This is a genomic window from Bradyrhizobium ferriligni (genome assembly GCF_056837965.1).
This window is the reverse complement of record NZ_JBXEJO010000015.1, coordinates 57,672-114,981: the sequence shown is the minus strand read 5'-3', so window position 1 is coordinate 114,981 and position 57,310 is coordinate 57,672. Positions and strand designations below refer to the sequence as shown.

The following is a 57,310-nucleotide window of genomic DNA, read 5'->3' as shown; positions in this document are numbered from 1 at the left end:
CAGTGCCATGGGGTGAGAGTTTTTGGCCGCAATCGTGACGGACGCGGCGGCGTATTTCAGGAACTCGGAATAATAGAATTATCGGGCGGCTCACCTTCGAAGGAAGTTCCACGCGCAGTGGTGGCGGCAGGGGCGTTTCGAATGCGCAAGCATTGGAGCCGGGTGAAGGGCTCGATCCGCGAACTCGTCTGCGGAGAGGCCCCCTCATCCGGCGCTTCGCGCCACCTTCTCCCACAGGGGAGAAGGGTGGCCGTGTCGTCTCTAACCTTAAATCCTGTATCCGCACGTACGCACCAACGGCTCAAGCCGCTGGGGTTCTGACGACTGGCGAAGCGGCTAACTTCTTCATCAAGACGTGCCGCCCACCCTTCAGCGATCTCGCGCCACAGAACGTGGATACCGTTCCTCCTGGCTTGCCTTAGTTCGCGGGTTTTTTCCTATTTTCGATGTCGTCTATTGACCCTCGGCGCCGCCTCCTAAGCGGCGTGCGCTTGACGTACGGCCGCTATCCCCGTTCGGCGCATTCCCTTATGGTCGGCCACATGGATATAGCCGGCTTCGACCTCAACTTGATGAAGGCCTTCGATGCGCTGTACGCGGAGCGCCACGTGACGCGCGCTGGATCGCGGATCGGCCTCAGCCAGTCGGCGATGAGCGGAGCGCTCACGCGCTTGCGAGAGCTTCTTGGGGACGAGCTCTTCGTGCGAACGCCTTCAGGCATGCAGCCAACGCCCCGCGCCCATGACCTTGCTGGTCCCGTCTCGGATGCGCTCCGGCTTCTCCGGAGCGCGCTACAGGCCGATAGCTTCGATCCCGCGACGGCCGACAATACCGTCACGCTCGCGATGAGCGACTATGCGGCGTTCGTCCTGTTGCCGCCGCTCATGGCCCTCCTCAGCATCGACGCCCCGCACATCAACGTGCGGGTCTGCGGGATGTTCGGACGAGAAGAAGCTATCACGCTGCTCGACAGCGGCGAGGCGAACCTCGCGATCGGTTTCCCCGTCGAGACGTCGGCGCGCATCATCAGCAGCCCGCTCTTTTTTGAGAGTTTCGCCTGCGTCGTGCGGGAGGGACACCCGGCGTTCGCGGATGGTCCGAGCCTCAAGGCTTTCGCAGCGGCGCCGCATCTTCTGGTCTCTCCGGAAGGCGACCGCTCCGGGATCGTCGATCTGAGGCTTGCCGATCTCGGCCTCGAACGGCGCGTCGTACTGAGCCTGCCACAATTCCTGGCCGCCCCTTTCGTGATCGCCGGGACCGACCTCGTCGCGACGCTGGCCTCCCGGGTCGCACGAAGGTTCGCTGGTACCGGAGCAGGCATAGCGATTTATGATCCGCCGCTCGAACTGCCTACCTGGCCACTCCACCTGATGTGGCACCGGCGGGCGGATACGCATGGGGCTATTGCCTGGCTGCGCGGCATTATCACCAAAATCGCCGCCTCGGCTTGACGCCATCGGCGCGATCGATAGCGCCACATCAGAACTCGCGATTTCCATCCGTATTGCCGTTCCGCTTTGTTGGATTCACCGAAATTGAAGGGTGATCGACATGCGAGTTTTGGTAACAGGCGCGACTGGCTTGATCGGCGGTGCGGTAGCGCACCGATTGAAAGAGGGAGGCCATGAAGTCGTGGGACTCGCCCGGTCGGAAGCGAGCGCGACCAAGCTGCTCGACCGAGGTTTCGTGGCGAAGATAGGTGAGCTTGCCGACCCGGTGAGCTTGGCCTCGGCGGTGCGGCGCGTGGACGCCGTCGTCCATGCCGCTTCGCCCAACGATCAGAACGCTGCGTCTCTCGATGAGATTGCGACGCGCGCGATCCTCGAATCCCAGCGCGGAACGGGTAAGCGCTTCATCTATACCAGTGGCAGCTTGGTCTACGGCTCCACGGGTAACACGTCAGTCACCGAGCGCACTCCACTGAACCCGGTCGAGATGGTCCGCTGGCGCCAGGCCCTGGAACGCGAGATCCTCGCGGCCGAAGCCGGGGGCGTCCATCCGGTCGTTATCCGGCCTGCCTGGGTATATGGCAACTGGGGCGGCGCCGCGATGATGATGGTCGCAGCGGCCAAGGAACATGGTGCGGCGCTTCATGTCGGTGACGGTCAAAATCGCTGGTCGACCGTGCATGCCGACGATCTGGCCGATCTCTATGCGCTCGCGCTCGAGCGGGCACCGGCGGGATCCGTCTTCAATGGCGCGCACGGTTCGGCGCCGCGGCTCATCGAGATCGCACGTGCAGCGAGCGAGTTGGGCGGTGCCGGGGGCCGAGTAGCGGCATGGCCGCTCGAAGAGGCGCGCAAGGTCCTCTGGGGTTTCGCCGATGCGATCGCCTCCGATCAGATCATCTCGGGCGAGAAGGCGAAGCGCGAACTCGGCTGGAATCCTTCGCGGGGATCGATCATCGACGAGTTACGCGCTTATGCGTTGGCGGTCGCTTAAGTCATGCACCTAATATTCATTATGCTGCTTGCCGTTGCCTTCGCCAGTGCAGGTCTGTTCAATGCGATCGCGACGTCGACGACGCGGAGCAACTTTGTTCGATGGGGGTATCCCGCGTGGTGGTGCCGGGTCACCGGCGGATTGGAGATATCGGCCGCGATCCTGGTCGCCATACCGGCAACCCGTGCAGCAGGCTTGATCCTCTGCGCCGTCATTCTCGCGGCGGCAGCTTTGACCATTCTGCGACATCGGGAGTTTTCCCACCTCGTACCGATCGGTTGCTTCGCTGCCTTGCTCCTGATGGCGAGTCGGATTTCCTGAAAGATCGGCGGCTCCGGGCACTTGAGGAGGCTGCCGATCGGCTTGAAATGCCCAAGGGGCACTGGGAGCGTTGCGCAATTTCGGAATAATAGAAGATATCGCTGAGTTGCCCGACGTGTCAAGTCGCTTGTCCGAGGGCCAGCGGCTGCCCTGCTACTTTGCATGGGGTTGTTTTCGATGTTTTGGCGGCGGTCATCCGGCGCGGACTTGTGTCCGCGCGACCTTCTCCGACGAGGAAAGGGAGAGGAGCCCGCGGCTCCGCTACCGCAGCGCTGCGAGCAGCTCGTCGGGCTGCTCGACCATCATCATGTGGCCGGCGCCGGGCAGCACCACGGTGCGGGCATTCGGTGTCGCGGCGGCGAGCGCCTTGCCGGCCTTGGCGGGGGTCATCATGTCGCGCTCGCCGAGGATGAAGGTCGCGGGCACCTTGACCGCGGCGGCTGCGGTCAGGGCGTTCTGATAGGCGTTGCAGGCGTTGAGGTCGTTGTACAGCACGCCCGGCTTCGCCTCCTGCAGCACCCGCTGCGCGCCCTGGTGCATCCACAGGCCCGGCGCGAGGCTGCCGCCGAGCTCTGCCTTGAAGCCGAGGCCCCAGATCGAGACCATGTCGATCGCCGCGACATCATTGGCTTCGGCGGCCTTCAAGAGATCGGGGCCGACCGTCATAGTCGCGGCGGTGCCGATCAGCGCGAGGCCGGAGACCTTGTCGGGATGCCGCGCCGAGGTTTCGATCGCGATCAGCGAGCCCATCGAATGGCCGATCAGCCGCGCCTTCGATGCGCCGGCTGCCGTGATCAGCGCCGCGATCCAGTCGGCCATCTCGGCGATGGTCTTCAGCGGCTTGCCGGCGGAGCGGCCATGGCCCGGCAGGTCCGGCGCCAGCACGGAGAATCCGTGATGGGCGAACCAGCGGCTGTGCAGCGACCAGGTCGAAGAGTCGAAGCCGGCGCCGTGGATCATCACCACCGCCGGCAGCGACGGGTCGAACGGCCTGCCGCCGGTCGCGATGAAGGTGTCTGATCCGTTCACGGAAAGCTGCATGGTCAGGTCCTTTGCGAGGCGCGCAGCGCCTGGCCGAGATCGTCGATGATATCCTGCGCGGTTTCGATGCCGACCGAGAGCCGCACCAGTTCCTCGCCGATGCCGGCGGCCTTGAGCTGCCCGGCATCCATCTGCTGGTGCGTGGTGCTGGCGGGATGGATCACCAGCGTCTTGGCATCGCCGACATTGGCGAGATGGCTGATCAGCTTCAACGACTCGATGAACTTCTTGCCGGCGGCGCGGCCGCCCTTGATGCCGAAGCTGACGATCGAGCCGGCGCCGCGCGGCAGCAGCTTCTTGGCCAGCGCGTAATCCGGATGCGTCTCCAGCGAGGGATGCAGCACCCAGTCGACCGCCTTGTTCGCGGCGAGGGCGTCCAGCACCGCGTGGGTGTTGCTGACGTGGCGGTCCATGCGGACGCCGAGCGTCTCGATGCCCTGCAGCAGCTGGAAGGCGTTGGTCGGCGACAGGCAGGCGCCGAAATCGCGCAGGCCCTCGGTGCGGGCGCGCATGATGAAGGCGGCCTTGCCGAACTGCTCGTCGAAGACGATGCCGTGATAGCCGGCATAGGGCTCGGTGAGCTGCGGGAATTTGCCGGAGGCGCGCCAGTCGAACCGGCCGCCGTCGACGATCACGCCACCGATCGCGATGCCATGGCCGCCCATCCACTTGGTCGCCGAGTTCATCGTGATGTCGGCGCCGAGCTCGATCGGTTGGCTGAGATAGGGCGTCGCAAAGGTGTTGTCGATCAACAGCGGGATCTTCGCATTATGCGCGATCTCCGCGACCGCAGGGATATCGAGCACCTCGAGCCCGGGATTGCCGATGGTCTCGCCGATCACGAGGCGGGTGTTCGGCTTGATCGCGGCACGGAATTCGTCGAGCGCACGCGGCTTCACGAACGTCGTGGTGATGCCGAACCGCGGCAGCGTGTGCGCCAGCAAATTGATGGTGCCGCCATAGAGCGAGGCGGAGGCGACGATATGGTCGCCGGCATTGAGCAGCGTTGCGATCGCCAGATGCATCGCGGCCATGCCGCTGGCGGTGCAGATCGCGCCGACGCCGCATTCAAGCGCGGCGATGCGCTCTTCCAACACAGCGGTCGTCGGGTTGGAGATGCGGGTGTAGATGTGGCCGGCACGTTCGAGGTTGAACAGCGCCGCGGCGTGGTCAGCGTCCTGGAACACGTAGGACGTGGTCTGATAGATCGGAACCGCGCGCGCGCCGGTCGCGGGATCGGGGCGCTGGCCGGCGTGCAGGCTCAGGGTTTCGAAGGCAGGCGGCTTGGGTGCGGGCATGCGAAACTCGTCAGGTCAGTCGATGGGGGTGATATCTGTGCCGGTTTACACGTGAACTGCGGTGCGAACGCGGCCGACATTGCCGAACACGCGCAAATAGCGCTCGACCTCGGAGGGGATGCCGGTCGCCTTCTCCGGATTGTCGGAGAGCTTGACGGCCGGGCGTCCGTCGACCGACGTCACCTTGCAGACGATCGAGATCGGGTCGAGCTCGGCGGTGCCATCCGGCGCGCAGCCGACGAAATCGTTGGTGAGGTTGGTGCCCCAGCCGAAGCTGACGCGCACGCGCCCCTTGAAATGGTGAAACGTCTCCTCGATCGAGCCGACATCCATCGCGTCGGAGAACACCAGCAGCTTCTCCTTGGGGTCGCGGCCCTTCTGCTTCCACCATTTGATGATCTCTTCGCCGGCCGTGATCGGCGGCGCGCTGTCGGGTCGAAAGCCGGTCCAGTCGGCGACCCAATCCGGCGCGTCGCGCAGGAACGGCTTGGTGCCGAAGGCGTCGGGCAGTGCGATCAGCAGGTTGCCGCCATAGGTGTGGCGCCATTGATCGAGGATGCGATAGGGCGCCCAGCGCAGCGCCTCGTCGTCATTGGCGAGCGCGGCGGCGACCATCGGCAGCTCATGCGCGTTGGTGCCGATCGCCTCGAGGTCGTTGTCCATCGCGAGCAGCACGTTCGACGTGCCGGTGAAGGAGGGGCCGAGGCCTTCCTTCACCGCCTCGACGCACCAGCGCTGCCAGAGGAAGCCGTGGCGGCGGCGTGTGCCGAAATCGGACAGCCGCAAGCCGTCCAGCTTGCGCAGCCGTTCGACCTTGGCCCACAGCTTCGCCTTGGCGCGCGCATAGAGCACGTCGAGCGCGAAGCGGCCGTAGGTCTTGGTCGCCGCGCGCGAGCGCAGCTCGTTGAGGATCGCGAGCGCCGGGATCTCCCACATCGTGGTGTGGGTCCACGGCCCGTGGAAATGCAGCTCATACTGGCCGTCGACCTTGTGCAGCTCGTAGTCGGGCAGCCGGAAGGTCGAGAGCCAGTTGATGAAATCGGGCGAGAACATCTGGGTCTTGCCGTAGAACGTGTTGCCGGCGAGCCAGATCAGCTCCTTCTTGGTGAAGCGGATGGTGCGGGCGTGGTCGAGCTGGGCGCGCAGCTCGGCCTCGTCGATGACCTCGGCGAGCCGGATATGGGTCGAGCGGTTGATCACCGAAAAGGTCGTGCGGGTGTCCGGATAGCATTCCCGGATCATCTGCTGCATCAACAGCTTGTAGAAATCGGTGTCCAGCAGGCTGCGCACGATCGGGTCGAGCCGCCAGCCGTGGTTGTAGGTCCGGGTCGCGATATCTGTCACGGTCATGCGGGAACCTTAGCCTGCCGGGCGCCGCCCGCCCAGTGGGTATCGGGCGGAACATGGCAGGTCAGCGCGCTATGGTCTGCCGTATACGGCCGACCGTGGCGGTGACATCGGTCCAGACCGGCTTGTCAGGGGCAAATTGCCGCCGGAGGAAGGTGACGAGCTCGGCGACCTGGCCGTCGCTCATGCTGTCCTTGAACGCCGGCATGTAGCCCAGATCGGTCACGGCCGGCTTGGCGATGCCGTGCAGGATCACCTGGATCAGATTGTCGGGCGCGTCGCTGTGCAAATTGCTGTTGAGTGCCAGCGACGGCCGGCTGCCGAACAGCGGCGGGCCGCCGACCTCATGGCAGACCGCGCAGGCGCCTTGATAGATCCGCGCGCCGGTCGAGGCTGCCGTGGTCACAACGGTGCCGGCTTCGAGCTTGGCTGCCATGGCGTCGTGGGCCGGCCGATCAGCGGTCTCGTTGAACGAGGCGAGGTAGACCGCCATCGCGCGGATGTCCTGATCGGGCAGCGCGGCGAGCTCCTGCACGACCGGCGCCATCGGCCCTGCGGCGACGCCGTGCAGGCGGGACTCGCCGGTGCGCAAATAGGCGTAGAGCTCGTCCTCGCTCCAGGGGATCGGCGCCTTCGACAGCGACGTCAGCGCCGGCGCCTCCCAGCCCTCGGCGAAGCCGCCGGCGAGATAGGCCGCTTGCCGCTCGGCACCGAGCGCATTGCGCGGCGAGTGGCAGGCGCTGCAATGGCCGAGACCTTCGATCAGATAGGCGCCGCGATTCCAATTCGCTGACTTCGATGGATCGGGCTGGAATGCCTGCGCCTGATGGAACAGCGCATTCCATCCGGCGAGCAGCGGCCGCAGGTTGAACGGAAAGGCGAGCGCGTTGGCCGGCGTTTCGGCGCGCGCCGGCGCCTGCGCCATCAGATAGGCATAGAGCGCCTGCAGGTCGGCATCGCTGGTCCTGGCGAAGTGCGTGTACGGGAACGCCGGATAGAGATGGCGCCCATCGCGATGGATGCCCTCGCGCATCGCACGCTCGAAGGCGGGATAGGACCAGGCGCCGATGCCGGTGTCGACATCGGGCGTGATGTTAGTCGTGAAGATGGTGCCGAACGGCGTCTCGAGCGGCCGACCGCCGGCGTTCAGGATGCCATGTTCCGAGGTGTGGCAGACGGCGCAGGCGCCGAGGGCCGCGAGCTCCTTGCCGCGCGCGACCGTCGCGGCGGAATACACCGAAGCGTCGGGCCGGGCGATCGGCGCGATCGCGCGCCACGGCAGCACGGCTGCGCCGATGCCGACCGCCGCTGCGCAGATCGCTGCAATGCCGGCAAGGATCCCCCCGCGCTTTGCAAAGGGGTTCTGCCATCTGTTGCGGTCGGCCGTCTGCGCAGGCGGCGGGAGCGGGGCGGGCGCGACCGGTTGCTCGCCGCGCAATCCCTTCAAAATGCGCTCCGGCGTGAACGGCAACTCGCGGAAGCGGACGCCGGTTGCGTCATAGATCGCGTTGGCGATCGCGGCGGCGCTCGGCACCGAAGCGGACTCGCCGACGCCGAGCGGCGGCTGGTCCTGTCGCGGCAGCATCAGCACGTCGATCTTGGGCAGCTCCGGGAATTTGATGATGGGGTAAGCACCCCATTCCCGCGCCGTCACTGCGCCGCGCTCGAAGGAGACCTCCTCCATCAGCGCGCGACTGGTCGACTGGATCACATTGCCTTCGATCTGGTGCCGCACGCCCTCCGGATTGATCATCAATCCTGAATCCTGGCCGGCGACGACGCGCGTCACGCTGACATCGCCGGTCGCCTTGTTGACGGCGACATCGGCGATCCACGCCGACCATGCCGCACCGTAACCGGGAAACTTGCTGTGCACGTACAGCGCATAGGCAAAGCCGCGGCCGCGCACGATATCGCCGTCCGCCTCAGGTTCTTTCCACACCGGGCGCGGCGTCCAGCCGGCGCGCTCGGCAACGGCGTTGACGAGATCGATCGCGCGCTCGTCCTTCAGATAGCGCAGCCGGTATTCGATCGGATCGACCTCGGCCTCGGCCGCAAGCTCGTCGATATAGGATTCATGCGCAAAGGTGTTCGGCAGCGCCGACACGCCGCGAAACCAGGACGCGCGCACGATCGGCGGCATGTCGTTGGCGACGACACGCATGTTCTCGTAGTCGTAGGGCGGGATCGCGGTACGGTCGCCCATCTCGAACACGGCCGCTTCAGGCGCGATCCGCCCGGTGAGCAGCAGTGCCAGCGTCGGTGCGCCGTTCGAGGGATAGCGCGTGGCAAAATCGTAGCCGGCGACACTGCCGTCGGCGTTGAGCCCGCCATTGACGTCCATCAGCTGCGCGGTGCCCTTCGGCTCCCAGGCATGTTCCTGCTCGCGGGTGAGCTGCACGCGCACCGGGCGGCCGACCGCACGCGACAGCAGCAGCGCGTCGGCGGAGACATCGTCGGCGCAGTTACGGCCGTAGCAGCCGGCCGCCTCCATCCGGATCACGTCGATCTCGGACTCGGGCCGCTGGATCAGCAGCGCGAGGTCGCCGCGCAGGATGTGCGGGTTCTGCGTGCCGGACCACACCCGGATCGCGTCCTCGCTGTAATCGGCAACGGCGCATGACGGGCCGATCGAGCCGTGCATCTGGTAGGGCCAGAGATAGGTCCGCTGCATCGGCTTGGCGGCCGCCTTGATCGCGGCGTCGACGTTGCCCTTGTCGATCAGCTGGCGCGGCGTCGAGGGATTGGCGCGCAGCGCCTTCTCGACGTCGGCAAGATCGGTCAGCGCCGGCCCCGGCTTCCAGCTCACCGTGAGCTGTGCCGCGGCCTTGATCGCATTCTCCTCGCGCTCGGCAACGACGCCGACGAAATCGCCGATCCGCACCACCGCGACGAGGCCTGGAATATCGCGCACCGACGCCTCGTCGACGGCGATCAGGCTGGTGCCGACGAACGGGCCGGCATCGACGCCGGCGTAAGGCGGGCGGACCACCCGGCCGTGCAGCATGCCGGGCACGCGCACATCGTGGACGTAGACAAGCTCGCCCGTAGCCTTCGCGGGCAGATCGACCCGCGGCACGGACTTGCCGACGACCGAATAGGCGCTCACGGCCTTGACCGGAACGTCATCGGCAAGATCGAGCCGGATGGTCTCGTCCGCGATCAGCTCACCATAGGTGATGCTGCGGTTGTCGTGGCCGCGGATCAGGCCGTCCTCGATCGTGAGCTCGTCGACAGCTAGCTCCAATCGCTCGGCGGCCCGCGCGAGCAAAAAATGCCGCGCTTGCGCGGCGGCCTTGCGCAGGGGAACGGCGGTGATCTGGATAGTCTCGCTCGCGATGGTCGGGCCCTGGTTCGGCACCACGGCGGTGTCGCCGAGGATCACGACGACGCGGGCAAGGGAGACGTCGAGCTCGTCGGCAACGATCTGTCCGAGCGCGGTGCGGATGCCGGTGCCGAGATCGACATGGCCGTTATAGGCATTGACCGCGCCGTCGGCGGTGATGGTGATGAAGGTCTCCAACGCGCCTTCCGCGCCCAGCACCGCAGGGCGGACGACCGACAGCGAGCCGCGCTGGCGTTGCCCGGGAGGCCGTGCGTCGACCATCAATCGCGCGCCTCGAGCGCGTGGCCGGCCGCGCGCATCGCCGCGCGGATGATCTCGATATGCGCGCCACAACGGCAGAGATTGTAGCGCAGCGCCTCCAGCACCTCATGCTCGGATGGATTGGGATTGCGCGTCAGCAAGGCCTTGGTGGTGATGATCATGCCGTTGAGGCAATAGCCGCACTGCGCGGCCTGTTCGTGAATGAAGGCATCCTGCACCGGATCGGGGTGCTCGCGGCTGCCGAGGCCTTCGAGCGTGACGATGTTGCGGCCGACGCAGCCGTCGATCGGAATCAGGCAGGCGCGCGCGGCGACGCCATCGATCAGCACCGCGCAGGCGCCACACTCGCCGAGCCCGCAGCCATATTTCGGTCCGTTCAATTCGAGGTCGTTGCGCAGCACGTGAAGCAATGCGGTGTCGGGAGCGGCGTCGACATCATGATTCCTGCCGTTCACGGTCAGGCGCATTGCCCCGGTTCTCCCTTGATGTTTGCGCTGCAACGTCAGCGTCGGATCGCCGACGAGGATAACGTTTGTATACAAACGTGCAAGCGGCGGCATGCCGCGCTGCAGCGCGTGCCCGCTTTATGAACAGGGTGCGCACGCGAAGGGCAGGGTTTGATTGCAAAGGCCGCTTGACAGGTCACGGGCTCGCGCGCAGGATCATTCGTATACGAACGATATGCATGGGAGGCGGAAGCGCAGTATGATCGACCGCCGCCACAAGTCCAGGCTTGGTCACGATGGCTGACACAATGACCGTCGCCGCCGGCGACAAGATCCGCTGCGATGCCTGTCCGGTGATGTGTTACATCAAGCCGGGCGCGGCCGGCGCCTGCGACCGCTATGCCAACCATGACGGCACGCTGGTGCGCGTCGATCCGCATGTCGTGCTGGAGCGCACCGTGTCGCATGGCGGCAAGCTGGTTCCGTTCCAGGTGAGCGGCGATTGGGACGGCAAGATCGTCCGCCAGCCCGAACTGTTCGTCACGGCGATCGGCGCCGGAACGACCTATCCGGACTACAAGCCGGCGCCCTTCATCGTGTCGTCGGAGGTCGACGGCGTCGACATGGTCACCGTGGTGACCGAAGGCATTTTCTCGTATTGCGGCGTCAAGGTGAAGATCGACACCGACCGCTATCTCGGGCCGGAAACCGCGACCGTGCGTGCGGATGGCGAGGCGGTCGGCCATGTCACGACCAGCGAATATGGCTCGCAGATGCTCTCGCTCGGCGGGGTGCATCATCTGACCGGCGGCTCCAAGAAGGAGGGCCGCGTCACCTGCGACACGCTGATGGATCTCTCCAACTGCAAGGCGGTCGAGCTGACGATCGACGGCGGCGCCACCGTCGTGGTGCAGGCCGGCAGGCCGCCGATCGTCAACGGTGTGGCAGAAGAGCGCATGCGCGTCGGCTGCGGCTCGGCGACCATCGGCATGTTCGCCAAGCAATGGCACGGCAAGGTCGATGAGGTCGTGGTGGTCGACGACCACATCACCGGCGTGCTCAGCGAACACCAGGCCGGCAAGCTGCTCGATATCGCCGACACCGGCATCAAGATGAAGGGGCGGCGTTCGACGCCCGGCCGCTATTTCCAGGTCGCCGATCCCGGCACCGGATGGGGCGGCACCAATATCTCCGATCCGCTGTCGATCCTCGGTCCCTTCAATGCGAAGGAGGCGCGGCCCGGGCTCACCATGCTGATGGTCTCGACCACCGGCGAACATGCTTCTTATTACGTGCTCGACGAGGCGTTGAAGCCGGTCGAGACCGAGATGCCCGCGGACCTCAAGTTCTCGGTCGAGCGCATTCAGGAGAATTGCGAGCCGGCGCTGTGCACCGTGCTGTTCATGGGCGGCGCGGGCGGATCGCTGCGCGCCGGCGTCACCGATAATCCGGTGCGGCTGACGCGCTCGGTGAAGGACGCGCTGACGCGGGTGACCAGCGGCGGCGCGCCGGTCTATGTCTGGCCCGGCGGCGGCATCACCTTCATGGTCGATGTCACGCAGATGCCGGCCGGCGCCTTCGGCTATGTGCCGACGCCTGCACTGGTGGCGCCGATCGAGTTCACGATGCAACTGTCGGACTATGCGGCACTCGGCGGCCACATGGACTATGTCCGGCCGCTGTCGTCGCTGCGGGACAGCGCCGAAGTCCGGCCGATGCCGTATCTTCCCGGGCGGCGCGCATGACCAGAGCGTTTTCCAGCGAAGTGGATACCGGTTCGCGCAAAGAAAACGCGTCAGAACAAGAATCCGGAGCCCCGTTCCGATTCCATCGGAACGGAAAAGGCTCGAGGCTGCCGCAAATCGCGCTTCTTCCTGACGGCAAGCGGCTGCATTTGCAGGACGGCCCCATTGATCTGATCATCGAGGCCAAGGGCAGGAATGCCGATGTCAACGCCGCCTATCAGGTCGCGGCGACGCGCTTCACCGGGTTGCTTGACGAACTCTGCGCGGAACTGACCGAACTGCGCAGCGCAGCCGCTCCGGCCGGGTGCACGCTGAAAGGCGTGGTCGCGCGGCGCATGCATGCAGCCGTCGCGCCGTTTGCCGCCGATTGCTTCATCACGCCGATGGCGGCGGTCGCGGGCTCCGTCGCCGAGGAAATCCTCGGCGCGATGCTTGAGGCCGCGCCGCTCGACCGCGCCTATGTCAACAATGGCGGCGACATTGCCCTGCATCTCGGCGACGGCGAACAATTCACGATCGGCCTGATGGATCGGCCCGACCGTCACGGCGTGATGCGCACCATGACGGTCGATGCCGACACGCCGGTCCGCGGCATCGCGACCAGCGGCCGTCACGGCCGCAGTTTCTCGCTTGGCATTGCCGATGCCGTCACCGTGCTGGCGCGGACGGCGTCGCAGGCCGATGCCGCGGCGACGGTGATCGCCAATGCGGTCGATCTGCCGGATCATCCCGCGATCCTGCGCTGTCCGGCGAGCGAATTGCAGCCCGACAGCGACCTCGGCGCGCGGCTGGTGACCCGGGATGTCGGGCGGCTCTCGGAACACGAGATCGATCAGGCGCTCGAGGCGGGGGCAGCGCGGGCGCGCGACCTCCTGATGTCGGGATTGATCGAGGGCGCGGCATTGCGTCTACTGGGCGAAACGCGAATTGTCGGTGCAACTGGGGCGCCGGCGTCGCACGCGTTTCAACGAAGAACGACAGAACACATGCTGCGGGCATGACCGGGAGCGAGGCAAGATGAGCGCCGTCATTCGCAAGATCGTCACAGTGGTCGAGGAGACCCATCTGGAGATGGGCAAGACCATCGCACCGCCGACAAGGCGGGCCGCTGCGATCGCCGTGATCGAGAACCCCTTTGCCGGCCGCTATGTCGAGGATCTGTCGCCGCTGATCGCGATCGGCGAGGAACTCGGCGAACTGCTCTCGAAACGGGCCGTCGCCGCGCTCGGCATCGACGGTGCCAAGGCGCACAGCTACGGCAAGGCCGCCGCGGTCGGCGAAAATGGCGAGCTCGAGCATGCGGCGGCGATCCTGCATCCAAAGATGGGCGCGCCGGTGCGCAAGGTGCTGTCGAAGGGCGCGGCGCTGATCCCGTCGTCGAAGAAGCGCTCGGGGCCCGGCACCACGCTGGATATTCCGCTCGGGCACAAGGACGCGGCTTTCGTGCGCAGCCATTTCGACGGCATGGAGGTGCAGATCAACGACGCGCCGCGGGCCAACGAGATCATGGTCGCGGTCGCGGTAACCGACAGCGGGCGGCCGCTGCCGCGCGTCGGCGGGCTGACGGTCGGCGAGATCAAGGGCGAAGACGGATTGCGATAATCTCTTTGAAGAAAAACTGGAGGACGGGATGCGTGGTTATTTCGTAGGGGCGGGATTGGCGATCGCGGTCGCGACCATGGCAACGAGCGCCATGACAACGCAGGCCTTGGCGCAGAGCGAAATCAAGATCGGCGAGATCAACAGCTACTCGCTGCTGCCGGCGTTCACCGAGCCCTATCGCAAGGGCTGGCAGCTCGCGGTGGAAGAGATCAACGCGGCGGGCGGCATCAACGGCAAGAAGCTCGTGGTCATTTCCAAGGACGACGGCGGCAAGCCGGCGGATGCGCAGACCGCGGCGAACGAGCTGGTGTCGAGCGAGAACGTCGCGATGCTCACCGGCACGTTCCTCTCCAATATCGGCCTTGCCGTCTCCGACTTCGCCAACCAGAAGAAGGTGTTCTTTCTTGCGGCCGAACCTTTGACCGACGCGATCACGTGGTCGAAGGGCAACCGCTACACGTTCCGCCTGCGGCCGTCGAACTACATGCAGGCCGCGATGCTGGTGGAGGAGGCGGCGAAGCTGCCCGCAAAACGCTGGGCGACGATCGCGCCGAACTATGAATACGGCCAGTCGGCGGTCGCGGTGTTCAAGAAGCTGATGTCGGCGAAGCGGCCCGATATCCAGTGGGTCGACGAGCAGTGGCCGCCGCAGGGCAAGATCGACGCCGGTCCGGTGGTGCAGGCGGTTGCCGCGGCGAACCCGGAAGCGATCCTCAACGTCACCTTCGGCGCAGACCTCGTCAAGCTCGTGCGCGAAGGCAACACCCGCGGCCTGTTCAAGGGCCGCACGGTGGTGAGCTTCCTGACCGGCGAGCCGGAATATCTCGATCCGCTGAAGGACGAGACACCGGAAGGCTGGATCGTCACCGGCTATCCCTGGTACGCGATCAAGACGGCGGAGCATGACGCATTCCTGAAGGCCTACCAGGCCAAGTACAACGACTATCCGCGGCTCGGCTCGATCGTCGGCTACCAGACCATCAAGGCGGCGGCGGCGATCCTCGCCAAGGCCGGCTCGAGCGATCCGGAGAAGCTGATCGCGGCGGCGGAAGGTATCTCGATGCCGTCGCCGTTCGGCGAGATCACCTTCCGCAAGATCGATCACCAGTCGACGCTCGGCGCCTTCACCGGCAAGACCGCGCTGAAGGACGGCAAGGGCATCATGGTCGACACCGCCTATCGCAAGGGGGCGGACTATCTGCCCAGCGATGCCGAGATCGAGAAGCTGCGGCCGAAGGATTGAGGTTGCGAATATAGCGGGGCCTCGTGGTTCGAGACGCGCGGCGTTACCGCGCTCCTCACCATGAGGGTCTCGCTCCTCATCCTGAGGAGGCGCGGAGCGCCGTCTCGAAGGATGAGGCCCTGATGCAAGTTCACGTTGAAGCGGACCGCCCATGGCCTTCTATGTCGTCCAGTTCCTGACCGGTCTTGCCAGCGCGGCGTCGCTGTTCCTCGTCGCTTCGGGTCTGTCGATCATCTTCGGCGTGACGCGGATCGTGAATTTCGCGCATGGCGCGTTCTACATGCTGGGCGCCTATGTCGCCTTCACGCTGACCGAGCGCTTTTCCGGCGCGCTCGGCTTCTGGGGCAGCATCGTCGTTGCCGCGCTGGCGGTTGCTGCGATCGGCGTGCTGGTCGAGATGGTGTTGCTGCGCCGGATCTATCATTCGCCGGAGCTGTTCCAGTTGCTCGCGACCTTCGGCCTGACGCTGATGGTCGAGGATCTCGTGGTGCTGATCTGGGGGCCGGACGATCTGGTCGGCCGCCGCGCGCCCGGCTTCAAGGGCGCGATCGATTTCTTCGGCCAGAATATTCCAAGCTATGATCTGTTCCTGATCGTGCTCGGGCCGGTCGTGCTCGGCGTGCTCTGGCTGTTGTTCCAGCGCACCCGCTGGGGCGTGCTGGTGCGTGCCGCGACGCAGGACCGCGACATGGTCGCGGCGCTCGGCGTCAATCAGAAATGGCTGTTCACCAGCGTGTTCGCGCTCGGCGTCTTCCTCGCCGCGCTCGGCGGGGCGCTGCAGATTCCGCGCGACGCGGTCAATCACGCGATGGATCTGCGCGTCATCGTCGAGGTCTTCGTGGTGGTCGTGATCGGCGGCCTCGGCAGCATCATCGGCGCGTTCGTCGCGGCGGTGCTGGTGTCCGAGCTCAACGCCTTCGGCATCCTGATCTTCCCGAAGATCTCCATCATCCTGGTGTTCCTGGTGATGGCGGTGGTGCTGATCGTCCGGCCGTGGGGGCTGTTCGGCAAGCCGGAGGCGCCGGCACGGCGCACGCCCGGTCTCACCGTCAATCCGTGGCGGCCGCTGACGATGAACGAGCGGTTCGCCGCGATTGCCGTGCTCGTCGTCGCCGCCGCGCTGCCGTTTGTCGCCGGCAATTACGTGCTCACGGTCGGATCGGAGATCGCGATCTTCGTGATCTTTGCGGTCAGCCTGCACTTTCTGATGTCGGTCGGCGGGCTCGCCTCGTTCGGCCACGCCGCCTATTTCGGCCTTGGCGCCTATGGCGTGGCGCTGCTCGCCAAGATGGCCGGCTTGCCGATGATTGCCTGCCTGCTGCTCGGGCCGCTGCTCGGGCTCGCCGGCGCCGCCGTATTCGGCTTCTTCGCGGTGCAGCTCTCCGGGGTCTATTTCGCGATGCTGACGCTGGCCTTTGCCCAGATCGTCTGGTCGATCGCGTTCCAGTGGGTGTCGGTCACCGGCGGCGACAACGGCATCCTCGGCGTCTGGCCGGAGAAATGGGCGGCGAGCCCGTCGCATTTCTACTGGCTGTCGCTCGGCATCGCCGCGCTCGCGGTCGTGATCCTCCGCATCATCGTGTTCTCGCCGTTCGGCTTCGCGCTGCGCGCGACGCGCGATTCGCCGCTGCGCAGCGAAGCCATCGGCATCGACGGCAAGCGCATCCAGTGGACCGCCTTCGTGATCGCGGGCACGGTCGCCGGCCTTGCCGGCGCGCTGTTCGCCTATCTCAAGGGCAGCGTCTTCCCCGACAATATGGGCATCTCGCTGTCGGTCGATGCGCTGGTCATGGTGTTGCTCGGCGGCGTCGAGACGGTGTCGGGCGCCGTGGTCGGCGCCATCGTCTACAAGGCGCTCAACATCTGGCTGGTCAGCCAGACCGATTGGTCAAAACTCGTGCTCGGCGGCTTCGTCGTGCTGATCGTGGTCGCGTTCCCGAAGGGCATCGTCGGCACGCTCGAAGCCTTCATGCATCGCCGGCGCAAGTCCTCGTCGTCGGTATCGCCCTTGCTGACCTCCCGCATCGAGAGCGCCGAATGAGCATGGTTCCCACATTGCTGTCGGTCGAGGGGCTGACCAAATCCTATGGCGGCGTGCATGCCGTGCGCGGGGTCTTCTTCGAACTGCGCGCCGGCGAGATTTTGGCGCTGATCGGGCCGAACGGCGCGGGGAAGAGCACTTGCTTCGACATGCTCAACGGCCAGAACATTCCCGACAGCGGCCGCATCCGCGTGCTGGGCGCGGAGACCACCGGCAAGAAGCCGCGCGTGATCTGGCGCATGGGCGTCGGCCGCACCTTCCAGATCGCGGCGACATTCCCCACCATGACGGTGCGCGAAAACGTCCAGGTCGCGCTGGTTTCGCATGGCGGGCAATTGTTCAATCTGTGGGCCTCGACCGCCCGCCACGCCCGCGACGAGGCCGGACGGCTGCTCGACCTGGTCGGCATGGGCGCCTATGCGGAGCGGCCTTGCGGCGAGCTCGCCTATGGCGACGTCAAGCGGCTCGAGCTTGCGATCGCGCTCGCCAACCAGCCGAAGCTGCTCTTGATGGACGAGCCGACCGCCGGCATGGCGCCGCGCGAGCGCGTCGAACTGATGCGGCTGACGGCGCGGATCGCGCGCGAGCAGTCGATCGGCGTGCTGTTCACCGAGCACGACATGGACGTGGTGTTCGAGCATGCCGACCGCATCCTGGTGCTGAACCGCGGCAGCCTGATCGCCGAAGGCTCGCCCGAGGAAGTCCGCGGCAATGCCCAGGTGCGCGCGATCTACCTCGGCGAAGGCCTCGTCTATGACGCCCGGCACCGCGAGGGAGCATCGGCATGAAGCTGACGGTGAAGGATCTCAACAGCTTCTACGGCCCGGCGCATATCCTGTTCGACATCGCACTCGAGGTCGGCGAGGGCGAAGTGGTCGCCTTGCTCGGGCGCAATGGCGCCGGCAAATCGACCACGTTCCGCTCCATCGTCGGCCTGGTCGAGAACCGCTCCGGCCGCGTCATGTTCGAGGGCCGGGACGTCTCCGATTTGCCGACGCATGCGATCGTGCGCGGCGGGCTCGGTTATGTCCCGGAGGAGCGGCGCATCTTCACGGATTTGACGGTCGAGGAGAATCTTGAGGTCGGCCGTCAGCCGAAGCGGGCAGGCGCGCCGCAATGGGATCGCGAAAAACTGTTCAAGCTATTCCCGAACCTCGGCGAGATGCGCGGCCGGCCCGGCGGACGCATGAGCGGCGGCGAGCAGCAGATGCTGACGATCGCGCGCACGCTGATGGGCAATCCGTCGCTGGTGCTGCTCGATGAGCCCTCGGAGGGGCTGTCGCCGAAGATCGTCGAGCAGATGGTCGATGCGATCCTGGCGATGAAGAAAGAGGGCGTCAGCATCGTCGTCTCCGAGCAGAATCTGCATTTCGCACGATTGATCTCGGATCGCGCCTACATCATCGAGCGCGGCCGGATCTGTTTCGGCGGCACCATGGCGGAACTCGATGCGCGTCCGGATATCCGCGACGCGCATCTGTCGCTGTAAGGGCGGGGTGGACGATGGCGAGGAGTGCAGCACCGAAGCGAAACGGGAAGGCGAAGCCGGGATACGTGCTGGACGAGCAGATCGGCTTCATCCTGCGCCAGGTGTCGCAGCGCCACGCCGTGATCTTCGCCCGCGAGATCGGCATCAATCTGACGCCGACGCAGTGGGCGGCGCTGTCGAAGCTGTCGGAGGTCGGCGCCTGCTCGCAGAACCAGCTCGGGCGGCTGACCTCGATGGATGTTGCAACCATCAAGGGTGTGATCGATCGCCTGACCGCGCGCGGCCTGACCGAGACCGCGCCCGATCCCGACGACGGCCGCCGCCTGCTGGTAAGTCTCACGCGCGCCGGCCAGCAGATGGCCGACAAGGCCGCGCCTAATGCGCTGGTGATCTCCAGGGAGACGCTGGCACCCCTGGACGCCAAGGAGCGCGAGACGCTGATCGCGCTGCTCGGCAAGTTGCGGTGATATTATCTATCCCCGTCACCCTGAGGAGCCGCGCGTAGCGTGGCGTCTCGAAGGGTCGACGGCCCCGACTTCTGCCGTGGGCCGTTCACCCTTCGAGGCACGCTTGCGCGTGCACCTCAGGGTGACGGGTCGCCGCTACTACTTCGTGCGATCTCCAGCGTCTTACCTACGGGCGGCGTGCCGCGTCCGGACTACGTTGCAAGACCAAGCACCAGCGCGACGGCGCCGACCAGCACCAGGCTGAGCGCCCAAACCGTGTCCAGGTTGAACCAGCTCCGGGACACGAATTTGAGCCCGAGGTAACGGTAGACCAGCCACGCCAGGCATCCGCCGGCGGCGATCATCGCGCCGGCATGGACGATCGAGACCAGCACGGCCATCGTGAGGCTGGTGTCGATCAGGCTGTTGGCGGCCGCATGGCCTTGGTCCGTTTCAGCCTCGCGGCACAGCCCCAGATAGATCGGCACCAGCATCAGCGCCGCGCCATGGGCGATCGCCACCGCGAACGACCACACAGCGAGTTGCGTCGGCGGTATCCGCGCCAGGGCCCGCGGATGGCGCCGGTCGATCAGCCGATAGACACCGAACAGGATGACGAGCAGGCTGGCGCCGATCCGGATCGTGCGCTGCCATTCGACGAGGGTGATCAGCAGCGCGAACGGAAGGATCACCAGCAGCATCGCCAGCAAATGACCGATCGCGAGCGGGCCAAGCGCGGTCACCAGCGCGCGCGAACTCCTCTGCATCAATCCCGCAGAAACGGCGAGCGGCCAGCCCATGCCCGGGTTGATCCCGTGGTAGAGGCCACTCGCGATGACCGCCAGCCACAGCCAGGCCGGAGTCCAGTCGGCCGGGCTCACGTCAGGGCCCTTTCCGTTCCGATCGAATCGGAACCGGCTCTGGACTCTTTTTTTGACGCGTTTTCTTCACGCGAGCCGTTACCCACTTCGCTCGAAAACGCTCTAGACCGACGGATAGCAGAAGGAGTCGGTGGAGCAGTCACCGCCATCGAGCCGGATCTGGTGCGCCCGGTAGCCTTCGGGGAAGCTGACCCAGTAGTCCTTCGCCAGTTCGAGGCCGCCGCCCGGGCTTGCATTCGCCATCACCTCGGCGCCGGGAATGCCTTGCGGATAGAACTGGTTGTCCCAGGTCGAGTAGAGCGAATTGGTCCAGTACACCCGCTTGCCGTCGCGGCTGATCTCGACCATCTGCGGCCCGCCGGCAAAAGCCTGTCCGTTCGGGTGTGGCGCGCGATGAACGATGCCGCCGATGCGGACCGATCCGGCGAGCTTCGGCTTGCGCGGATCGCTGACGTCGTATTGGCGCATCTCGCCGGTGCCCCAGCAGGCGACGTAGAGAAACTTGTCATCCATCGACAAGTCGATGTCGGTCACCAGCGGAGGTACGGCGCCGAAGCCCTGCAGCAGCGGCGGCAGCTGGTCTTTCGATGCAGGCTCGGGTGGGATCGTCACCGTCTTCTCGATGTGAAACTTGCCGCCCTCGCGCCACCAGGTCCAGATCGAACCCTCGAGGTTCGTGGTGTCGACCACGACGCCAACGAAGCCGTGTTCGCGAACCGGATCATGCGCCGGGCGCACCTCCAGCGCCATTTGATGGTTGGCGCCGAGGTCGATGGTCTGGACATTGCGTCGGGCTCGCAGGTCCCAGAAATGCAGCCGATGGCCGTATTTGTTCGACAGCAGGTCCTCCGGCACGATGCCGTTCTCGAACTGCGGCGGCAAGGCCCACTCGCTGCTCACCATGTAGTCGCGCGGCAGGTTCCACCAGAAGTCATAATGCTTGGTCTGAGGACCACGATCGATCTCCCACCGGCCGAGCACCTCGAATGTCTCGCAGTCCATGATGAAGATGCCGGGCGGCCCATCGGTGCCGTCCTTGCCGCTCCCGCCGAGCGTGCTGACATAGATGCCTTCCGGCCCGCAGTGGATAGTGTGCGGTCGCGAATAGCCGGTCTTCTTGAAGATTTCCTCGGGCTCGATGATCTTGTGGATCTTCGCTTGCGTCGGGTCCGGCTTGGTGTCGACGATATAGATCCGGGAGGATCGCATGCCGGGGATGATGAGATAGCGACGTTCGAGGAAGGCGTGTCCGGCCAGCGGAGACAGCGCCGACGAGCAGGCGTTCCAGCCGAAATGGTGGAACTCGTCGCCCTTGTTGGGCATCGTCACCGTATGGACGATCTTGCTGTAGGTCGGCGAGCCGGGCTTGACGTCGATCACCGCGAGCGCGTCCGGTTTGGAAAAATCCGGACTGAGCAGCACGGTGTAGGCAAAGCTCTCGGCCGGCGCTTCCATCGCGAGCTTCGGCGACGCGTGGAACGTAGGATCTGGCCTCATCGTCATCGGCTGCCTCCTGATTGCCTGGTGTAGATCAACACGGCATGGCGGCACGCAGCAGCAAGAACTATTCCGGATCGAAAACGCCTCTTGCGAGTGCCGCCGGCCAAGGTTCGCTTGCGGTCAGGATACACCGCAATGGTGACAGGTGAAAACAAGGTTCGGTTACGCAGACGGCGCGGCAAAGCCGCGCGGTGCCTGCGTGCGATCTGGCAGCCCGCTCAAGGGGTTGAGCAAACCGATCCAGCACTGTCACCCTGAGAGCAAGTTTGACTCACGAACGGCACCAGACACTCAGTGTCGTCCCGGCGAAGGCCGGGACCCATCACCACGGAAGGGCATTGTTACGCAGCGCTGGAGCCACAGCCGTTCTCAACAATCCAACCCTGTGGTTATGGGTCCCGGCCTTCGCCGGGACGACACCGAGTATGTTTCACCTCCGCGCAACGGCTTTGGTGCACGTCACTTCGCCACCACCTCCGGCACCTTGCCCGCGGGTGGCGTGTTGCGGCTGCGCTGGGTGCGGACGATGCCGTCGATGATGGTCATGCCGATGCCCGGGAGATCGCCGAGCTGAACGCTCTCCAGGATGTTCTTACCCGGCGAATGCTGCGCCTTGTCCATCAGCACGAAATCGGCCGAGCGGCCGACCTCGATCAGGCCGCAGTCGAGCTCGCGCATCCGTGCGGTGTTGCCGGTCGCAAGGCAGAACGCCAGCTCGGCCGGGAGCTCACCGAGCGAGGACAAGAGCGAGACCATCCGCAGGATGCCGAGCGGCTGCACGCCGGAGCCGGCGGGCGCGTCTGTGCCGAGGATGACGCGGTGCAAATCACCCATCTCGCGCGCGGTGCGCAGCGTGAACAGCGCCGAGCGCTCATTGCCGTTATGCACCAGCTCGAGCCCGCGCTTGCAGCCCTCGCAGATGCAGCGGATCTGGTCGTCGGGCAGGGCGGTGTGGCCGCCATTGATATGGCCGACCACGTCGGTGTCGGCTTCCAGCACCACGTCCTTGTCGATCAGGCCGGAGCCCGGGATCGACGGGCCGCCGGTGTGGATCGTGCTCTGAATGCCGTATTTGCGCGCCCAGCCGACCATCTTGCGCGCGGTCGGTCCATCCTTGACGCCGCCGAGCCCGACCTCGCCGAGCAGCTTGACGCCGGCGGCGGCCATTTCCTTGAAGTCGTCCTCCACCATCTCGCATTCGATCACGGGCGCGCCGGCATGCACCTTCACGCCGCCCGGACGCAGCGTCCAGAACGCGCGTTGCGCGAAGATCGCCATCGCCTTCAGCCCGACGACGTCGCGCGGCCGCCCGGGCATGTGCACCTCGCCGGCGGAGATCATAGTGGTGACGCCGCCATGCAGATAGCTGTCGATCCAGTTGATCTGGTTCTGCCGCGGCGTCCAGTCGCCGGCGACGGGATGGACGTGGCTGTCGATCAGGCCGGGCGCGACCGTCGTGCCGTTGGCATCGACGATGGTGGTGGCGCCTTCGGTGTCGACGTCCTTGAGGCGGCCGATCGCAGTGATCTTGCCGTTCTCGGCGACGATGGTATCGGCATTCAGGATCGGCTTTTCCAGGGCTCCCGACAGCAACAGCCCGATATTGCGGATCACCAGCTTGCTCGGACCGGTCGCCTGGGGTGCATCGTGCGCCATGGTTTTTCCTTTTGGTTCAATGCCTTCGCCGGCCATTGTGCCCGTGGCTTGACGGCCGGATCAAGCTGGATTATTCATTTGTATACGAACGATCGTGTACAAATGATTTTGCCGCCAATCCGGCCCGCGCGTCAAGGAAACTGACGATGAGCAATTTCAACCAGGAAAGCGTCCTCAGCGTTCACCACTGGACCGACACGCTGTTCTCCTTCAAAACCACGCGCAATCCGTCGTTCCGCTTCCGCAACGGCGAGTTCACCATGATCGGGCTCAAGGTCGGCGAGAAGCCGTTGCTGCGGGCCTACAGCGTCGCCAGCGCGAACTACGAGGACACGCTCGAGTTCTTCTCGATCAAGGTTCCGGACGGCCCGCTGACCTCGCGCCTCCAGCACCTCAAGGAAGGCGACGAGATCATCGTCAGCCGCAAGGCGACCGGCACGCTCGTCATCGACAACCTCGAGGACGGTCGCAACCTCTATCTGGTCGGCACCGGCACCGGGCTTGCGCCGTTCCTCAGCGTGATCAAGGATCCCGAGACCTATGACCGGTTCGAGAAGGTCGTGCTGCTGCACGGCTGCCGCCGCGTCAAGGAGCTCGCCTATGGCGAGATGATCACCGAGAAGTTGCCGCAGGACGAACTGATCGGCGAATTGGTGCGCGACCAGCTGATCTACTACCCGACCGTGACGCGCGATCCGTTCCGCAACCGCGGCCGCATCACCGACCTCATCACCTCGGGCAAGCTGTTCGCCGACATCGGCCTGCCGGCGCTCGATGCCGCGCATGACCGCGTCATGATCTGCGGCTCGCCCGCGCTGGTCGCCGACACCCGCACGCTGCTGAACGGCCGCGGCTTCGTCGAGGGCAATCACGGCGAGCCCGCGCAATTCGTGGTCGAAAAGGCGTTCGCTGAGCGCTGACCGCTACGCAGTAACTCCATCTCCTCACCCTGAGGCGCTTGCGCAGCAAGCGTCTCGAAGGGCGAGGCCCGACTGGGGCCTCATGGTTCGAGACGCGCTTTCGCGCTCCTCACCATGAGGGTTGGCGCTAGGGCCTGACCGCCGGCGTCTCGACCGGCATGCCGCGCGCCCGCGTCATCAGATAGAGCTCGAGCTCGACCAGCTCGGGCGAACCATAATCGTAAGCCTGCGCGCGGATGCCGGTGATGCAGGCGCGCAGCCGTCGCTGCAGCGATCCCAGCGCCTGCCATTCCAGCCGGTACAACGGATAGCCGGTCGGCTGGCCTTGCGTGATCGCGCTGCCCGCGAGCTTCTTGTCCCAGTTATCATCGTGGCAGTTGGTGCAGCCGAGATTGAGCTGGCCTTGCCGTTGCATGAACAGCGCGTGGCCCTGTTCGACGAACGGCGCGAGTTCCGGATCGTCGCCGGCCGTAATCGGCATGCCGCGCGATTGCCGTGCGACATAGGCGGTCAGCGCCAGCAACTCGCGGCTTTCATAGGCGAGCGGCGAGGCCTGCTGGTGGTTGGTGCGGCAGAGGTTGATCCGTCCCTCGAGGTCGACCGGCTTTCCCAGCGCCTTGTCGAAGGCCGGATAGTGCGCCGCGACGCCCCTCATGCTGGCGCTGGCGTCGTTGTGGCAGTCGGCGCAGGCCTTGTTTGCACTGCCGGCCTTGCGCGTCCACAGCGCCTCGCCGTCGAGCACGGACAGCATGCCGGGATTAGCGGTGTCCTCGTCCTGCATCACCTTGCTGTCGGTGCTCATGAAGCTGTAGCCCGAGCGGCGCTGGACCAGCGGAATCCCGTCGGCGAGCGCCGCGCCCGCCATCGCCGTCAGCAGCGCGATGCAGACGGCAATCCTCATTCGACCGTGATCGAAGCCTGGGCGGTCTCCGAAAATCCCTTGTCGCCGATCCATTCGAATTCGAACTTGCCGCTCTCGGTCACGGTGGTGAAGAAGGTGATGAACGGATTGGCCGCGATCGCGGGATAAAGATCGGCACGGAACACTTCCTCGCCGTTGAAGCGGCAAGTGAAGCTCGTGATGATGTCGCGCGGCACCACGCTGCCTGAGGCGGTGTGGCGGTAGCCGGTCTCCATGATATGCGACATCAATGTCTTGATCTCGATGACGCTGCCGCGCTTGGCCTTGGCCGGAACGTTGATCAGGGCCGACGGCATCAGATCGCCTCCTCGGTGCAGGCGGCGAGCGTCACCACGACGTCGGCGGTCGCCGACCAGAACGTGTCGTCGGACAGCCGCGCGATGGCGGTGACCTTCTGGCTGTCGGCGAGGCGGATGCGGGTCGACACCTGGGCACGTCCGGCGCGCGGCCCGAGATAGAAATTGCCGATGTTCGGCTGCGGGTTCTTCTCGTTGAAGACATGGATGCTCTTCACATACTCGTCCGCCGTCATTGGGCTGGTGACGCTGACCGTCATCGGCACCGTGTTGCCGTTCTCGACGAGCGGCGGAATGTCGAGCTTGACCTTGCCGGTGTGCACATCGGCCTCGCCGATGACCTTGCGGATCGCGGCCGACAGCATCGCCGGCGTCGCGTCCACGGGGCGCACGATCACCAGCGCCGCGGCGCCGCCAGTCAGGCTCAAGAACGTCCGTCGCGTGGTGTGGTCCGAATTCGCCATCGATTGATTGGTCCTAGTTCCGCAGTGTCACAAGATACGCCACGAGATCCTCGATCTGCTCCGCCGACAGGATCGGCTTGCCGCGCCATGAGGTGCCGACCCGCGCGAGCCCATCGACGCGATAGTAGGACGGCATGATCGTCGCCGCATTGAGATGCGACGCATCGACCAGGCGGAGCCGCAATTGTGCTTCCGACCAGCGGCTGCCGCTGCCGGCGAGGTTCGGCGCGAGGTCGCCCTGGAACGCCTGCTCGGGAAATGGGCCGCTGTGACAGAGGATGCAAGTGGAGGAACGCTCGACGATGAGCGCGCGGCCGCGTGCGGCGTCGCCTTTGGTTCCCGTCAGCGAGGCTGGTATCGCATCGCCCACGACGGTGTAGGGCCGTAGCTCTTCAGCGCGAGCGGGCGCGCCGGCTGTGAACGAGGTTGCGGCGAGCAATGCCACGAGCGAGAGCCTAGCCAAAGGCCTCTCCCGTGATCCTCTTGAACCAGTCGAGCGCCTGGTCAGCTTCTCGCTGGCGCATTTCCCGCGGCGCGTCGACCGGGCTCGTGGTGACCTCGGCTTCGGCGTACTGATCCTCCTTGGGCTGATAGATGCCCTTCAGCGAGAAGGCGTAGCCGGGAGCGACCGTGTTGTAGCAGGCGCCATCGAGCCGCGGCGTCTCCGGCGCCTTGCCCGCAAGTGAACTGACGATCGCGGCCGCGCAGGCCCGGCCTTGCGCTGCTGCGGCGGAGGCGGATTTCGGAATGCCGCCGGCGATCGCGGCATCGCCGATGACGTGGATGTTGGGAACGAGCTTTGAAGCAAAGCTGACGGGATCGATCGGGCACCAGCCGGTATGGTCGGCGGCTCCGGCGATGTCAGCAATGCGGCCGGCCCTTTGCGGCGGGATCACATTGGCGACCGCGGCGGTGTAGTTGCCGAAGTCGGTGACGATCTCATTCGTCGCCGGATCGACCGACGTCACCCGCCCGCCCTGCGACAACGCGATCCGTTCGATCATGCCGGGATAGAGTTCTGACCACGCTTTCTCGAACAGTTTCTGCTGCGAGTAATTGTCCTTGGCGTCGAGCACCAGGATCTTCGACTTCGGCTTGTTCGCTTTCAGATAATGCGCGACCAGGCTGGCGCGCTCGTAGGGTGCGGGCGGACAGCGCAGCGGCGCAGCGGGGACTGCGATCACGACGAGGCCGCCATCGTCCATGGCTTCGAGCTGCCTGCGCAGCAGCATGGTTTGCTCGCCGGCCTTCCAGGCATGCGGCATCTTCTCGGACGCTGCCTCGTCATAGCCGGAGAGGGCGTCGAAGCGCAGGTCGATGCCGGGGGCCAGCACCAGCCGGTCATAGGACAGCGTCGTGCCGTCAGCGAGCGCGATGCTGCGCGCCTGCGCGTCGACTTTGGCCGCCGCCTGCGCGGCGACCGTGATGCCGTCGGCAGCAACCTTGTCATAGGTGAATTGCTGTGCGGCAAGCTCGCGCAGACCCGCGATCACCTCGTTGCTGAACGGGCAGGCGGTGAAAATCCTGTTCGGCTCGATCAGCGTGACCTGAAGCTTTGTGTCGAGCCGCCGCAGCGCCCGCGCGCAGGCCGCGCCGCCGAAGCCGCCGCCGATCACCGCGATGCGCGGCGCAGCCTGCGCCAGCGCCGGACGCGCCAATGCGGCCGCTGCGACGGCAGCGGCGCCACGGATCACATCCCTGCGCGTCTGATGACGCGTGACGGCCATGCACGAGAATCCGAAAAAGGGAGGCGGCGGCCGGTTGCGGCCGCCGCTTCCGGTTTGATCAGGCGAAGCTGATGTTCTGGTTGCGCAGCGGGAAGCTGCGGATGCGCTTTCCCGTCGCGGCGAAATAGGCGTTGAGCACCGCCGGCGCCGCAACGCCGATGGTCGGCTCGCCGACGCCGCCCCAGAATCCGCCGCTCGGCACCATCACCGCTTCCACCTTCGGCATTTCGTTGATGCGCATCGAGTTGTAGGTGTCGAAATTGGTCTGCTCGATGCGGCCGTCCTTCACGGTGCAGCCGCCGTAGAACAGCGCGCTGAGGCCGTAGACGAAGGAGCCCGCGATCTGCCGCTCCACCTGCGCCGGATTGACGACATAGCCGGGGTCGGTGGAGGCGACGATGCGGTGCACCTTGATCTTGCTGCCGTCGGTCACCGAGATCTCGGCGGCGCCGGCAACGTAGCTGCCATAGCCCATCACCTGCGCGATGCCGCGATAGACGCCCTGCGGCGCCGGCGTGCCCCAGCCGATCTTCTCGGCCACGGCATTGAGCACGGCGAGATGCTTGGGGTGCTTGCCCATCAGCTTGCGGCGGAATTCGAGCGGGTCCTGGCCGACAGCCAGCGCCAGCTCGTCCATGAAGCATTCCATGTAGATCGCGTTGTGATTGACGTTGACGCCGCGCCAGAAGCCGGGCGGGACGTGCGGGTTGCGCATCGAATGCTCGACCAGCAGGTTCGGCACCGAATAGCCGATCGCTGCCTCGCCGGCTTGCGCGACGCCCTGAAATGCGGCGGGGTCCATGCCGTTCTGCAGCGCTTCCGGGCGCACTGAGAACAGGATGGATTGGCCCGACAGCCGGTAGTGCAGCGCGACCAGGTTGTTGTCGGCATCGAATGCGCCGGTCAGCTTGCACTGCGTGATCGGGTGATACTTGCCGTGCTGCATGTCCTCTTCGCGCGACCACAGCAGCTTGATCGGCGTGCCCGGCATCTGCTTGGCGATCGCCACCGCCTGCCGCATATAGTCGGTCATGCCGCGCCGGCCGAAGCCGCCGCCGAGCATCAGCTTGTGCACGTCGACCTTCTCCGCCGGCAGGCCGGAGGCCTCGAGCGCCGCCGCGAAGGCCGCCTCGCCATTCTGCGTGCCGCACCACACCTCGCATTTGTCAGGCGTGTAGAGCACGGTGGCGTTCATCGGCTCCATCGTGGCGTGGTTCTGATAGGGATAGCTGTAGACCGCCTCGACCTTCTTGGCCGCACCGGCGATCGCCGCCTTTGCATCGCCGTTCTGGTTGCCGACATAGGCCGGCTGCGCATTGTCGAGACCTTCGGCCAGCCATGTCGCGATCGTCTCACTGGAGACCTTGGCGTTGGGGCCTTCGTCCCAGACGATCGGCAGCGCATCCAGCGCGGTCTTGGCGTGCCACCAGGTGTCGGCGACGACGGCAACGGCGCTGTCGCCGACCTGCACCACCTTCTTGACGCCCTTCATGCCGGCGACCTTGGCCTCGTCAAAGCTCTTCACCTTGCCGCCGAACACCGGGCAGTCCTTGATCGCGGCGTTCAGCATGCCGGGCAGCTTGACGTCGATGCCGTAGACCATCTTGCCGGTGGTCTTGTCTGATGTGTCGAGCCGCTTCAGGCCCTTGCCGGCGATGGTCCAGTCCTTCGGGTCCTTCAGCTTGACGTCGGCCGGCGGCTCGAGCTTGGCCGCGGCTTCCGCGACCTTGCCGTAGGTCGTTGTCTTGCCCGAGGGCGTGTGGGTGATGACACCGTTGGAGACCTTGCATTCCGAGGCCGGCACCTTCCACTCGTTGGCCGCCGCCTGGATCAGCATCACGCGCGCGGTGGCGCCGCCCTTGCGGACATAGTCCTGCGAGGTGCGGATGCCGCGGCTGCCGCCGGTCGAGAAATCGCCCCAGGCGCGCTTGCGGGCGACGCTCTGGCCGGGCGTCGGATATTCTGTCGTGACCTTCGACCAGTCGCATTCCAGTTCTTCGGCGACGAGCTGGGCGAGGCCGGTGAGCGTGCCCTGGCCCATTTCGGAGCGGGCGATGCGGATCACCACGGTGTCGTCGGGCCGGATCACGACCCAAGCATTGACTTCCGGCGCGCCGTCGGCCGCGCGCACGACGGCGGGGCCGCCGAACGGCAGGTCGAGGCCGAGCGCGAGGCCGGCGCCGGCGGTTGCGGTGCCGATCACAAAGGCGCGGCGATTCAGTTTTGGCATGACGTGCTGGTTCATCGCTGCGTCCTTATGCATTCGCGGCAGCATGGATCGCCTCGCGCACCTGCTGGAAGGTGCCGCAGCGGCAGATATTGGTGATGGCGTCGTTGATGTCGTCGTCGGTCGGCTTCGGATTGTCCTTCAAGAGCGCCGCGACGGCCATGATCATGCCGCTCTGGCAATAGCCGCATTGCGGCACGTCGCTGGCGATCCAGGCGAGCTGCACCTTGTGCATCACGCCGCCCGCCGCGAGACCCTCGATCGTGGTAATGTCCTTGCCGGCCGCCTCGCTCACCGTGACGCCGCAGGAGCGCATCGCGACGCCGTCGATATGCACGGTGCAGGCGCCGCATTGGGCGATGCCGCAGCCGTATTTGGTCCCTGTCAGTCCGACGTTCTCGCGAATCGCCCACAACAGTGGCGTGTCGTCCTCGACGTCTACATTTATTGTCTTGCCGTTGATTTTGAGGTTTGCCATCGCGATCCCCTGAATGGTCCGATCCTCCGACCGGACTGCGGGCGATGTTGGCCTTGAAACTGGAACGGTTCAAATCAAGAAAATGCGCTCGCAGCGCGAAAGAAAGTTGATGCTGTGGTGTTTGGCCGCGCACTGTGCGCGCCGCATACCTGTCATGACTTTTGCGGTGATGCGACGGCCAAACGCAGGAAGCTCATGACGCTGCCGAGCGCGGCAAATCCGGCACCCAGCGCCAGCGCCACAGTGGCGCCCTCGCGATCGGCCAGCGCGAAGCAGAGCGCGGCGAGGGCGGCGCCGGTGGTCTGCCCGGTCAGCCGCGCAGTCGCGACGATGCCGCTGGCGCTGCCGCTGCGATGCGACGGCGCGCTCGACATGATCGCCTTCATGTTGGGGGTCTGGAAGAAGCCGAAGCCGATGCCGCAGATCATCGTGCGCCAGACGATGTTGGCGACGCTCGGCTCGGCCGGCAGGGTCGCGAGCAGCACCATGCCAAGCCCCAGCAGCAGCATGCCGATGCCGCCGAGGATGCCGGCCGGATAGCGATCCGACAGCCGGCCGCCGATCGGCGCCATGAAGGCGACCACCAGCGGCCATGGCGTCATGAAGAAGCCGGTCTCGACCTGCGAGCGGTGTAAGATGTCTTCGAAGTAGAACGGCAGCGATACGAAGGCGAGGCCCTGCACAGCGAATGAGCAAACGGCGGTCGCGGCGGACAGCGCAAAGATCGGCCGCCGGAACAGGTCGATCGGCAACATCGGCGCCGGATGATCGGCATGCCGCCGGGTCAGGATCCAGCCGATCACCAGCGCGCCGACAAGCTCGGCGATGACGAGCGCCGGCGCGGCCTTGTGCGCGGCGCTGCCGATGCCGATGATGAAGAGGCCGAGACAGGCGCAGGCCAGTGCCGCGCCGGTGAAGTCGAAAGCGTGGGTGGCGCGCGGCGTCGTCGGCAGCGTCTTCATGCCGATCAGCAAAGCGACGACGCCGAAGGGAATGTTGACGGCGAACAGCCAGGGCCATGGGCCGAGCGCGAGGATTCCGGAGGCGATGGTCGGCCCTAGCGTGAAGGCGGTCGCGACTACGAGCGCATTGTGGCCGAAGCCGCGGCCGTGCATCCGGCTCGGATAGACGAAGCGCACCAGCGCGGTGTTGACGCTCATCAGGCCGCTGGCACCGAGCCCTTGCAGGGTGCGCGCGACCAGCAGGCTCGGCAGCGACCACGCCAGCGCGCAGCCGAGTGACGCCAATGTGAACAGCAGCAGGCCGCCGAGATAGATTCGCTGATGGCCGACTATCTCGCCGAGCGCGCCGAGCGGCAGCAGCGTCGCGACCAGCGCGATCTGATAGACGTTGACGACCCAGACCACTTCCGCAGGGCTGACATGCAGATCGCTCGCGATTGCCGGCAGCGCGATATTGGCGATCGCAGTATCGAGCGAAGCCATCGCCAGCGCCGTGAAGATCGCCGCCACCGCCCAGCGCCGGGTCTCCCAAGGCAACCCATCTGGCAGTCCATCGGTGATCGGCGCCGCTGCCGCGGTGGTCGGGGTCTTCTCGAGCATACCTGAAAATGTCTCCGGGACCGCCATGTACTACGCCGGCATCCCGTTCCCCAGCCGCGGCATTGCATGATGCGTATGCGAAGCGGCCTAGCCGGAAGTGTCAAAGGTCCCGCCGCGGACCGAACAAATATCCCTCGATGGCGCGCAGCACCCGGCGGCTGGCCGCAGCCTGCGAGAGGTCCTTTTGAAGCGCGTGGTCGACCATGGCGCGACTGATCACGATCAAATCCTCGACGGCGTCATCGTCGACTGGCCTTGCGATCTCACGACGATGCCGGGCCAGCAGGGCGGCGACCAGTTCCTTCAATTCGCCGGCCGCTGACGTGCCCGATGACGCGGGGCGCAGCCGATCCTCCTCGGCCTCCAGAATGCGATTGAGCCCGGCTCGCTCGGCGTGCGCCTCGAGCTGGGCCTGAACGATCAGGTTGAGCGACGCCGTCAGGCTCTTGCTCTCGGATGCCGCGACCGCATCCCGCACTTTTGCCAGCAGCGCGTCCTCGAACCTCGTGATCAATGCCAGCGTCAGCGCGTCCTTGTTGGGGAAGTACTGGTACACCGAGCCGACGCTGATCCCGCCGCGTTCGGCCACCGCATTGGTGTTGTAGCCTTCGATCCCGCGCGCCTCCAAAACGCGAGCCGCCGCTTCCAGAATCACCGCCACGGTTTCCCGCGAACGCTGCTGAAGCGGCTGTTTCCGGGCCTTTATGCGCCGCTTCGCCGGCATGAGAGGCATCTCCCAAAACGCGAGTTGTGGAATATGAGCAATTACTCACATTATGGCCGTGAAAGGAGAACCGATCAATGGTGACACTGCAAACGACCTCGTCCCCCGTGCTTCCCGAACACGAGGACGATCCGCACAGGTTTCACATCTTCGTCATGGTCAAGACCACGCGGCACTGGCTCGATCTGAAGACCGAGCAGCGCCTCGCCTTCCTGCATGAGGAGGTCATTCCTTTGCTCCGGCGCCGTCCGGAGCTGAAGGTGCGCTGGTTCGAGCCGGAGGCCTTCTCGACCAGGGCGACCGACGTCATGATCTGCGAGACCGATGACCTCTCGGCCTGGGCGTGGTTCTGCGACCACCTGCGCGAGACGAGGTTCTGGGACCATTACTTCGAAGTGCTCGACATCATGCCGGCGCTCGAAGGCAATTACCTTGCCTAGAACGCCGATGTCGGCCCGGACTGTTCCGGGCCGGCGTCCCGGCAGCCTGCTGTGGCGACGCAACTGCGTCCCGATCCACATCTGTCGTCGCCCGGCTCGACCGGGCGATCCAGTAGGCCGCGGCCCATCGGCTCAAGCACTGGCGTCTTTGGAATACTGGATCACCCGCTTTCGCTTTCGCGGGTGATGACACCGAGTGGCTGTTTTGACATCTCGAATTGCGCCTCACCCGCATCGTCGTCCCGGCGCAGGCCGGGACCCATAACCACCGATGCTGCTTGTCGAGCAGTGCTGGAACGACGAGTCCCGTTCAAGACATCCGCCGCGGAGTATGGTCCCGGCCTTCGCCGGGACGACGGCGGTGGATGCAGCGTGCGAACGCGATTAATCGAATTCGTGTTCCCGCGCTGCGTCACAGAAACGCGCCCAAGCGACTTTCGGATAGCTTGCGTCACAGTCGCGATCGATTACCCTTGATATACAAGCAGGCCCGGCGTCAGATCGGGCCGCAAGAGGGAACGCGCATTGCACGGACAGGCCGACCGGCGCAGCGAAGCCATGCGAAGCGCCAGCGAGGGAACTCGCCGCCGCGCGTTCACCGGCCTCTGGGTTGCGGCATTGCTGGCGATCCTGACCTTCCTGGTCATCTATCCCGTCTTCATGCTGCTGCTCGGCGCGCTTACCGACACCAATCCGGTGGTCGACGGCATCCGGCTCAGCCTGAGCCATTTGTCGATCGCCAATTTCCTCGCCGTGCTGGCCAATCCGAACGTCGCCGAAGCGCTGCTCAACACGCTGATCGCCTGCGGCGGCGGCACGGTGATCGCGGTCGCGATCGGGCTCCTGTTCTCCTGGATCGTGGTGCGCACCAACACGCCGTTCAAGGGCTTCATCGCCGCGGCCAGCATCCTGCCGCTGTTCGCGCCGCCGCTGGTCGCGGGCGTGGCCTGGGCCATTCTCGGTTCGCCGAAGACCGGCCTGATCAACACGATGTTCAAGTGGATGGGCTCCGACCTGCGCGTCGATCTCTATTCGATGTGGGGCCTGGTGTTCGTGTTCGGCATCTACTACGCGCCCTATGTCTACATGTTCACCTCGTCGGCGCTGCGCAACATGGACCCGAGCCTGGAGGAGGCCGCGGAAATCTCCGGCGCGAGCCCAATCGCGACCCTGTTCACGGTGACGTTCCCGCTGATCATGCCGGCGATCGTCTCGGGCATGCTGCTGTCCTTCATCGTGATGCTCGGCATCTACGGCATCCCGGCCGTGCTCGGCGCGCCGACCAACCTGAACGTGCTCACCACTTACATCTTCAAGCTCACCAACTGGTCGCCCCCGCTCTACAACACCGCGGCGGCGGTCGCGATTATCCTGATGGTGGTCACGGGGCTCCTGGTCTATCTGCAGCAGAAATTGCTGAGCGGACGCAGCTATACCACCGTCGCGGGCAAGGCGTTCCGGCCGCGCAGCCTCGATCTCGGCCCATGGCGCTGGCTCACCTTCGCGATCGGCATCGTCTACCTTCTCATCGTCGTGGTGCTGCCATCGCTGGCGCTGATCGTCGCGGCGTTCCGCAAATTCATGTTCATCCGCGACGTCGCGAGCCTGTTCGACATGCGGCAATATTCGCTGACGCATTTCGAGAGCATCTTCGACAATCCGTTGACGATGCGGTCGATCTACAATGCGGTCGAGGTCGGCGTCATCACGGCTGTTGTCGGCGGCGCGCTCGCCTTTGCGATCGGCTACACCATCCATCGCACCCGCGTCAGCGGACGCGGTGCCATCGACCTGATCTCGACCCTGCCGGTCGCGATCCCCGGGCTGGTGGTCGGCGTCGCCTATCTCTGGGCCTGGATCGGCGTGCCGGGCGGGCTCTACGGCACGATCTGGATTCTCGCGCTGGCCTTCATCGCGCGCTTCATGCCGGACACCGTGAAGGCGCTGTCGACCTCGTTCCTGCAAATCCACCGCGAGCTCGAGGAGGCCGCCTGGGTCTGCGGCAAGGGCGTGCTCGGCACCATCAGGACGATCGTGTTGCCGCTGGCGAGGCCGGGCGTGCTGGCGTCGATGACGCTGCTGTTCGTGCTTGCGATCCGCGAGCTCGGCTCGTCGCTGTTTCTCTACACCAGCAACACCATGGTGATGTCGGTGCTGCTGCTCGACTATTACGAGGGCGGCAATATCGGCAAGTCCGCGGCCTTCAGCCTGGTGCAGACGGTGCTGCTCGGCGTCCTGATCGGCGGCGCCAACTGGCTGTCGCGCGGATCGGCGCAGGGCAACGTGGCGCGGACCGGATAACAACGAATAAGGGGAGGATTGCGATGGATAGACGAGCCTTCACCACACTGGCCTTGGCAAGCGTGGCGACGCTTGCATTGGCGCCTGCGGCACGGGCGCAGGACTTCGGCTCGGCGGAGTTGATCGCGGCGGCCAAGTCCGAAGGCAAGCTCGTCTACTACACCGCGAACTTCGCCGAGATCGAGCAGCAGGTCATCAAGGCCTTCAACAAGCGCTTTCCCGAGATCAAGGTCGAGATGGTCCGCGCGCCCGGCGGCCAGCTGATTACCCGCGTCAAGACGGAGGCCGCGGCCGGCAAGCTGATCGCCGATGTCGTCGACCATTCCGACCGCGCGCTGATGCAGCCGCTGGAAGATCTGTTCCAGGATTACGCGCCGCCGAACGCGGCCGATTACGATCCGCACGCGCTGATCTCGCCGAAATACTGGCCGCGCGCGACGATCGCCTGGTCGATCGCCTACAACACCGAGCTGGTGAAGGACCCGCCGAAATCCTGGATGGACCTGACCAAGCCGCAATATGACAAGTTGATCGGGCAGGTGTTCGCGCAGTCCGGCGGCACCACCTGGACGCGGATCATGTTCGAGCGCCAGGTGCTCGGCGAAGACTACTGGGCCAAGCAGGCCGCGACCCATCCGGTGTTGTATCCCTCGGGCGCGCCGACGGCCGATGCGCTGGTGCGCGGCGAGATCGCGATCGCGCCGCTGCTCTACAACGTGATCTACCAAAAGAAGAAGGACGGCGCGCCGATCGAGATCTTCTTTCCGCCTGAAGGTGCTCCGGTCAATCCCTACGCGACCGGCATTCCGAAGACGGCGGCTCATCCCAATGCAGCAAAGCTGTTCCTGAACTGGTGTCTGTCCAAGGAAGGACAGACCTTCATGATCAAGGAGCTCGGCAATCTCACATCCCTGAAGGCGCCGCCGGCATATCCGGAGGGGTTCGATCCAAAGGTGGTCAAGCTCTGGTATCCGAAGTTCGACGAGTATGTGAAGCTGCATGCGGCGTGGGTCGCGGACTGGGACAAGACGTTTGGCTACCGGCAATAGGCTGATGGTGCAGCGATGACGGCGACGCTCGAAGTCACCGATCTCAGGAAGCAGTTCTCGATCGGCCGCCCGGCCATCGACGGCGTCAGCTTTGGCGTGCCGGCCGGCGAGATCGTGGTGCTGCTGGGGCCGTCCGGTTGCGGCAAGACCACGACGCTGCGCTGCGTCGCCGGGCTCGAGCATCCGACCGGCGGCGAGATCAGCATTTCCGGGCGGGTGGTCTCCTCGCCGGCAAGCGGCATCCTCGTGCCGCCGCGTTCGCGCGATCTCGGCATGGTGTTCCAGTCCTATGCGGTGTGGCCGCATATGACGGTGCGGCAGAACGTGATCTATCCGCTGAAGCACCGCAGGATCGGGCGCACCGATGCTGCCCGCATGGTTGAGGAGGCGCTGGCGTTAGTCGGACTGTCCGACTATGCCGACCGGCCGGTGGTGGCGCTGTCGGGCGGCCAGATGCAGCGCGTCGCGCTGGCGCGCAGCATGGTGTACCGGCCGCAACTGTTGCTGCTCGACGAGCCGCTGTCGAACCTCGATGCCAAACTGCGCCTGCGGCTGCGCGACGACCTTCGCGTCATCCTCAAGCAGACCGGGATGACAGCGCTCTACGTCACCCATGACCAGGCCGAGGCGGTCGTGCTCGGCGACCGGATCGGGGTGATGCGCGACGGCAAGCTGTTGCAGATGGACACGCCCGACGTGATCTACAACCGCCCGGCCGATCTGTTCGTCGCCAATTTCACCGGCGCCACCAACGAGCTCGCGGGCACGCTCGTCACATGCAATGGCCGCTATGGCGTGGTCGATTTCGGTGACGGCCGGCAAGGGGAGGTCGCGCTGTGCCAGGCGCTCAAGCCCGACGAGAAAGTGCGGATCGCGCTGCGGCCCGAGAACATCGCGATCGGCCGGCCCGACGGCGCCAACACGTTCTCGGCGAAGGTGCTCGACCGCAGATATCAGGGCACCCAGACCGCCTACGGCATCGAGCTGTTCGGCAAACGGCTGGAAGCGATCGAGCTCGGCACCGCCGCGCGCCATCAGGTCGGCGTCGAGGCACAGGTCGCGTTGCCGCGCGAATGCCTGTGGGCCTACCGCGACAGCGGGCCGGCATCGCATGACTAGTGTGACCGCGGCCGTCGCCGGTTCGCAATGATGTGAGGTGAGGCGACCCGTGCCGCCGGTTCGCGCTTTAGCCTTCCTCCACCAGCGCGCGGATGCTGCGGGCGAGTCCGAGGATGCGCGGGCCGCATTCGCGCTCGATCTGCTCGGCGCTGAAGCGGAAGGAGGGGACGCCGCAATTGACCGACAGGCATTCGCCGTTCGGCGTGCGATAGAGCGGGGCGGCGACGCCGAAGATCTCGCGCCGCCATTCGCCGAGCGAGACGGCAAAGCCGCGCTCGCGGCACAATTCGACGTCCGGCAAGGTGCGCTTCTGCACGTAATCGAACTCGTCGGGGCGCTCGGCCTTGACGCGCGCGACATAGGCGCCGAGCTCTTCCTCGGTGAACAGCGACAGCAGTGCGCGCCCGACCGCGGTCGGTGCCAGCGTGCTGACAAAGCCGACGTCGGGCACGTGCGGCGCCGTATCCGTGGTGCGCAACGTCTCGACATAGATGAAGTCGATTCCGAACGGCATCGCGATCGACACCGTGCCGCCGGCATAGGTCGCGAAGTCGCGCATCAGCGGACGCGCGAGCTGACGCACCTTCAGCGAGGACAGCACAGGATAGGCGGCGGCGAGCGCGCCCAGCCCGAGCACGAAACGGCCCTTGGTGTCGCGCCTGAGATAGCCGAGCTGCTCCAGCGTGTAGGTCAGCCGCGACACCGTCGGCCGCGACAGGCCGGTATGCAACGCGAGTTCGGCATTCGACAGCGAGCCGGGATGACGGCGAAACGCCGCCAGCACGTCGAGGCCATGCGCCAGGGTCGTCGCAAAGGAGGGATCCGCCTGAACCTCGGCAGGGGAAGATGCTGTCATACGGAATATTGGTCTCAGATGGTCAGATTTGTCAATATATCGAAATGAATTTGCAAATCGTGTCGATATCGGTTTATCTGCTGGGGATAAGGACAAGGAACCGCTGGAGCGAGGCGCCTCCTGATGACGATGACCGAGCAAGCGCGAGACGCAAAGCCCGCCGCGATCGACAAGGAGCGGCTGCGCCTGAAGTATCAGGAGGAACGCAACAAGCGGCTGCGTCCCGACGGCAATGACCAGTATCTCCAGATCAAGGGCCAGCTAGCGCACTATCTCGACGATCCCTACACGCCGGTCGTGGAGCGCGCGCCGAAGACCGATCACGTGACCTTCGCCTTCATCGGCGGCGGCTTCGCCGGGCTCGCCACCGCGGCGCGGCTGACCGAGGGCGGGATCAAGGATGTCCGCATTGTCGAGAAGGGCGGCGATTTCGGCGGCACCTGGTACTGGAACCGGTATCCCGGCGCGCAGTGCGACACGGCGTCGATGGTCTACATGCCGCTGCTCGAAGAGACCGGCCACATGCCGTCCGAGAAATACGCGCATGCGCCCGAGATCCTCGCGCACTGCCAGCGGATCGGTCGGCAGTTCAATCTCTACGACAACGCGTTGTTTCATACCGAGGTGACGAGCCTCGATTGGAACGCGGCGCAATCGCGCTGGATCATCCGTACCACGCGGGGCGACGCCTTCACCGCGCAATATGTCGGCATCGGCACCGGCCCGCTGCATGTGCCGAAGCTGCCGGGCATTCCCGGCATCGAGCGCTTCAAGGGCCACTCGTTCCACACCAGCCGCTGGGACTACGACTACACCGGCGGCGATCCCAAGGGCGCGCTGATGCAGAGGCTTGCCGACAAGCGCGTCGGCATCATCGGCACCGGCGCGACCTCGGTGCAATGCATTCCGCATCTCGCACGCGCCTGCAAGGAGCTCTACGTGTTCCAGCGCACGCCGTCGTCGGTCGATGTGCGCGGCAACGGGCCGATCGATCCCGACTGGTTCGCCGAGATCGCGACGCCGGGCTGGCAACAGCGCTGGCTGGAGAATTTCACCGCCAACCAGGCCGGCGGATCGGCCGAGGAAGATCTGGTGCAGGACGGCTGGACCGACCTGTCGAAGCGGATCCGCGCCAAGATCATGCTGCTGCCGCGCGAGCAGCGGAGCGTGGAAAACATGCGGGCGGCGTTCGAGGATTCCGACTTCGAGAAGATGGAGGAAATCCGCAACCGGATCGACACCATCGTCCGCGATGCCGACACCGCCAGGAATCTCAAGGCCTGGTACGGCCAGCTCTGCAAGCGGCCATGCTTCCACGACGCCTATCTTCAGGCGTTCAACACCCCTAGCACCCATCTGGTCGATACCGACGGCAGGGGCGTCGAGGAGATCACCGAGAACGGAATCGTCGTCGCCGGCAAGGAATACGCGCTCGACTGCATCATCTATGCATCGGGTTTCGAGGTCGGGACGGAATATCGCCGTCGCGCGGGCTTCGATCTGAACGGCCGCGATGGCGTCAAGCTGTCGGAGCATTGGGCCGAGGGCATGCGCACCAAGCACGGCATCCACGTGCACGGCTTCCCCAACGTGTTCTTCGTGCAGCCGACCCAGGGCGCCAATCTGATCTCCAATGTGCCGCACAATCTGACTGAAGCGGCGCGGACCATCGCGCTGATGGTCGGCCACGCGCAGGACAACGGCTTCGAGGAAATCGAGGTCAGCAAGGAAGCCGAGGATCGCTGGGTCGAACTGCTGCTGACCGGCGTCGGCCGGATGATCGGCGGGCCGGATTGCACGCCCGGCTACTACAACAATGAGGGCCGTGAGCCGGGTCCCGCGGCCAAGCTCAATGTCGGCCATCCCTCGGGCGCGCTGGCCTACTTCAAATATATCGACGGCTGGCGCCGCAGCGGCCAGTTCGAGGGCGTGCAATTCCGCTGAGGGAAGCGCGATCGTAACCGATTTCCGCCAATCGAGGGAGTGCTTGAGTATGGCCCAGACAACCGCAGGCGAAACGTCACACGAAGGTCCGAAGGCGGCATCCGCGCCGGTCATCGCGCAACACGCGGCGACGCTGAAGGCGCTGCCGTTCGCCGACACCAGGGACTTCGACGACGCCGCGCGCGGCTTCCTCGGCACCATCGAGAACGCGCGCGTCACCTCGGCGCAGGGCAGGGTGGTCTGGAGTCTCGAGCCTTACGGATTCCTGTCGGAGGAGAAGGCGCCCGCGACCGTCGATCCGAGCCTGTGGCGGCAGTCGCGGCTCAACATGCATCACGGCCTGTTCGAAGTGGTGCCGGGCGTCTACCAGGTGCGCGGCCTCGACATCGCCAACATGACGCTGATCGAGGGCGACAAGGGCGTCATCGTGGTCGACACGCTGACCTCGATCGAGGGCGCGCGCGCCGCGATGGAATTGTACTTCCAGCATCGCGGCAAGCGGCCGGTCGCCGCCGTGATCTTTACGCATACCCACACCGACCACTGGGGCGGCGCGCGCGGCGTGCTCGACGACGCCATGCTGGCGGCGGGCGTACCGATCATCGCGCCAAACTTCTTCATGGAGCACGCGGTCTCCGAGAACATCATTGCGGGGCCGGCGATGCTGCGCCGCGCGCAATATCAGTTCGGGCCGTTCCTCGCCAAGGGCGTGCGCGGCCATGTCGACTGCGGCCTCGGCAAGACCATGGCGGCGGGCGGCGTGGCGCTGCTGCGGCCGACCGACCTGATCATCGCAACCGGCGACAAGCGCGTGATTGACGGCGTCGAGTTCGAATTCCAGATGGCGCCGAACAGCGAAGCGCCGGCGGAGATGCATTTCTTCATCCCGCGCTACAAGCTGTTGAATCTCGCCGAGAACTGCACGCATAATTTCCACAATCTGCTGCCGTTCCGCGGCGCCGATGTGCGCGATGCGCTGGCCTGGTCGAAATATCTCGGCGAGGCGCTGCAGATGTGGGGCGGCAAGGCGGAAGCGATGTGTGGCCAGCACCACTGGCCGGTGTGGGGGCAGGCGCGGATCGACACCATGATCCGCGAGCAGCGCGACCTCTACAAATACGCCCATGACCAGACCATCCGTCTGATGAACCACGGCCTCAACGCGGCCGAGATCGCCGAGACGATCCGCCTGCCGGAGAGCCTGGAGGGCGCCTGGCACGGCCGCGGCTATTACGGCCATATCAGGCACAACGTGAAGGCGATCTACCAGAAGTATCTCGGTTGGTACGACGCCAATCCGGTCAATCTCGATCCGCTGCCGCCAGTCGAGGCCGGCAAGAAATATGTCGAGTATATGGGCGGCGCCGACGCGATCCTGAAACGCGCCGCGGCGGATTTTGCCAAGGGCGAATTCCGCTTCGCGGCGCAGGCCGTCAGCCATCTCGTGTTCGCCGAGCCTGATAATCAGGCCGCGCGTTCGCTCCTCGCCGATACGTTCGAGCAGCTCGGCTACGCCGCGGAAAGCTCGACCTGGCGCAACGCCTATCTGTTCGGTGCGCAGGAGCTGCGGCAGGGCATGCCGAAAACGCCGCCGCGCTCGCCGATGCCGCGCGAGACGCTGGCTGCGCTGCGCACCGAGCAGCTTTGGGACGTGCTCGGCATCCGCCTCAACGGCCCTAAGGCCGAAGGCAAGCGCATCGTGCTGAACTGGAGCTTCACCGACACCGGCGAAACCTTCGTGCTCAATCTCGAGAATTCCGCCCTGACCTACGTTGGGGGTGCGCAGGCGGCCGATGCGCAGGCGAGCTTCACGCTGGCGCGCAGCGTGCTGGACGAGGTCATCGCCAAGCTGACCACGTTCCCGGACGCCGTGGACGCCGGCAAGATCAAGGCATCAGGCGAGCCGCGGCGGCTTGATGAATTGATGGCGCTGATGGACGAATTCCCGCGGATGTTCGAGATCGTCGAGCCGAAGCGGACGGCGGTGACGTAGAGCCGCGCACGCGGAATTTTACAAACCGTCACCCTGAGGAGCGCGGAACGCGCGTCTTGAAGGGTCGACGGCCCGGCAAGTGGCCGATTCATCCTTCGAGACGCCGCTACGCGGCTCCTCCAGCGACAAAGGCGAAGCCTTTGCGCGGGGATGACGGGTTGGCAGACGATGCCTCAAATCCCGAGATACGCTGCCTGTACCTGCTTGTTGTCGGCGAGTTCGGCGCTGGTGCCCTGCATGATCACGTTGCCGCTTTCCAGCACATAGGCGCGCTGCACCAGTGACAGCGCGCGGCTGACATTCTGCTCAACCAAGAGGATCGCGGTGCCCATTTTGTGGATCTCGCCGATCTTCTCGAAGGTCACGTCGGTCATGACAGGCGCGAGGCCGAGCGAGGGCTCGTCCAGCATCAGAAGGCGGGGCTTCAGCATCAGCCCGCGGCCGACCGCGACCATCTGCTGCTCGCCGCCGCTCATGGTGCCGGCGAGCTGTTTCCTGCGGTCGGCGAGCCGCGGGAAGATGCTGTAGACGAGCTCCATGGTGCGCGCGCGATCTGCCTTCGCCTTCGGCGTGTAGGCGCCGATCTCGAGATTCTCCTGCACCGTCATTTCCGGGAACACCTGGCGGCCTTCCGGGACATGCGCGATGCCGAGCTCGGGAATCCGGTAGGGCGGCAGCGTGGCGAGGTCGACGCCGTCGAACGTGACCTTGCCGCCGAACAGCTTGACGAGGCCGGAGACGGCGCGCAGCGTCGTGCTCTTGCCGGCGCCGTTGGCGCCTAACAGGCCGACGGCTTCGCCCTCGCCAATGGAGATGCTGACGTCGGTGATGGCGGGGACCGAGCCGTAGCTGGCGCTGACGCGGGAGAGCTCAAGCATGGGCGTCTCCCTGCGCCGGCGGATGCACATAGGAGCCAAGATAGGCGCGGATCACTTCCGGATTCTCCACGATCTCCTTCGGCGCGCCCTCGGCGATCTTCTGGCCGTGGTCGAGCACCACGATGTGGCGGGCCACCGCCATGATCGCGCGCATCACATGCTCGACGATCACGATGGTCAGGCCGCTGGCGGAGAGCTTCTTCACCAGCGCCACCGCCTGGTCGATCTCGGCGGGGTTGAGTCCGGCCATCACCTCATCGAGCAGCAGGATCCTGGGTTGCGTTGCCAGCGCGCGGGCCATTTCCAGCCGGCGCTGGTCGATGGTGGTGAGGTCCTTGGCCGGGGTCTGCTCCTTGGCGACGAGGCCGACGAACTCGATCGCCTCGCGCGCCTTGTTGCGCGCGGCCGCGATATGGCGGTCGCGCAGGAACGCGCCGGTCATCACATTGGCGAGCACCGTCATCGCGCCGAACGGCTTTGCCACCTGGAAGGTGCGGGCAAGGCCGAGCGCGCAGACATCATGCGGCTTGAGCCCCACGACCTCGTGGCCGAAGGCGAGCACCGAGCCGGAATCCGGCCGATGAAATCCGGTGATCAGGTGAAAGCTCGTGGTCTTGCCGGCGCCGTTCGGCCCGATCAGCGCCACCGTCTCGTTCTCCTGCACCGTGAAGCTGACGTCCTGCACGGCGCGCAGGCCGCCGAAGCGCTTGCTGAGTCCCTTGATGACCAGTGCTTCTGCCATCCCGACGACCTCAGGCGCGCGCCGGCTTGCGCCGGGCGGTGCGGTGATAGATATCGGTCGCGAACCCGATCAGACCGGTCGGCCGCCACAGGATCACAGCCATCAGGATCAGGCTGTAGACCGTGAGCTGGATGCCACCCACCGAGCTGCCGAGCCAGCTTTGCAGCAGTGCAGAGGTGGTCTCCAGCAGCACGGTGCCGATCACCGGACCCCACAGCGTGCCGATGCCGCCGACGATCGACACCAGCGCCGCCTCGATCGAGACGTTGAAGCTGAACGCGGTCGCAGGATCGATGAAGTAGATGTACTGCGTGTAGAAGGTGCCGGCGAGCGCGGTCAGGAACGCACTGATCATGTAGATGTCGCGCTTGACCTTCGGCGCGTTGACGCCGACCGCTTCGGCGGCGTCCTCATCCTCGCCGATCGCGACGAGATAGTAGCCGATCCAGGATTTCTCGATTCGGTGGGTGATCCACAGCCCGACCACGAGCAGGCCGAGCACGACGTAGTAGTAGGACGACTTCTCCTCGAACTGCATCATCAGCGGCGCGCTGCCGAGGTTCGGGATCGTGGTGCCTTCGGCGCCCCAGGCAAAGTCGCGGAACTTGAGGAAGATCAGCATCAGCACCTGGGCGGTCGCGATGGTGGCGATGGTGAAGTAGGGGCCGCGCAAGCGGAAGCAGAGCCAGCCGATCGGCAGGCTCGCGAGCATCGCGACCACGCCGCCCGCGATCATCCCGATCCAGGGCGAGATGCCGTAATTCACCTGCATGATGGTCGAGGTGTAGGCGCCGAGCCCGAAATAGGCGGCGTGCCCGAGCGACAGCTGCTTGGCGTAGCCGCCCATCAGGTTCCAGGCGACGCCGATGAAGGAGAACAGCAGGATGCGGATGAAGATGTCGATCGCGAACGATGAGGTGACGAGCTGGGGCAAGGCGAGCATGACGACGGCCCCGATCGCCAGCCACAGCCATTTCATTTTGCTGGACGTCTGCATCACCGGCCCCTCCTGGCGCCGAGCCCGCTCGGCCTGAAGGCAAGCGTCAGCAGCAGCAGCGCGAACACCACGATCAGGCCGGAATCGGCGCCGACGAACTGGATGCCGAGCGATTCTGCGACGCCCATCATCAGGCTTGCGATCAGCGCGCCCATCACATTGCCGAGCGTGCCCATCACGACGGCGACGAACGCCATCAGCACGAACACCTGGCCGACGAATGGATAGGCCGAATAGAACGGCATCAGCAGCGAGCCGGCGGCGCCCGCGAGCGCCAGCGCGGTGCCGAACGCGACCGCGAATACGCGGTTCGGATTGATCCCCATCAGCATCGCGACGTCGCGGTTCTGCGACGCCGCGCGCATGGCGCGGCCGAGATCGGTGGTGTGCAGGAGCACCCACAGCAGCCCGCTCAGCGCCATTGCGACCGCGAAGGCGATCAGTTTTGCCACCGGTATGTACAGCCCGCCGATGTGCCACGCCGCATCCGAATAAGACGTGTGGACGGTGCGGTAGTTGGCGCTGAACAACATCAGCGAGAGATTGAGCAGCAATAGCGACAGCGCGAAGGTCAGGAAGATCTGCGGCATGTCGTTCGGCCCGAGCACCCTGCGGATCAGGAAATGCTGGATCAGGACGCCGGCGAGGAACAGCACCGGCATCGAGACCACGAGCGAGACCAGCGGATCGATGCCGAACTGGGTGGCGAGGAAGAACGAGATATACATCCCGATCATCACGAACTCGCCCTGGGCGAAGTTGACGATCTTGACCACGCCGAAGATCAGCGTGACGCCGATGCTGACAAGCGCGTAGATGCCGCCGATGAGCAGGCCGTTGATCACGGCCTGGGCCAGTGTCTCCCACATGCGATGCGACCGCGGCTCAGGTCTTCATCAGCGGGGCGCGGGCGTCTTCCTTCGGAAAGACGCTGACGAGATCGGTGTTCTGCCACTGCACGCCGACCGGGCGGCCGTACACGTTCTTGCCGTCCGGTCCGAACTTCACCTTGCCGCCCGGCGCCATCGCGGCAAAGCCCGAGGAGACATCGAGCGTCGAGAGCGCCTCGCGCACCTTCTTGGGATCGGCGGAGGCGGCGCGCTCCAGCGCGTCGACCAGCATGAAGGTCTGCGCGACCAGGCCGCCGGCATATTCGAACGCGAACTCACCGGTGCGCTTCTTGAATTCGACATTCACCTTCTGCGCGTCGTCGCTGACGTCGTGGTTCCAGTGCGCAACGCCCTGCAGCCCCTCGGCGGCATTGCCGACATTCTTGTAGAAGTCCGGCATCACGAAGCCGCCGGAGCCGCCGTTGATCGCGATGTTGAGCCCGACCTGCTTCACGGTACGCACGATCAGGATGAGGTCGTTGAGATAGGACAGCGAGAACAGCGTGTTGGCGCCGGAGGCCTTGACCTTGTTGATCAGCGGGCTCGCGTCGGTGAACCCGGCCGAATAGGGCTCGAACATCACGATCTCGACGCCTTCGCCCGGCGCCAGCTCCTTTAGCCCGTTCGAGGTCGAGGTGCCGAACGCAGTGTTCTCGAAAATCACGGCGACCTTGGCCTGCTCGCTGACCAGCTTGGCCATCTGCAGCTGCGCCTTGGCGAATTGCGAGGCGCGCGCGAACGGCGTGAAGGTGTAGGTGCGCCCCTTGTTGAGCTGATCGGAGCTCGATCCGGTGATGATCGGGACCTTTGCCCGTTCGCAGACTTCGCTTGCGATCAAGGTCAGCGCGCTGGCATAGCAGCCATGGATCGCCGACAGCTTGTTGCCCGTGATCAGGCGGTCGGTCTCGGTGCGCGTTACCGTGGTGTCACTCTGCACGTCCGAGACGATGAGGTTGAGCTTGGCGCCGCCGAGCGACTTGATGCCACCGGCCTCGTTGACCATGTCGACCGCGAGCTTGGCCGCAGCCACACAGCCGACACCGATCTGCGCCATGCTGCCGGTGGTCGGATAGAGCGCGCCAATGTTGATCGGGTCGGCGGCCCAGCCCCGCAGCGGAACGGCGCCGAACGCGCCTGCCGCCAGCACGCCGCCGGTTTTGGCGAGGAATTTGCGGCGGTTCAGCTTCTTTTGTGAGGGTTTGGCCGGTGCGGCATTATTAATGGCCGACGGCTTGCGGTCCCCTGTCATGGCGTTCCCCCTGCGCGATCGCGGCACGGTTATTCCGTCCGCTCGCTTATTATTTTTTGCTCAAGCGGGGCGCATAAGAGCACGTAATTCGGCATTCGCAAAGGCGATATCAGCCGAACTGATGGGGAAACATGTCGCCGCTGGTGCGTCGCAGCAATCGCGCGACGCGCGCATGCGGATTGTTTTGCTGTCTGAGAGTTGCCGCCGCCCACAACGGTATTATTGACAATCGAATGACCCGACGGACCGGCACGGATGGTGCCGGCCGGCCCGCCGGATCATTCGATCGGCCGCTGCAACTGCTACTCCGCGCTGGCCACCAGCTTGAAGCGCGGCTCGGCTTCCATCAGGCTGCGGAAGGCGGCGAGATAGTCGAGCGCCATGCGCCGCGCGGTGAAGCGGGTCTCGAACTGCTTGCGGATCGCGTCGCGATTGAGCGTTCCGAGGCGGCCGACGGAGGAGATCGCACTGATCTCGTCTTCGACGATGAAGCCGGTCAGGCCATCCTCGATGATCTCCGGCACCGAACCGCGGTTATAGGCGATGACGGGCGTGCCGCAGGCCATCGCTTCGATCATCACGAGGCCGAACGGCTCGGGCCAGTCGATCGGAACCAGGAGTCCGATCGCGCCGCTGAGAAAATCCGGCTTCTCGCGGTCGCTGATCTCGCCGATGAACTCGACCAACGGGTTGCTGGTGATCAGCGGCTTGATCAACTCATCGTAATATTCCTGGTCGGCACGATCGACCTTGGCCGCGATCTTCAGCGGAATGCCGCAGCGGGTCGCGATCTTGATCGCGCGATCGACGCCTTTCTCCGGTGCGATGCGCCCGAGCACCGCGAGGTAGGACGGCTTCGCCGGTTGCGGCGTCAGCAGGTTCTCCGGCAGGCCGTGATGGATTGTGCGCACCCAATGCGCCTGCGGCACCGGCCGCCGCTGCGCGTTGGAGATCGAGATCACCGGAATCTTGGAGAAGGTGTTGAAGACCGGCTGATGCTCCGGCAGGTCGAGCCGTCCGTGCAATGTGGTGACGAACGGTGTCGGCTGCCGCGCGAACAGCGACCACGGATAATAGTCGAGATGGCAGTGCAGGAAGTCGAACTCTTCATCGTCGGCCTTCTGCCGCACGCGTTCCAGCATCACCATGTGGAGCGCATTGGGATCGCGGACCGAGCCGTCGAGCCGCAGTGCCTTCGGCCAGGTCGCATCGAGCTTCGCGGAGGTTTGAGAATCGCCACTGGCGAACAACGTCACGTCATGTCCAAGTGTTACAAGTTCTTCGGTCAGCCAGTGCACGACCCGTTCGGTGCCGCCGTAGAGCTTGGGGGGAACAGCCTCCGTCAGCGGGGCAACCTGCGCGATGCGCATCTCTCCGTCTCCTGTTTGTAATGTGGAATGAACTACCCTCAGCCCTCAGATGGCACCGACATGCCAAAGACGGGAACGTTCTCGCACGTGCGAGGTTCCTTAGATGTGGGAGATCTGCCGCTTCTTTCTTCCATCACACTGTGGTCTTGCTGATGCCATCACGCTCCAACACGGTTTTGCCTATGCCAGCGTTGCAAAATTGTTGCGCAGTGATGGCTGCATCAAGGAATCCCACCGCCGCCCTTCACGTCATCGTGCGCGAGAGCTTCGACTAAAATTTTCTCGTTCACCTTCAACAGCTTTGCAGGACGTCATGGACCATCTGTCAGGATACGCGCATCGCCCGTTCCCCTTTGTGCTGCGCTATCTGCGCCGGCGTCTGCCGTCGCATGTTGTGATTTTGTCAGCCGTGGTTGCGGCGGTTGCCTGTTCGGTAGGCACGCAATACGGCGTCAAGAATCTGGTCGATGCGTTGTCGGCGGGGCCGTCGGCCGCGAATGGCGTATGGCTGGCATTCGCTCTGCTCATGTCGTTGATTGCAGCCGACAACTTCCTGTGGCGGATCGCGAGTTGGACCGCGAGCTACACTTTTGTCAGCGTCACCGGCGATCTTCGCCGCGACATGTTCCGCCATCTCACCGGCCACGCGCCGAGCTATTTCACGGACCGGCTGCCGGGCATGCTGACCAGCCGGATCACGGCGACGTCGAACGCGGTGTTCACCGTCGAGAACATGTTCGTATGGAATGTGTTGCCGCCTTGCATCGCGACCTTCGCGGCGATCACCCTGGTTGGAACAGTCAGCGTGACAATGTCAGCAGTGCTGATCCTGATCGCGGGAACCATGGTTGTAGCCATGTTCCGCATCGCCGCCGCCGGCCGGCCGCTGCACGACGATTTCGCCAACAGGGCTGCCGCCGTGGATGGCGAAATGGTCGACGTCATCAACAACCTTCCGCTGGTGCGCGCGTTCTGCGGCCTCGGCTATGAGCACGAACGCTTCGATGCGACCGTCAATCGGGAACTCGTCGCGCGCGGCCGTTCCCTGCGCTACCTTGAGAAGCTTCGTCTCATTCACGCCGGCGTGACCGTCATTCTGACCATCGCGATGCTGGCCTGGGCGCTCAGTCTCTGGCAGCAGGGCGCGGCGACCACCGGCGACGTGGTGCTGGTGTGCACGCTCGGCATCTCGATCCTCAGCGCCACCCGCGATCTCGCGGTCGCGCTGGTCGACGTCACCCAGCATGTCGCCCGGCTGACCGAGGCGCTGGCGACGCTGCTGCAGCCGCACGAGCTGAAGGACCATCCGGAGGCCGAGGCGCTGGTGAAGAGCGGCGCCGCGATCGCCTTCAACAATGTCGCGTTCCGCTATCCCGGCGGCCTGCAGGTGTTCGAGCGCTTCAGCCTGCGCATCCAGCCCGGCCAGCGGGTCGGCCTGGTCGGCCAGTCCGGTGGCGGCAAGTCAACATTGTTTACCCTTCTGCAGCGCTTCTACGACGTCGAGCTGGGCAACATCACCGTCGACGGCCAGGACATCTCGCGCGTCACCCAGCAGAGCCTGCGCGCGGCAATCTCGGTGGTGCCGCAGGATATCTCGCTGTTCCACCGTTCGATCCTGGAGAACATCCGCTACGGCCGGCCCGACGCGACCGACGACGAGGTGCTGCGGGCGGCGATCGCGGCGCGCTGCGACTTCATCGAATCCTTGCCCGAGGGCATGAACACCATCGTCGGCGATCGCGGCGTCAAGGTCTCCGGCGGCCAGCGCCAGCGGATCGCGATCGCGCGCGCCTTCCTGAAGGACGCGCCGATCCTGCTGCTCGACGAGGCCACCGCGGCGCTCGATGCGGACTCCGAGGAGGCGATCCGCGAGGCGTTGTCGCGGCTGATGCGCGGGCGTACCGTGGTCGCAATCGCGCACCGACTGGCGACGCTGCGCAGCTTCGACCGCGTGATCGTGCTGCAGGGCGGCCGCATCGTCGAGGACGGTCCGCCCGATATCCTCGTGAAGGGAAGGGGCCCCTACCGCGACCTGGTCGCGCGCGAGATGGGCCGCCTCTCCACCAGCGCGGCCTGACCCCGCGTTACTCAAGCGTGTTTGTGCGTTCCGGTGCGTTCGTTCGAGCCGAAGTGGAGCCAAGCAAAGTCGCCAGAGGTTCAGATGGCAGCTGACGTCGTTACGCAGATCATCACCGCTCGCATCACTGAGCACGTCGCCGAATCGCCGTTCTACATTCCAATGACCGGGCCCGCGGCACGGCCGCGGCGCTCGCTCAAGCATGACGACACCTTCATCGTGCTCGACAGCCACGGCGACATCGGCGCCTCGGCCGGCGGGCCGGACGGTCTGTTCAACGCCGATACACGCTACCTGGCGCGGCTGGAAATGGTGCTGGAGAACGTGCAGCCGCTCCTGCTCGGCTCCAACATGCGCGACGACAATTCGGCGCTGACGGTCGACCTCACCAATTCCGACGTCTATCGCGACGACCGTCTGACCCTGCCGAAGGACACGCTGCACATCGTGCGCTCGATCTTCCTGTGGCGCGGCACGGCCTATCAGCGCATCGGCCTGCAGAATCACGGCGATCATGCCGCGAGCTTCGATCTCACGCTGCTGTTCGACAACGACTTTGCCGATCTGTTCGAGGTGCGCGGCGAGCGCCGGCCGCGGCGTGGCATCGGCTCGAGCAAGCTGCTCGGACCGACCGACGTGGTGCTGGAATATTGCGGCCTCGACGAGCAGACGCGGATCACCGCGCTGCATTTCGATCCGCGGCCGACGCGGCTGTCGGTCAACGCGGCGACCTATCATTTCGATCTCGAGCCCGGGCAGGTCACGTCGCTGTTCGTCGCGGTCTCCTGCAACAAGCCGATCATGCAGAAGCCGGTGCCGTTCTTCCGTGGCCTGCTGGCGCATCGCCGCGAGATGCGGACTTCGTCGGCCGGCGCGGCCAGCATCGAGACCTCGAACAACATCTTCAACGAGGTGCTGTGCCAGGCGATGGCCGACCTCAACATGCTGATGACCGAGACGCCGCAGGGCCGTTATCCCTATGCCGGCATTCCCTGGTATTCGACAACGTTCGGCCGCGACGGGCTGATCACCGCGCTGCAGATGCTGTGGGTCGATCCGCGGATCGCCAAGGGCGTGCTGAAGCGGCTCGCGTTGTTCCAGGCCAAGGCGGTCGATCCGCTGGCCGATGCCGCGCCGGGCAAGATCCTGCATGAGATGCGCGGCGGCGAGATGGCCGCACTTCGCGAGGTGCCGTTCGCGCATTATTACGGCAGCGTCGATTCCACTCCGCTGTTCGTGCTGCTCGCCGGGCTCTATCTGGAGCGCACCGGCGATTTGGAGACGCTGCGCGAGCTGTGGCCCGCGGTCGAGGCAGGCTTGCAATGGATCGACGGCCCGGGCGATCCAGATCGCGACGGCTTCGTCGAATACCAGCGCGCCACCGAGGAGGGGCTTCGCAATCAGGGCTGGAAGGATTCGTTCGACGCCATCTTCCACGCCGACGGAACGCTTGCCGAGGGCAACATCGCGCTGGCGGAAGTGCAGGGCTACGTGTTTGCCGGCAAGCAGCTCGCCGCGCGCGCGGCGCGCAAACTCGGCTTTGCCGACAAGGCCGCGAAGCTGGAAGCCGAGGCCGAGCGGCTGCGCGAGCGGTTCGAGGAAGCATTCTGGTGCGAGGAGCTCGGCACCTATGCGGTCGCGCTCGACGGCGCCAAGCAGCCGTGCAAGGTGCGCACGTCGAATGCCGGCCAGACGTTGTTTTCCGGCATGGTGCGGGAAGACCGCGCGCGACGGGTTGCCGCCGACCTGATGAGCCAGAAGTTCTTCTCGGGCTGGGGCATCCGCACCGTCGCCGCGGGCGAAGCGCGCTACAACCCGATGTCCTATCACGATGGCTCGATCTGGCCGCATGATAATGCGCTGATCGCGCTCGGATTTGCCCGCTACGGCCTCAAGCATTCGGTCGCGCATCTGTTCAAGGGCCTGTTCGACGCCGCAAGCTATATGGAACTGCGACGGCTGCCGGAGCTGTTCTGCGGCTTCCGCCGCGAGCGCCGGCGCGGCCCGGTGCTTTATCCCGTGGCCTGTGCACCGCAGGCCTGGGCGAGCGCGACGCCGTTCACGCTGCTGGAGGCGGCGCTCGGCCTCGAGTTCGACACCGCGCGCGGCGAAATTCGCTTGCGCGATCCGCGGCTGCCGGAGTTCCTCAACGACGTGGTGCTGCGCGACCTCAGGCTCGGCGCCTCCAGCGTCGATTTGAGGTTGCGCCGCCATGGCGACGAGGTATCGCTCGAAGTGTTGCGCACACGCGGCCAGATCCAGGTGTCGATCGTGCTGACGCATTGAGCGTCGTCGCGCGGCATGCGTGCGCCGGGAAATCGCGGGGAGAGTAACATGCGTCCGAGGATTTTGATGATGCTGGTCGCAGCGGCGCTGCTGACATGCGCGGGTGTCCGTGCCGCCGACGACGAAGCGCCGGCGCCGACACCATCGCCGCCGCCGGCGGTCCAGGCGCCGCCAGCAACGCCTGCGCCGCCGGCAGCCTCTGCGACGCCGAAGGAGCAGGCCAAGGAGCCCTCAAAGGAATCGTCCAAGGAACCGTCGCCGCCGCCGTCGGTGACCGTGATCGGCGCGCGCGATGCGCACGGCATTCTCGGGCGCGACGTTCGCAGTTCCGCCAATGAGAACATGGGCCGCATCGTCGACGTCATTGTCGACCGCGACGGCAAGGTCCGCGCCGCGGTGATCGATTTCGGTGGGTTCCTCGGCGTCGGCAGCCGCAAGATCGTGGTCGATTGGAACGCGCTGCGTTTCGCCGGTGTTTCCAGCAAGAGCGACAGCATCACGCTGGACCTCAACAAGCAGCAGGTCAGCGCTGCACCCGAATACAAGGAAGATACGCCGCTGATCGTGCTGGGCGCGGCGGGAAGCCTGCATCCATGGGATTACGAACATTAGGGGGGTAGAGCTGGTCGCGCGTCCGAACTCTTCTTTAGAGACGGTTGGCGACGGTCGTGGCAAGCGATCAGCCGGCGGTACTAATGTTGTGCCGCTCGCCCCCGATCAAGGCAGTCCCGAGGAACCGCGTGCGCCGTCGCGCGAAAGCCAGCGCGGCCTCGACTGGTTCATCTTCTTCCTGGCCGACGTGCAGACCGGCTTCGGCCCGTTCGTCGCGGTCTATCTGACGACGCAGAAATGGACCCAGGTCGAGATCGGCTTCGTGCTCTCGATCGGCGGCATCATCGGCCTCTTGGGCCAGATGCCCGGTGGAGCGATCGTCGATGCGGCACGCTCGGAGCGGGTCGTTGCGGGCTGTGCGGTGGCCGCGATCGGCGCCAGTGCTCTGGCCTACGCGCTCTGGCCGATCTTTCCCGTGGTGACGCTCGCCGCGACGCTGCATGCGCTCGCGAGCTGCGTGCTCGGTCCGGCGATCGCCGCGATCAGCCTCGGCCTGGTCGGGCCGCTTGCGATCGGCGAGCGGCTCGGCCGCAACGCGCGCTTCGCCTCGCTCGGCAGCGGCTCGGCCGCGGCACTGATGGGCGCCTGCGGCTATCTGCTGTCGAGCCGCTCGGTGTTCCTCGTCACCTTCATCCTGGCGATCCCGACACTGTTGTCGCTGGCGCGGATCCGCGAGCGCGAGATCGACATCGCCCAGGCCCATGGCGAGGTGAAACGCGAGGTCCCCGACAAGCGCGCCACCAGCGTCGTCGGCCTGGTGCGGCAGCGGCCGCTCTTGATCTTTGCCGGCGCGATGATGCTGTTCCAGCTCGCCAATGCCGCGATGCTGCCCTTGATGGCGGGCGTGGTGACGACACGGTCGAGCCAATGGGCGCCGGTCTTGATCGCGGCCTGCATCATTGTGCCGCAGGCGATCGTCGCGCTGTCCTCGCCGTCGGTCGGCCGCAAGGCCCAGGCCTGGGGGCGGCGGCCGCTGCTGTTGATCGCATTCGCCGCGCTGGCGATCCGCGGCCTGTTGTTCGCGACGGTGCGCGACCCCTATGTGCTGGTCATGGTGCAGATTTTCGACGGCATCACCGCGGCGATCTTCAGCGTGATGGTGCCGCTGATCGTGGCCGACGTCGCCTTCGGCAGCGGCCATTTCAACCTGGCGCAGGGCATTGTCGGCACCGCGGTCGGCATTGGAGCGTCGCTCAGCACGGTGCTGGCCGGCTATGTCAGCGACAAGCTCGGCAGCAGCACCGCCTTCATGGGCCTCGCCGGGATCGCCGCGTTCGGACTGTTCGTGATCTGGCTGGTGATGCCGGAGACGCGGCGGACGGCATGATGGCAGGGCGCAACCGCGGCATCATTAGCCGCCACCGACCGGACCAGGGATGCGGCTACGGGCCCGTTTTGCAGCGCGGCACCCTTTCTCCTGCATGTGCCGTCATATATGAGTGAATACATAAGTGATTTGCTGCTGGAACGAGCCCGATGGTCCCCAGGAGCGAGTTCGCGCGTTGAACCGTGGCGGCGATTAATCAATCCAAAATCGCGGTCTGGTACGGGATTGACGCAGCGCAGGCAGGCATTTCGACCGAGGAGCGGCATGGTACATCGAACGACGACGGCGCAAACCACCGGAGCGATGCGGCGTTGGGGCCAACCCGCCTTTGTGACTTTCGCGGCGATGGTCACAGTTGCGTCACTGACCGGTGGCGTCGCGGCGAAAGAGCAGCGTCCCGCGGCAGCCGTCGAGGCGACCGCGCCGCGCACCGCTGGCGAGCCGATCATGGCGATCGTGTCGATCAAGGCCCAGAAGGTCACGCTCTACGACGCCGAGGGCTGGATCTACCGCGCGCCGGTGTCGAGCGGCGTCAAGGGACGCGAGACGCCGGCCGGCGTCTTTGCGCTGATCGAGAAGGACAAGGACCACCACTCGACCCTCTATGACGATGCCTGGATGCCCAACATGCAGCGCATCACTTGGAACGGCATCGCGCTGCATGGCGGACCGCTGCCGGGATATGCGGCTTCGCATGGCTGCGTGCGGATGCCCTACGATTTTGCCGAGAAGCTGTTCGACAAGACCCGGATCGGGATGCGGGTGATCATCGCGCCGAACGACCCGGCCCCGGTCGATTTCACGCATCCGGCGCTGTTCGTGCCGAACGCGCAAGCCATGGCGGCGGCACCGGCGCGCGCCGAAAAGCTCAGCCGCGAGGCCGCGGATGCCGCCAAGGCGGCCGACGAGGCGAAGAAGGCTTCCGTGGCCGCGACCAAGGAAGCCGCACTGTTCACTCCGGCGTCGCTGCGCAAATTGCAACAGATGAAGACCCGTGCCGACGCGGCGGTCGCATTGGCCGACAAGACGCTCGCCGCGGCCAAGACCGATCTTGCCAAGGCGCGCGCCGAGGATCTGAAGCAGAAGGCAGTGGCCAAGGCCGCGGAAGCGACCACGCAGTTCGAGGCCGCCCAGGGCGACGCCAAGCCGAAGCTCGACGCCGCAGCCGCCGCCAAGGACGCCGCCAAGGCGGCCGAGACCAAGAAGGCCGATACCCAGAAGGCGGCGACCGAGGCCAAGCTCGCGCTGGAGCCGGTGTCCGTCTACATCAGCCGCGCGACGCAGAAGCTCTACGTCCGGCGCAACACCCACAAGCCATGGGCTGACGGCGGCGAGGTGTTCGATTCAAGCATCGAGGTTCCCGTCACGATTCGCGATCCGGACAAACCGATCGGCACGCATATCTACACGGCGATGGCGCGCAACGACGCGGGCGGCCTGCGCTGGACCGAGGTGTCGATCGACGACGGAGACAACGCCAAGGACGCGCTCGACCGCATCACCATCCCGCAGGATGTGCTGGACCGCATCGCGCCGACTGCCGTTGCGCGCTCTTCGATCATCATCTCGGACGAGCCATTGAGCGCCGAGACCAACTATCGCACCGAGTTCGTCGCCGTGCTGAGCAACCAGCCTCAGGGCGGTTTCATCACGCGCAAGCCGACCCGGCCCATGATGACCGACGACATGATCGCGAGCAGGGACGAGGACGGTTTCGGCTTCTTCTATCAGCGCAGCTGGAATCCCCAGGCGCCCACCAATTATGGTAGCCCCCAATACGGCGCTCCCCAGTTCGGTAGCCCCCAGATCTATGGCAATCCTCAAGCCGCCAATCCGCGCCGGCGCGGCGGCCAGTATTACTGGCAATCGCAACAGTGGTAGTGGGGCGGGGGCAGGCCGCCCATCACGGTGAGCCTCCGACGGCGGCGTGATGCCGCCGTCGAAACCCACTGTGCGATGGACTGCCTTACGGGCGAGCTTCCAGGATCAGGTTGAACGGCGTTTCAGCGGCGCGGCGGAACCGCGAGAAGCCGCCCTGGCGCGCCACCTCGCGCAGTCTTGCCTCTCCGGCCTGCGCGCCGAGCGCGAGCCCGACCTCCTGGTCCAGCGACGCTGGCGTGCAGATCATCGTCGACGCCGCGTAGTAGACGCGCCCGATCGGATTGAGGTTGTCCTCCAGCCGGTCGTTGGCGAACGGCTCGATCAGCATGCAGGTGCCGTCGTCGGCGAGGGTGGAGCGGGTGTGCTTGAGGGCGCCGACCGGATCGCCCATGTCGTGCAGGCAGTCGAAGAAGCACACCAGGTCATAGCCCTTGGCCGGGAATGTCTTGGCGGAATGCGTTTCGAAATGAACGCGGTCCGACAGTCCCGCCTCCCGCGCGGACTTCCGCGCCGCCTCGATCGAGCCCTCGTGGTAGTCGAAGCCGTAGAAGGTTGATTTCGGGAACGCCTCCGCCATCAGTCGCGTCGAGACGCCGTGCCCGCAGCCGACGTCGGCGACGACAGCGCCTTTCTTCAGCTTGTCGACGACGCCCTCGAGCGCCGGCAGCCATTCCTGCACCAGATAATGCTTGTAGCTGGTCCGGAAGAAGCGGGCGGTGCCGCAGAACAGGCACTCGCTGCGCCTGTTCCAGCCGACGCCCTTGCCGGTCTTGAAGGCGTCGGTAATCTTTGGCTCATCGAGAAAGGTCGCGCCGACAAGGCTTCCGACGGCGCCGAGGAAGACCGGGCTGTCCTCGTCGGCCAGCGCGAGCGC

The 57,310-nt window shown here is 65.5% G+C and carries 48 protein-coding genes (1 of these 48 running past the window's edge); 23 read left to right on the top strand and 25 right to left on the bottom strand.

What is annotated here, in order from left to right:
• Nucleotides 1-542: 542 nt before the first annotated feature.
• The 3 genes from AC1VNY_RS11520 (at nt 543) to AC1VNY_RS11510 (ending at nt 2,763) form a co-directional block, all read left to right on the top strand.
• Entirely contained in the window at nt 543-1,451 is a 909-nt protein-coding gene (locus AC1VNY_RS11520) for a LysR family transcriptional regulator (RefSeq protein WP_482405228.1), read from the top strand.
• A gap of 100 nt (nt 1,452-1,551) precedes the next feature.
• Nucleotides 1,552-2,442 (top strand): NAD-dependent epimerase/dehydratase family protein, encoded by an 891-nt coding sequence (locus tag AC1VNY_RS11515; RefSeq protein WP_482405245.1) that lies wholly within the window; start codon nt 1,552-1,554, stop codon nt 2,440-2,442.
• A 21-nt stretch (nt 2,443-2,463) separates the two neighbouring features.
• Nucleotides 2,464-2,763: a DoxX family protein gene (locus tag AC1VNY_RS11510; protein ID WP_482405227.1), complete on the top strand. Its 300-nt coding sequence runs from the start codon at nt 2,464-2,466 to the stop codon at nt 2,761-2,763.
• Between the two features lie 261 nt (nt 2,764-3,024).
• On the opposite strand, the gene AC1VNY_RS11505 is transcribed toward AC1VNY_RS11510, so the two are convergent.
• The 5 genes from AC1VNY_RS11505 to AC1VNY_RS11485 all read right to left on the bottom strand — a co-directional run bounded on the left by AC1VNY_RS11505 (nt 3,025) and on the right by AC1VNY_RS11485 (nt 10,523).
• Complete coding sequence (locus AC1VNY_RS11505) at nt 3,025-3,804, bottom strand: alpha/beta fold hydrolase (RefSeq protein ID WP_482405226.1); 780 nt, start codon at nt 3,802-3,804, stop codon at nt 3,025-3,027.
• A 2-nt stretch (nt 3,805-3,806) separates the two neighbouring features.
• Nucleotides 3,807-5,102, bottom strand: coding sequence for an O-acetylhomoserine aminocarboxypropyltransferase (locus tag AC1VNY_RS11500; RefSeq protein WP_482405225.1), 1,296 nt, complete (start codon nt 5,100-5,102; stop codon nt 3,807-3,809).
• 45 nt (nt 5,103-5,147) lie between these two features.
• Nucleotides 5,148-6,452, bottom strand: a complete 1,305-nt coding sequence (pncB, locus tag AC1VNY_RS11495) for a nicotinate phosphoribosyltransferase (RefSeq protein ID WP_482405224.1) — start codon at nt 6,450-6,452, stop codon at nt 5,148-5,150.
• Between the two features lie 61 nt (nt 6,453-6,513).
• Nucleotides 6,514-10,056 carry a molybdopterin cofactor-binding domain-containing protein gene (locus AC1VNY_RS11490; protein ID WP_482405223.1) on the bottom strand — a complete coding sequence of 1,181 codons (3,543 nt, stop codon included), beginning with the start codon at nt 10,054-10,056 and terminating at the stop codon, nt 6,514-6,516.
• Nucleotides 10,056-10,523: a (2Fe-2S)-binding protein gene (locus tag AC1VNY_RS11485; protein WP_482405222.1), complete on the bottom strand. Its 468-nt coding sequence runs from the start codon at nt 10,521-10,523 to the stop codon at nt 10,056-10,058. Before AC1VNY_RS11485 ends, AC1VNY_RS11490 begins: the two co-directional genes overlap by 1 nt.
• Nucleotides 10,524-10,798: 275 nt before the next feature.
• On the opposite strand from AC1VNY_RS11485, the gene AC1VNY_RS11480 reads away from it, so the two are divergent.
• From AC1VNY_RS11480 to AC1VNY_RS11445, 8 genes are all read left to right on the top strand, one after another.
• On the top strand, nt 10,799-12,247 hold the full coding sequence (locus AC1VNY_RS11480; RefSeq protein WP_482405221.1) for a 6-hydroxynicotinate reductase: 1,449 nt from the start codon (nt 10,799-10,801) through the stop codon (nt 12,245-12,247).
• A complete protein-coding gene (locus tag AC1VNY_RS11475) occupies nt 12,244-13,248 on the top strand; it encodes a UPF0280 family protein (RefSeq protein WP_482405220.1) in 1,005 nt (334 codons plus the stop codon). The genes AC1VNY_RS11480 and AC1VNY_RS11475 overlap by 4 nt, the downstream gene beginning before the upstream one ends.
• Nucleotides 13,249-13,264: 16 nt before the next feature.
• Entirely contained in the window at nt 13,265-13,849 is a 585-nt protein-coding gene (locus AC1VNY_RS11470) for an amino acid synthesis family protein (protein WP_016842455.1), read from the top strand.
• A gap of 28 nt (nt 13,850-13,877) precedes the next feature.
• Entirely contained in the window at nt 13,878-15,092 is a 1,215-nt protein-coding gene (locus AC1VNY_RS11465) for an ABC transporter substrate-binding protein (protein ID WP_482405219.1), read from the top strand.
• 151 nt (nt 15,093-15,243) lie between these two features.
• On the top strand, nt 15,244-17,133 hold the full coding sequence (locus tag AC1VNY_RS11460; protein WP_482405218.1) for an ABC transporter permease: 1,890 nt from the start codon (nt 15,244-15,246) through the stop codon (nt 17,131-17,133).
• Nucleotides 17,130-17,921, top strand: coding sequence for an ABC transporter ATP-binding protein (locus AC1VNY_RS11455; protein WP_482405217.1), 792 nt, complete (start codon nt 17,130-17,132; stop codon nt 17,919-17,921). The genes AC1VNY_RS11460 and AC1VNY_RS11455 overlap by 4 nt, the downstream gene beginning before the upstream one ends.
• Nucleotides 17,918-18,622 (top strand): ABC transporter ATP-binding protein, encoded by a 705-nt coding sequence (locus AC1VNY_RS11450; RefSeq protein ID WP_038383941.1) that lies wholly within the window; start codon nt 17,918-17,920, stop codon nt 18,620-18,622. Before AC1VNY_RS11455 ends, AC1VNY_RS11450 begins: the two co-directional genes overlap by 4 nt.
• A gap of 14 nt (nt 18,623-18,636) precedes the next feature.
• A complete protein-coding gene (locus tag AC1VNY_RS11445; protein WP_482405216.1) occupies nt 18,637-19,089 on the top strand; it encodes a MarR family winged helix-turn-helix transcriptional regulator in 453 nt (150 codons plus the stop codon).
• Nucleotides 19,090-19,280: 191 nt separating this feature from the next.
• Here AC1VNY_RS11445 and AC1VNY_RS11440 read toward each other — a convergent pair whose 3' ends face one another.
• From AC1VNY_RS11440 to AC1VNY_RS11430, 3 genes are all read right to left on the bottom strand, one after another.
• Nucleotides 19,281-19,949: a hypothetical protein gene (locus AC1VNY_RS11440; protein WP_482405215.1), complete on the bottom strand. Its 669-nt coding sequence runs from the start codon at nt 19,947-19,949 to the stop codon at nt 19,281-19,283.
• Between the two features lie 102 nt (nt 19,950-20,051).
• Nucleotides 20,052-21,452: a selenium-binding protein SBP56-related protein gene (locus tag AC1VNY_RS11435; protein WP_482405214.1), complete on the bottom strand. Its 1,401-nt coding sequence runs from the start codon at nt 21,450-21,452 to the stop codon at nt 20,052-20,054.
• A gap of 456 nt (nt 21,453-21,908) precedes the next feature.
• Nucleotides 21,909-23,105 carry an amidohydrolase family protein gene (locus AC1VNY_RS11430; protein WP_482405213.1) on the bottom strand — a complete coding sequence of 399 codons (1,197 nt, stop codon included), beginning with the start codon at nt 23,103-23,105 and terminating at the stop codon, nt 21,909-21,911.
• A 146-nt stretch (nt 23,106-23,251) separates the two neighbouring features.
• Here AC1VNY_RS11430 and AC1VNY_RS11425 point away from each other — a divergent pair, with 146 nt between their 5' ends.
• Nucleotides 23,252-24,025: a ferredoxin--NADP reductase gene (locus AC1VNY_RS11425; protein ID WP_482405212.1), complete on the top strand. Its 774-nt coding sequence runs from the start codon at nt 23,252-23,254 to the stop codon at nt 24,023-24,025.
• Between the two features lie 127 nt (nt 24,026-24,152).
• Here the strand turns inward: AC1VNY_RS11425 and soxA are convergent, their stop codons facing one another.
• The 9 genes from soxA to AC1VNY_RS11380 form a co-directional block, all read right to left on the bottom strand.
• Complete coding sequence (soxA, locus tag AC1VNY_RS11420; protein ID WP_482405211.1) at nt 24,153-24,926, bottom strand: sulfur oxidation c-type cytochrome SoxA; 774 nt, start codon at nt 24,924-24,926, stop codon at nt 24,153-24,155.
• Entirely contained in the window at nt 24,923-25,243 is a 321-nt protein-coding gene (gene soxZ / locus AC1VNY_RS11415) for a thiosulfate oxidation carrier complex protein SoxZ (RefSeq protein WP_038383936.1), read from the bottom strand. The genes soxA and soxZ overlap by 4 nt, the downstream gene beginning before the upstream one ends.
• A complete protein-coding gene (locus tag AC1VNY_RS11410) occupies nt 25,243-25,707 on the bottom strand; it encodes a SoxY-related AACIE arm protein (RefSeq protein ID WP_092082633.1) in 465 nt (154 codons plus the stop codon). The genes soxZ and AC1VNY_RS11410 overlap by 1 nt, the downstream gene beginning before the upstream one ends.
• Before the next feature lie 13 nt (nt 25,708-25,720).
• Nucleotides 25,721-26,170: a sulfur oxidation c-type cytochrome SoxX gene (soxX, locus tag AC1VNY_RS11405; protein WP_482405210.1), complete on the bottom strand. Its 450-nt coding sequence runs from the start codon at nt 26,168-26,170 to the stop codon at nt 25,721-25,723.
• Entirely contained in the window at nt 26,163-27,434 is a 1,272-nt protein-coding gene (locus AC1VNY_RS11400) for an FCSD flavin-binding domain-containing protein (RefSeq protein WP_482405209.1), read from the bottom strand. Before AC1VNY_RS11400 ends, soxX begins: the two co-directional genes overlap by 8 nt.
• Nucleotides 27,435-27,492: 58 nt before the next feature.
• Nucleotides 27,493-29,679 carry a xanthine dehydrogenase family protein molybdopterin-binding subunit gene (locus AC1VNY_RS11395; protein WP_482405208.1) on the bottom strand — a complete coding sequence of 729 codons (2,187 nt, stop codon included), beginning with the start codon at nt 29,677-29,679 and terminating at the stop codon, nt 27,493-27,495.
• A gap of 10 nt (nt 29,680-29,689) precedes the next feature.
• On the bottom strand, nt 29,690-30,139 hold the full coding sequence (locus AC1VNY_RS11390; protein WP_461193768.1) for a (2Fe-2S)-binding protein: 450 nt from the start codon (nt 30,137-30,139) through the stop codon (nt 29,690-29,692).
• Between the two features lie 152 nt (nt 30,140-30,291).
• A complete protein-coding gene (locus tag AC1VNY_RS11385) occupies nt 30,292-31,701 on the bottom strand; it encodes an MFS transporter (protein ID WP_482405207.1) in 1,410 nt (469 codons plus the stop codon).
• A gap of 100 nt (nt 31,702-31,801) precedes the next feature.
• Nucleotides 31,802-32,425 carry a TetR/AcrR family transcriptional regulator gene (locus tag AC1VNY_RS11380; protein ID WP_482405206.1) on the bottom strand — a complete coding sequence of 208 codons (624 nt, stop codon included), beginning with the start codon at nt 32,423-32,425 and terminating at the stop codon, nt 31,802-31,804.
• 77 nt (nt 32,426-32,502) lie between these two features.
• Here AC1VNY_RS11380 and AC1VNY_RS11375 point away from each other — a divergent pair, with 77 nt between their 5' ends.
• From AC1VNY_RS11375 to AC1VNY_RS11360, 4 genes are all read left to right on the top strand, one after another.
• Nucleotides 32,503-32,865, top strand: a complete 363-nt coding sequence (locus AC1VNY_RS11375) for a darcynin family protein (RefSeq protein WP_016846500.1) — start codon at nt 32,503-32,505, stop codon at nt 32,863-32,865.
• A gap of 558 nt (nt 32,866-33,423) precedes the next feature.
• A complete protein-coding gene (locus AC1VNY_RS11370; protein WP_482405205.1) occupies nt 33,424-35,166 on the top strand; it encodes an ABC transporter permease in 1,743 nt (580 codons plus the stop codon).
• Nucleotides 35,167-35,189: 23 nt separating this feature from the next.
• Nucleotides 35,190-36,215: an ABC transporter substrate-binding protein gene (locus AC1VNY_RS11365; protein ID WP_482405204.1), complete on the top strand. Its 1,026-nt coding sequence runs from the start codon at nt 35,190-35,192 to the stop codon at nt 36,213-36,215.
• A gap of 15 nt (nt 36,216-36,230) precedes the next feature.
• Nucleotides 36,231-37,334: an ABC transporter ATP-binding protein gene (locus AC1VNY_RS11360; RefSeq protein ID WP_482405203.1), complete on the top strand. Its 1,104-nt coding sequence runs from the start codon at nt 36,231-36,233 to the stop codon at nt 37,332-37,334.
• Nucleotides 37,335-37,401: 67 nt separating this feature from the next.
• Here the strand turns inward: AC1VNY_RS11360 and AC1VNY_RS11355 are convergent, their stop codons facing one another.
• Complete coding sequence (locus tag AC1VNY_RS11355) at nt 37,402-38,190, bottom strand: IclR family transcriptional regulator (protein ID WP_482405202.1); 789 nt, start codon at nt 38,188-38,190, stop codon at nt 37,402-37,404.
• Nucleotides 38,191-38,313: 123 nt separating this feature from the next.
• Here AC1VNY_RS11355 and AC1VNY_RS11350 point away from each other — a divergent pair, with 123 nt between their 5' ends.
• Together AC1VNY_RS11350 and AC1VNY_RS11345 are read left to right on the top strand one after the other, a co-directional pair.
• Entirely contained in the window at nt 38,314-40,134 is a 1,821-nt protein-coding gene (locus tag AC1VNY_RS11350) for a flavin-containing monooxygenase (protein WP_482405201.1), read from the top strand.
• Nucleotides 40,135-40,183: 49 nt separating this feature from the next.
• Entirely contained in the window at nt 40,184-42,127 is a 1,944-nt protein-coding gene (locus AC1VNY_RS11345) for an alkyl/aryl-sulfatase (protein ID WP_482405200.1), read from the top strand.
• A 173-nt stretch (nt 42,128-42,300) separates the two neighbouring features.
• On the opposite strand, the gene AC1VNY_RS11340 is transcribed toward AC1VNY_RS11345, so the two are convergent.
• From AC1VNY_RS11340 to AC1VNY_RS11315, 6 genes are all read right to left on the bottom strand, one after another.
• A complete protein-coding gene (locus tag AC1VNY_RS11340) occupies nt 42,301-43,005 on the bottom strand; it encodes an ABC transporter ATP-binding protein (protein WP_212059390.1) in 705 nt (234 codons plus the stop codon).
• Nucleotides 42,998-43,747, bottom strand: a complete 750-nt coding sequence (locus tag AC1VNY_RS11335; RefSeq protein WP_482405199.1) for an ABC transporter ATP-binding protein — start codon at nt 43,745-43,747, stop codon at nt 42,998-43,000. The genes AC1VNY_RS11340 and AC1VNY_RS11335 overlap by 8 nt, the downstream gene beginning before the upstream one ends.
• 10 nt (nt 43,748-43,757) lie before the next feature.
• On the bottom strand, nt 43,758-44,744 hold the full coding sequence (locus AC1VNY_RS11330; RefSeq protein ID WP_482405198.1) for a branched-chain amino acid ABC transporter permease: 987 nt from the start codon (nt 44,742-44,744) through the stop codon (nt 43,758-43,760).
• Nucleotides 44,744-45,613, bottom strand: a complete 870-nt coding sequence (locus AC1VNY_RS11325; RefSeq protein WP_482405197.1) for a branched-chain amino acid ABC transporter permease — start codon at nt 45,611-45,613, stop codon at nt 44,744-44,746. The genes AC1VNY_RS11330 and AC1VNY_RS11325 overlap by 1 nt, the downstream gene beginning before the upstream one ends.
• A gap of 16 nt (nt 45,614-45,629) precedes the next feature.
• A complete protein-coding gene (locus tag AC1VNY_RS11320) occupies nt 45,630-46,883 on the bottom strand; it encodes an ABC transporter substrate-binding protein (protein WP_482405196.1) in 1,254 nt (417 codons plus the stop codon).
• A 302-nt stretch (nt 46,884-47,185) separates the two neighbouring features.
• Nucleotides 47,186-48,253: a glycosyltransferase family 4 protein gene (locus AC1VNY_RS11315; protein WP_028334341.1), complete on the bottom strand. Its 1,068-nt coding sequence runs from the start codon at nt 48,251-48,253 to the stop codon at nt 47,186-47,188.
• Nucleotides 48,254-48,566: 313 nt separating this feature from the next.
• Between AC1VNY_RS11315 and AC1VNY_RS11310 the strand changes: the two genes are divergently transcribed.
• The 5 genes from AC1VNY_RS11310 to AC1VNY_RS11290 all read left to right on the top strand — a co-directional run bounded on the left by AC1VNY_RS11310 (nt 48,567) and on the right by AC1VNY_RS11290 (nt 56,436).
• Nucleotides 48,567-50,330 (top strand): ABC transporter ATP-binding protein, encoded by a 1,764-nt coding sequence (locus tag AC1VNY_RS11310; protein WP_482405195.1) that lies wholly within the window; start codon nt 48,567-48,569, stop codon nt 50,328-50,330.
• Between the two features lie 84 nt (nt 50,331-50,414).
• Nucleotides 50,415-52,616 carry an amylo-alpha-1,6-glucosidase gene (locus tag AC1VNY_RS11305; protein WP_482405194.1) on the top strand — a complete coding sequence of 734 codons (2,202 nt, stop codon included), beginning with the start codon at nt 50,415-50,417 and terminating at the stop codon, nt 52,614-52,616.
• Nucleotides 52,617-52,664: 48 nt separating this feature from the next.
• A complete protein-coding gene (locus AC1VNY_RS11300) occupies nt 52,665-53,228 on the top strand; it encodes a PRC-barrel domain-containing protein (RefSeq protein WP_482405193.1) in 564 nt (187 codons plus the stop codon).
• Between the two features lie 88 nt (nt 53,229-53,316).
• The gene (locus AC1VNY_RS11295; RefSeq protein ID WP_304499205.1) at nt 53,317-54,555 is read left to right on the top strand and encodes an MFS transporter; all 1,239 of its coding nucleotides are present in this window, start codon (nt 53,317-53,319) and stop codon (nt 54,553-54,555) included.
• A gap of 264 nt (nt 54,556-54,819) precedes the next feature.
• A complete protein-coding gene (locus AC1VNY_RS11290) occupies nt 54,820-56,436 on the top strand; it encodes a L,D-transpeptidase family protein (protein ID WP_482405192.1) in 1,617 nt (538 codons plus the stop codon).
• Nucleotides 56,437-56,521: 85 nt separating this feature from the next.
• On the opposite strand, the gene AC1VNY_RS11285 is transcribed toward AC1VNY_RS11290, so the two are convergent.
• On the bottom strand, nt 56,522-57,310 hold the 3' portion of the coding sequence (locus tag AC1VNY_RS11285) for a class I SAM-dependent methyltransferase (protein ID WP_035630961.1). It continues 270 nt past the right edge of the window; the window shows 789 of its 1,059 coding nt (coding positions 271-1,059); the start codon falls outside the window, past its right edge; the stop codon is at nt 56,522-56,524.

Coding starts and splice junctions, on each gene's coding strand:
- AC1VNY_RS11520 (WP_482405228.1), top strand. CDS start 543: ATGGATATAGCCGGCTTCGACCTCAACTTGATGAAGGCCTTCGATGCG.
- AC1VNY_RS11515 (WP_482405245.1), top strand. CDS start 1,552: ATGCGAGTTTTGGTAACAGGCGCGACTGGCTTGATCGGCGGTGCGGTA.
- AC1VNY_RS11510 (WP_482405227.1), top strand. CDS start 2,464: ATGCTGCTTGCCGTTGCCTTCGCCAGTGCAGGTCTGTTCAATGCGATC.
- AC1VNY_RS11505 (WP_482405226.1), bottom strand. CDS start 3,804: ATGCAGCTTTCCGTGAACGGATCAGACACCTTCATCGCGACCGGCGGC.
- AC1VNY_RS11500 (WP_482405225.1), bottom strand. CDS start 5,102: ATGCCCGCACCCAAGCCGCCTGCCTTCGAAACCCTGAGCCTGCACGCC.
- pncB (WP_482405224.1), bottom strand. CDS start 6,452: ATGACCGTGACAGATATCGCGACCCGGACCTACAACCACGGCTGGCGG.
- AC1VNY_RS11490 (WP_482405223.1), bottom strand. CDS start 10,056: ATGGTCGACGCACGGCCTCCCGGGCAACGCCAGCGCGGCTCGCTGTCG.
- AC1VNY_RS11485 (WP_482405222.1), bottom strand. CDS start 10,523: ATGCGCCTGACCGTGAACGGCAGGAATCATGATGTCGACGCCGCTCCC.
- AC1VNY_RS11480 (WP_482405221.1), top strand. CDS start 10,799: ATGGCTGACACAATGACCGTCGCCGCCGGCGACAAGATCCGCTGCGAT.
- AC1VNY_RS11475 (WP_482405220.1), top strand. CDS start 12,244: ATGACCAGAGCGTTTTCCAGCGAAGTGGATACCGGTTCGCGCAAAGAA.
- AC1VNY_RS11470 (WP_016842455.1), top strand. CDS start 13,265: ATGAGCGCCGTCATTCGCAAGATCGTCACAGTGGTCGAGGAGACCCAT.
- AC1VNY_RS11465 (WP_482405219.1), top strand. CDS start 13,878: ATGCGTGGTTATTTCGTAGGGGCGGGATTGGCGATCGCGGTCGCGACC.
- AC1VNY_RS11460 (WP_482405218.1), top strand. CDS start 15,244: ATGGCCTTCTATGTCGTCCAGTTCCTGACCGGTCTTGCCAGCGCGGCG.
- AC1VNY_RS11455 (WP_482405217.1), top strand. CDS start 17,130: ATGAGCATGGTTCCCACATTGCTGTCGGTCGAGGGGCTGACCAAATCC.
- AC1VNY_RS11450 (WP_038383941.1), top strand. CDS start 17,918: ATGAAGCTGACGGTGAAGGATCTCAACAGCTTCTACGGCCCGGCGCAT.
- AC1VNY_RS11445 (WP_482405216.1), top strand. CDS start 18,637: ATGGCGAGGAGTGCAGCACCGAAGCGAAACGGGAAGGCGAAGCCGGGA.
- AC1VNY_RS11435 (WP_482405214.1), bottom strand. CDS start 21,452: ATGACGATGAGGCCAGATCCTACGTTCCACGCGTCGCCGAAGCTCGCG.
- AC1VNY_RS11430 (WP_482405213.1), bottom strand. CDS start 23,105: ATGGCGCACGATGCACCCCAGGCGACCGGTCCGAGCAAGCTGGTGATC.
- AC1VNY_RS11425 (WP_482405212.1), top strand. CDS start 23,252: ATGAGCAATTTCAACCAGGAAAGCGTCCTCAGCGTTCACCACTGGACC.
- soxA (WP_482405211.1), bottom strand. CDS start 24,926: ATGAGGATTGCCGTCTGCATCGCGCTGCTGACGGCGATGGCGGGCGCG.
- soxZ (WP_038383936.1), bottom strand. CDS start 25,243: ATGCCGTCGGCCCTGATCAACGTTCCGGCCAAGGCCAAGCGCGGCAGC.
- AC1VNY_RS11410 (WP_092082633.1), bottom strand. CDS start 25,707: ATGGCGAATTCGGACCACACCACGCGACGGACGTTCTTGAGCCTGACT.
- AC1VNY_RS11400 (WP_482405209.1), bottom strand. CDS start 27,434: ATGGCCGTCACGCGTCATCAGACGCGCAGGGATGTGATCCGTGGCGCC.
- AC1VNY_RS11395 (WP_482405208.1), bottom strand. CDS start 29,679: ATGAACCAGCACGTCATGCCAAAACTGAATCGCCGCGCCTTTGTGATC.
- AC1VNY_RS11390 (WP_461193768.1), bottom strand. CDS start 30,139: ATGGCAAACCTCAAAATCAACGGCAAGACAATAAATGTAGACGTCGAG.
- AC1VNY_RS11385 (WP_482405207.1), bottom strand. CDS start 31,701: ATGCTCGAGAAGACCCCGACCACCGCGGCAGCGGCGCCGATCACCGAT.
- AC1VNY_RS11380 (WP_482405206.1), bottom strand. CDS start 32,425: ATGCCGGCGAAGCGGCGCATAAAGGCCCGGAAACAGCCGCTTCAGCAG.
- AC1VNY_RS11375 (WP_016846500.1), top strand. CDS start 32,503: ATGGTGACACTGCAAACGACCTCGTCCCCCGTGCTTCCCGAACACGAG.
- AC1VNY_RS11370 (WP_482405205.1), top strand. CDS start 33,424: ATGCGAAGCGCCAGCGAGGGAACTCGCCGCCGCGCGTTCACCGGCCTC.
- AC1VNY_RS11365 (WP_482405204.1), top strand. CDS start 35,190: ATGGATAGACGAGCCTTCACCACACTGGCCTTGGCAAGCGTGGCGACG.
- AC1VNY_RS11360 (WP_482405203.1), top strand. CDS start 36,231: ATGACGGCGACGCTCGAAGTCACCGATCTCAGGAAGCAGTTCTCGATC.
- AC1VNY_RS11355 (WP_482405202.1), bottom strand. CDS start 38,190: ATGACAGCATCTTCCCCTGCCGAGGTTCAGGCGGATCCCTCCTTTGCG.
- AC1VNY_RS11350 (WP_482405201.1), top strand. CDS start 38,314: ATGACGATGACCGAGCAAGCGCGAGACGCAAAGCCCGCCGCGATCGAC.
- AC1VNY_RS11345 (WP_482405200.1), top strand. CDS start 40,184: ATGGCCCAGACAACCGCAGGCGAAACGTCACACGAAGGTCCGAAGGCG.
- AC1VNY_RS11340 (WP_212059390.1), bottom strand. CDS start 43,005: ATGCTTGAGCTCTCCCGCGTCAGCGCCAGCTACGGCTCGGTCCCCGCC.
- AC1VNY_RS11335 (WP_482405199.1), bottom strand. CDS start 43,747: ATGGCAGAAGCACTGGTCATCAAGGGACTCAGCAAGCGCTTCGGCGGC.
- AC1VNY_RS11330 (WP_482405198.1), bottom strand. CDS start 44,744: ATGCAGACGTCCAGCAAAATGAAATGGCTGTGGCTGGCGATCGGGGCC.
- AC1VNY_RS11325 (WP_482405197.1), bottom strand. CDS start 45,613: ATGTGGGAGACACTGGCCCAGGCCGTGATCAACGGCCTGCTCATCGGC.
- AC1VNY_RS11320 (WP_482405196.1), bottom strand. CDS start 46,883: ATGACAGGGGACCGCAAGCCGTCGGCCATTAATAATGCCGCACCGGCC.
- AC1VNY_RS11315 (WP_028334341.1), bottom strand. CDS start 48,253: ATGCGCATCGCGCAGGTTGCCCCGCTGACGGAGGCTGTTCCCCCCAAG.
- AC1VNY_RS11310 (WP_482405195.1), top strand. CDS start 48,567: ATGGACCATCTGTCAGGATACGCGCATCGCCCGTTCCCCTTTGTGCTG.
- AC1VNY_RS11305 (WP_482405194.1), top strand. CDS start 50,415: ATGGCAGCTGACGTCGTTACGCAGATCATCACCGCTCGCATCACTGAG.
- AC1VNY_RS11300 (WP_482405193.1), top strand. CDS start 52,665: ATGCGTCCGAGGATTTTGATGATGCTGGTCGCAGCGGCGCTGCTGACA.
- AC1VNY_RS11290 (WP_482405192.1), top strand. CDS start 54,820: ATGGTACATCGAACGACGACGGCGCAAACCACCGGAGCGATGCGGCGT.